The sequence below is a fragment of the Nocardioides koreensis genome (genome assembly GCF_039531775.1).
GTDB classification, from domain to species: domain Bacteria; phylum Actinomycetota; class Actinomycetes; order Propionibacteriales; family Nocardioidaceae; genus Nocardioides; species Nocardioides koreensis.
In genome coordinates, this window is the sequence record NZ_BAAAQR010000005.1 from 225,208 (window position 1) to 268,023 (window position 42,816).

The 42,816-nt window shown below is 71.0% G+C and carries 45 protein-coding genes and 2 pseudogenes (1 of these 47 only partly in view); 18 read left to right on the forward strand and 29 right to left on the reverse strand.

Going from position 1 to position 42,816, the window contains the following annotated elements; translation table 11 throughout:
* Together ABD268_RS10760 and ABD268_RS10765 are read right to left on the reverse strand one after the other, a co-directional pair.
* Positions 1-141 carry the beginning of a DUF6758 family protein gene (locus tag ABD268_RS10760; RefSeq protein WP_344151305.1) on the reverse strand. Its footprint begins 501 nt before the window's first position, so only the first 141 of its 642 coding nucleotides appear in the window; it begins with the start codon at positions 139-141; its stop codon lies beyond the left edge, outside the window.
* 74 nt (positions 142-215) lie between these two features.
* Positions 216-782, reverse strand: coding sequence for a histidine phosphatase family protein (locus ABD268_RS10765; protein ID WP_344151308.1), 567 nt, complete (start codon positions 780-782; stop codon positions 216-218).
* 39 nt (positions 783-821) lie between these two features.
* Between ABD268_RS10765 and ABD268_RS10770 the strand changes: the two genes are divergently transcribed.
* Positions 822-2,006: an MFS transporter gene (locus ABD268_RS10770; RefSeq protein WP_344151311.1), complete on the forward strand. Its 1,185-nt coding sequence runs from the start codon at positions 822-824 to the stop codon at positions 2,004-2,006.
* Here the strand turns inward: ABD268_RS10770 and ABD268_RS10775 are convergent.
* Both ABD268_RS10775 and ABD268_RS10780 read right to left on the reverse strand, forming a co-directional pair.
* A complete protein-coding gene (locus ABD268_RS10775; RefSeq protein WP_344151314.1) occupies positions 1,966-3,432 on the reverse strand; it encodes a peptide MFS transporter in 1,467 nt (488 codons plus the stop codon). The two genes, ABD268_RS10770 and ABD268_RS10775, sit on opposite strands and share 41 nt — an antisense overlap.
* Positions 3,433-3,514: 82 nt before the next feature.
* Positions 3,515-4,048, reverse strand: coding sequence for a MaoC family dehydratase (locus ABD268_RS10780; RefSeq protein WP_344151447.1), 534 nt, complete (start codon positions 4,046-4,048; stop codon positions 3,515-3,517).
* Positions 4,049-4,533: 485 nt separating this feature from the next.
* Between ABD268_RS10780 and ABD268_RS10785 the strand changes: the two genes are divergently transcribed.
* Positions 4,534-5,895, forward strand: a complete 1,362-nt coding sequence (locus ABD268_RS10785) for an HNH endonuclease signature motif containing protein (protein WP_344151317.1) — start codon at positions 4,534-4,536, stop codon at positions 5,893-5,895.
* A 107-nt stretch (positions 5,896-6,002) separates the two neighbouring features.
* On the opposite strand, the gene ABD268_RS10790 is transcribed toward ABD268_RS10785, so the two are convergent.
* Positions 6,003-6,188: a DUF5302 domain-containing protein gene (locus ABD268_RS10790; protein ID WP_344151320.1), complete on the reverse strand. Its 186-nt coding sequence runs from the start codon at positions 6,186-6,188 to the stop codon at positions 6,003-6,005.
* 109 nt (positions 6,189-6,297) lie between these two features.
* Here ABD268_RS10790 and ABD268_RS10795 point away from each other — a divergent pair, with 109 nt between their 5' ends.
* The gene (locus tag ABD268_RS10795) at positions 6,298-7,323 is read left to right on the forward strand and encodes a hypothetical protein (protein WP_344151323.1); all 1,026 of its coding nucleotides are present in this window, start codon (positions 6,298-6,300) and stop codon (positions 7,321-7,323) included.
* A 48-nt stretch (positions 7,324-7,371) separates the two neighbouring features.
* Here the strand turns inward: ABD268_RS10795 and ABD268_RS10800 are convergent, their stop codons facing one another.
* From ABD268_RS10800 to ABD268_RS10825, 6 genes are read right to left on the reverse strand one after another with little or no spacing between them, the layout of a single operon-like run.
* A complete protein-coding gene (locus tag ABD268_RS10800) occupies positions 7,372-8,562 on the reverse strand; it encodes an acyl-CoA dehydrogenase family protein (protein WP_344151326.1) in 1,191 nt (396 codons plus the stop codon).
* 46 nt (positions 8,563-8,608) lie between these two features.
* A complete protein-coding gene (locus tag ABD268_RS10805) occupies positions 8,609-9,814 on the reverse strand; it encodes a phospholipase D-like domain-containing protein (protein ID WP_344151329.1) in 1,206 nt (401 codons plus the stop codon).
* Positions 9,815-9,840: 26 nt separating this feature from the next.
* Complete coding sequence (locus ABD268_RS10810; RefSeq protein WP_344151332.1) at positions 9,841-10,962, reverse strand: hypothetical protein; 1,122 nt, start codon at positions 10,960-10,962, stop codon at positions 9,841-9,843.
* The gene (locus tag ABD268_RS10815; RefSeq protein WP_344151335.1) at positions 10,959-11,201 is read right to left on the reverse strand and encodes a DUF6752 domain-containing protein; all 243 of its coding nucleotides are present in this window, start codon (positions 11,199-11,201) and stop codon (positions 10,959-10,961) included. The genes ABD268_RS10810 and ABD268_RS10815 overlap by 4 nt, the downstream gene beginning before the upstream one ends.
* The gene (locus tag ABD268_RS10820) at positions 11,189-12,739 is read right to left on the reverse strand and encodes a class I SAM-dependent methyltransferase (protein WP_344151338.1); all 1,551 of its coding nucleotides are present in this window, start codon (positions 12,737-12,739) and stop codon (positions 11,189-11,191) included. The genes ABD268_RS10815 and ABD268_RS10820 overlap by 13 nt, the downstream gene beginning before the upstream one ends.
* A gap of 50 nt (positions 12,740-12,789) precedes the next feature.
* Positions 12,790-13,896, reverse strand: coding sequence for a hypothetical protein (locus ABD268_RS10825; RefSeq protein WP_344151341.1), 1,107 nt, complete (start codon positions 13,894-13,896; stop codon positions 12,790-12,792).
* Positions 13,897-14,101: 205 nt separating this feature from the next.
* Between ABD268_RS10825 and ABD268_RS10830 the strand changes: the two genes are divergently transcribed.
* The 3 genes from ABD268_RS10830 to ABD268_RS10840 are packed head-to-tail and all read left to right on the forward strand — an operon-like array spanning position 14,102 to position 18,623.
* Positions 14,102-16,027, forward strand: coding sequence for an alkaline phosphatase family protein (locus ABD268_RS10830; protein ID WP_344151344.1), 1,926 nt, complete (start codon positions 14,102-14,104; stop codon positions 16,025-16,027).
* Positions 16,028-16,037: 10 nt separating this feature from the next.
* Entirely contained in the window at positions 16,038-16,985 is a 948-nt protein-coding gene (locus ABD268_RS10835; protein WP_344151347.1) for a formylglycine-generating enzyme family protein, read from the forward strand.
* Between the two features lie 42 nt (positions 16,986-17,027).
* The gene (locus ABD268_RS10840; RefSeq protein ID WP_344151350.1) at positions 17,028-18,623 is read left to right on the forward strand and encodes a sulfatase family protein; all 1,596 of its coding nucleotides are present in this window, start codon (positions 17,028-17,030) and stop codon (positions 18,621-18,623) included.
* Here the strand turns inward: ABD268_RS10840 and ABD268_RS10845 are convergent.
* A complete protein-coding gene (locus ABD268_RS10845; protein ID WP_344151353.1) occupies positions 18,614-19,705 on the reverse strand; it encodes an endonuclease/exonuclease/phosphatase family protein in 1,092 nt (363 codons plus the stop codon). The genes ABD268_RS10840 and ABD268_RS10845 overlap by 10 nt on opposite strands.
* Before the next feature lie 105 nt (positions 19,706-19,810).
* On the opposite strand from ABD268_RS10845, the gene ABD268_RS10850 reads away from it, so the two are divergent.
* The 4 genes from ABD268_RS10850 to ABD268_RS10865 are packed head-to-tail and all read left to right on the forward strand — an operon-like array spanning position 19,811 to position 23,130.
* Entirely contained in the window at positions 19,811-21,085 is a 1,275-nt protein-coding gene (locus ABD268_RS10850; RefSeq protein WP_344151356.1) for a magnesium transporter MgtE N-terminal domain-containing protein, read from the forward strand.
* A complete protein-coding gene (locus ABD268_RS10855; protein ID WP_344151359.1) occupies positions 21,078-21,605 on the forward strand; it encodes a DUF1003 domain-containing protein in 528 nt (175 codons plus the stop codon). Before ABD268_RS10850 ends, ABD268_RS10855 begins: the two co-directional genes overlap by 8 nt.
* 31 nt (positions 21,606-21,636) lie before the next feature.
* Positions 21,637-22,791 (forward strand): Mrp/NBP35 family ATP-binding protein, encoded by a 1,155-nt coding sequence (locus tag ABD268_RS10860; protein ID WP_344151362.1) that lies wholly within the window; start codon positions 21,637-21,639, stop codon positions 22,789-22,791.
* Between the two features lie 3 nt (positions 22,792-22,794).
* Positions 22,795-23,130, forward strand: a complete 336-nt coding sequence (locus tag ABD268_RS10865) for a sec-independent translocase (RefSeq protein ID WP_344151365.1) — start codon at positions 22,795-22,797, stop codon at positions 23,128-23,130.
* A gap of 15 nt (positions 23,131-23,145) precedes the next feature.
* On the opposite strand, the gene ABD268_RS10870 is transcribed toward ABD268_RS10865, so the two are convergent.
* Positions 23,146-23,679, reverse strand: coding sequence for a hypothetical protein (locus ABD268_RS10870; protein ID WP_344151368.1), 534 nt, complete (start codon positions 23,677-23,679; stop codon positions 23,146-23,148).
* A gap of 82 nt (positions 23,680-23,761) precedes the next feature.
* Positions 23,762-23,986 carry a hypothetical protein gene (locus ABD268_RS10875; RefSeq protein ID WP_344151371.1) on the reverse strand — a complete coding sequence of 75 codons (225 nt, stop codon included), beginning with the start codon at positions 23,984-23,986 and terminating at the stop codon, positions 23,762-23,764.
* A 161-nt stretch (positions 23,987-24,147) separates the two neighbouring features.
* Here ABD268_RS10875 and ABD268_RS10880 point away from each other — a divergent pair, with 161 nt between their 5' ends.
* Together ABD268_RS10880 and ABD268_RS10885 are read left to right on the forward strand one after the other, a co-directional pair.
* The gene (locus ABD268_RS10880) at positions 24,148-24,795 is read left to right on the forward strand and encodes a LysM peptidoglycan-binding domain-containing protein (RefSeq protein ID WP_344151374.1); all 648 of its coding nucleotides are present in this window, start codon (positions 24,148-24,150) and stop codon (positions 24,793-24,795) included.
* A gap of 24 nt (positions 24,796-24,819) precedes the next feature.
* Positions 24,820-25,329 (forward strand): Rv3235 family protein, encoded by a 510-nt coding sequence (locus ABD268_RS10885; RefSeq protein WP_344151377.1) that lies wholly within the window; start codon positions 24,820-24,822, stop codon positions 25,327-25,329.
* A gap of 100 nt (positions 25,330-25,429) precedes the next feature.
* Here the strand turns inward: ABD268_RS10885 and ABD268_RS10890 are convergent, their stop codons facing one another.
* Positions 25,430-26,608, reverse strand: a complete 1,179-nt coding sequence (locus tag ABD268_RS10890) for a hypothetical protein (RefSeq protein WP_344151380.1) — start codon at positions 26,606-26,608, stop codon at positions 25,430-25,432.
* Between the two features lie 80 nt (positions 26,609-26,688).
* On the opposite strand from ABD268_RS10890, the gene ABD268_RS10895 reads away from it, so the two are divergent.
* Positions 26,689-27,336: an SRPBCC domain-containing protein gene (locus ABD268_RS10895; RefSeq protein WP_344151383.1), complete on the forward strand. Its 648-nt coding sequence runs from the start codon at positions 26,689-26,691 to the stop codon at positions 27,334-27,336.
* Between the two features lie 153 nt (positions 27,337-27,489).
* Positions 27,490-27,783 (forward strand): annotated as a pseudogene (locus ABD268_RS22825) (MBL fold metallo-hydrolase); the annotation flags it as partial.
* Between the two features lie 49 nt (positions 27,784-27,832).
* Here the strand turns inward: ABD268_RS22825 and ABD268_RS10900 are convergent.
* The 7 genes from ABD268_RS10900 to ABD268_RS10930 form a co-directional block, all read right to left on the reverse strand.
* Positions 27,833-28,186: a hypothetical protein gene (locus ABD268_RS10900; protein WP_344151386.1), complete on the reverse strand. Its 354-nt coding sequence runs from the start codon at positions 28,184-28,186 to the stop codon at positions 27,833-27,835.
* Between the two features lie 112 nt (positions 28,187-28,298).
* Positions 28,299-28,562 (reverse strand): hypothetical protein, encoded by a 264-nt coding sequence (locus ABD268_RS10905; RefSeq protein ID WP_344151389.1) that lies wholly within the window; start codon positions 28,560-28,562, stop codon positions 28,299-28,301.
* A gap of 330 nt (positions 28,563-28,892) precedes the next feature.
* Positions 28,893-29,360, reverse strand: a complete 468-nt coding sequence (locus ABD268_RS10910; RefSeq protein ID WP_344151392.1) for a GNAT family N-acetyltransferase — start codon at positions 29,358-29,360, stop codon at positions 28,893-28,895.
* 97 nt (positions 29,361-29,457) lie between these two features.
* Positions 29,458-29,865 (reverse strand): hypothetical protein, encoded by a 408-nt coding sequence (locus ABD268_RS10915; RefSeq protein ID WP_344151395.1) that lies wholly within the window; start codon positions 29,863-29,865, stop codon positions 29,458-29,460.
* A gap of 106 nt (positions 29,866-29,971) precedes the next feature.
* Positions 29,972-30,766: an SMP-30/gluconolactonase/LRE family protein gene (locus tag ABD268_RS10920; protein WP_344151398.1), complete on the reverse strand. Its 795-nt coding sequence runs from the start codon at positions 30,764-30,766 to the stop codon at positions 29,972-29,974.
* A gap of 135 nt (positions 30,767-30,901) precedes the next feature.
* Positions 30,902-31,327, reverse strand: a complete 426-nt coding sequence (locus ABD268_RS10925) for a calcium-binding protein (RefSeq protein ID WP_344151401.1) — start codon at positions 31,325-31,327, stop codon at positions 30,902-30,904.
* A gap of 113 nt (positions 31,328-31,440) precedes the next feature.
* Entirely contained in the window at positions 31,441-31,725 is a 285-nt protein-coding gene (locus tag ABD268_RS10930) for a hypothetical protein (RefSeq protein ID WP_344151404.1), read from the reverse strand.
* 46 nt (positions 31,726-31,771) lie between these two features.
* Between ABD268_RS10930 and ABD268_RS10935 the strand changes: the two are divergent.
* Both ABD268_RS10935 and ABD268_RS10940 read left to right on the forward strand, forming a co-directional pair.
* Positions 31,772-32,233, forward strand: a pseudogene (locus ABD268_RS10935) (DUF222 domain-containing protein); the annotation flags it as partial.
* A gap of 217 nt (positions 32,234-32,450) precedes the next feature.
* Positions 32,451-32,813, forward strand: a complete 363-nt coding sequence (locus ABD268_RS10940) for a hypothetical protein (RefSeq protein ID WP_344151450.1) — start codon at positions 32,451-32,453, stop codon at positions 32,811-32,813.
* Positions 32,814-32,868: 55 nt separating this feature from the next.
* On the opposite strand, the gene ABD268_RS10945 is transcribed toward ABD268_RS10940, so the two are convergent.
* From ABD268_RS10945 to secA, 3 genes are all read right to left on the reverse strand, one after another.
* Positions 32,869-33,108 carry a helix-turn-helix domain-containing protein gene (locus ABD268_RS10945; RefSeq protein ID WP_344151407.1) on the reverse strand — a complete coding sequence of 80 codons (240 nt, stop codon included), beginning with the start codon at positions 33,106-33,108 and terminating at the stop codon, positions 32,869-32,871.
* Positions 33,108-33,875: a DUF2975 domain-containing protein gene (locus ABD268_RS10950; RefSeq protein ID WP_344151410.1), complete on the reverse strand. Its 768-nt coding sequence runs from the start codon at positions 33,873-33,875 to the stop codon at positions 33,108-33,110. The genes ABD268_RS10945 and ABD268_RS10950 overlap by 1 nt, the downstream gene beginning before the upstream one ends.
* Positions 33,876-34,081: 206 nt before the next feature.
* Complete coding sequence (gene secA, locus ABD268_RS10955) at positions 34,082-36,880, reverse strand: preprotein translocase subunit SecA (protein ID WP_344151413.1); 2,799 nt, start codon at positions 36,878-36,880, stop codon at positions 34,082-34,084.
* Between the two features lie 141 nt (positions 36,881-37,021).
* On the opposite strand from secA, the gene ABD268_RS10960 reads away from it, so the two are divergent.
* Positions 37,022-37,618 carry a TetR/AcrR family transcriptional regulator gene (locus ABD268_RS10960; RefSeq protein WP_344151416.1) on the forward strand — a complete coding sequence of 199 codons (597 nt, stop codon included), beginning with the start codon at positions 37,022-37,024 and terminating at the stop codon, positions 37,616-37,618.
* Positions 37,619-37,668: 50 nt separating this feature from the next.
* A complete protein-coding gene (locus ABD268_RS10965; protein WP_344151419.1) occupies positions 37,669-38,760 on the forward strand; it encodes a glycosyltransferase in 1,092 nt (363 codons plus the stop codon).
* On the opposite strand, the gene ABD268_RS10970 is transcribed toward ABD268_RS10965, so the two are convergent.
* The 4 genes from ABD268_RS10970 to ABD268_RS10985 all read right to left on the reverse strand — a co-directional run bounded on the left by ABD268_RS10970 (position 38,708) and on the right by ABD268_RS10985 (position 42,628).
* A complete protein-coding gene (locus tag ABD268_RS10970) occupies positions 38,708-39,895 on the reverse strand; it encodes a winged helix-turn-helix domain-containing protein (protein ID WP_344151422.1) in 1,188 nt (395 codons plus the stop codon). The two genes, ABD268_RS10965 and ABD268_RS10970, sit on opposite strands and share 53 nt — an antisense overlap.
* Positions 39,896-40,052: 157 nt before the next feature.
* Positions 40,053-40,736 (reverse strand): response regulator, encoded by a 684-nt coding sequence (locus tag ABD268_RS10975; protein WP_344151425.1) that lies wholly within the window; start codon positions 40,734-40,736, stop codon positions 40,053-40,055.
* A 112-nt stretch (positions 40,737-40,848) separates the two neighbouring features.
* Positions 40,849-41,472: a ribosome hibernation-promoting factor, HPF/YfiA family gene (gene hpf, locus ABD268_RS10980; protein WP_344151428.1), complete on the reverse strand. Its 624-nt coding sequence runs from the start codon at positions 41,470-41,472 to the stop codon at positions 40,849-40,851.
* A 397-nt stretch (positions 41,473-41,869) separates the two neighbouring features.
* A complete protein-coding gene (locus ABD268_RS10985) occupies positions 41,870-42,628 on the reverse strand; it encodes a ComF family protein (RefSeq protein WP_344151430.1) in 759 nt (252 codons plus the stop codon).
* Positions 42,629-42,816 lie beyond the last annotated feature (188 nt).

Genomic DNA, 42,816 nt, shown 5'->3' on the forward strand with positions numbered 1-42,816 from the left:
CGCGGCGAACGCGTCGTACGTCGCGTACGGCGGCCGCAGCAGCGGATCGATCGGCCCGTGCTCCGGGCAGGACCACTCGCCGCCCGCGGGGAGCCGGGCGACCGGGGCGGCGCAGCGGGGGCAGCCGGCCAGGAGCGACATGCGACCACGGTGTTACCGCGGCCGCGGCCCCGTCAAGGGCAGGGCGTCACCGGGAGCAGGGGCGTCGGAGGGAGTCAGGAGTTCCAGCGCAGCACGACCGGCGACTCGCGCTCGTGGCCGAGCACCGAGACGGTGGCCGTGTCCAGCCGGAACAGCCGACCGTCGGTGGCCGGCAGGTCCAGCCACCGGGCCGTGAGCACGCGCAGGGCGTGCCCGTGGCCGAAGACCAGGACCGGGCCGCCGGCGCCCCGCGCCCGCGCCACCACCCGGTCGAGCCGCGCCGAGACCTCCTCGGCGCTCTCCCCTCCGGGGCAGGGCGCCGACCAGACCGTCCAGCCGGGCACCGTGCGCCGGATCTCCTCGGTGGTCACGCCTTCGTACTCGCCGTAGGTCCACTCCACGAGGTCGGCGTCCACCTCCGCGTCGGCGAACCCGGCCAGGTCGGCGGTGCGGCGGGCCCGCTCGCGCGGGCTGGTCAGGACCAGCGCGAACTCGCGGTCGCAGAGCCGGTCGCGCAGGCCCCGGGCCACGCGCTCGCCGTCGGGCAGCAGCGGCAGGTCGGTGGTCGAGGTGTGCCGGCCGGACCTGCTCCACTCGGTCTCGCCGTGCCGGACCAGCCACACCTCGGCGTCGTCGCTCATGGCGCGAGTCTGACACGGGTCTCGTGCCACGATCGCACCATGACCGAGACCCCGACCCGGGCCAGGACCGCCGCCGCGGCCGCCTTCCTCACCCAGGGGCTGGTCTTCATCAGCCTGACCACGCGGCTGCCGGACTTCTCCGACCGCTGGGACCTCTCCGACCTCGACCTGTCGTTGCTGCTGCTGATGATGGTGCTGCTCGCCGGGCTCGGCTCGGTCGTGGCCGAGACCCTCGCCAGGCGCCGGTCGAGCGCGACCCTGCTCCGGGTCGGGCTGGGCCTGGTCGCGGCCGGCGTACCCGTGCTCGCCACCGCACCCACCACGGCGCTCTTCGTGGGCGGGCTCGCGGTGTACGGCGTGGGACTCGGCGTCGTCGATGCCACGACCAACATGCAGGGGGTCGCCCTCGAGCACGTCTACGGCCGACCGATCCTGCCGTCCTTCCACGGAGCCTGGACCCTCGGCGGCATCCTCGGTGCCGCGGTGACCCTGGCCACCGCCGGCATCCCGCTGTCGGCGACCGCCGTGCTGGCCGTGGTGCCGCTGGTGGTGGTGCTCGCCCCGTTCCTGCCCCGCGACCACGGGCCCACCGAGACCGCCCAGGCGGTGGCGGTGCCGTGGCACCCGATCCTGCTCGTCGGCCTGGGGATGGTCCTCTTCTACATGGTCGACACCGCCGCGGCCACGTGGGGACCGACGTACCTCGACCACACCTTCTCCACCCCCGCGGGCCTGGTCGCGCTCGCGACGTTCCCCTACCTCGTCGCCAGCGGCGCGCTCCGGCTCGCCGGCGACAGCCTCGTCGGGAGGTACGGCGAGGTGCGGGTACTGCGGGTCGGCGCCCTGGTCGCCTCGGCCGCCCTTGCGGTCGTGGTGTTCGCCCCGACGTGGCCGGTCGCGGTGCTGGGGTTCACCCTGCTCGGCGCCGGCGTCGCGGTGATCGCCCCGCTCAGCTTCTCCGCCGCGGCCCGGATCGCCGGGGGCGAGGGACTCGACCCGGCGGTCCGGCAGGCCCGCGTGGACGCCGTGATCGCGCGGTTCAACCAGTTCAACTACGTCGGCGCGCTGCTCGGAGCGGTGCTCACCGGGCTCGTCGGGTCGGGGTCCCTCCGGGTCGGGTTCGCGGTCCCGATGGTGCTGATCCTCGGGATCCTGCCGCTGGCCCGCGCCTTCGCGCCCGGGGTCAGTGCACCCCGGCCATCAGGCGTCGAATCGGCTTCGTGAACGCGGCGAGCACCAGGCCCACCACGACCGACATCAGTCCGAGGACGCCGAAGTACGCCGCCTCGTGGTCGGCCGAGTAGAACTTGCCGAGGTAGCCCGCGAGCACGGAGCCGAGCGCCACGGAGAGGAAGAACAGCGACACCATCTGGGTCCGGAACGCCTCCGGTGCGAGCTTGGTGGCCAGCGAGAGACCGACCGGCGAGAGCAGCAGCTCCGCGATCGTGAAGACCAGCAGGATGCCGACCAGGCCGAGCAGCGGGGCGCTGTTGGCACCGCCACCCGCCATCGGGATGAACAGCAGGAACGCGACACCCATGATCGCGGTGCCCAGCGCGAACTTCATCGGGGTGGAGGGCTGCCTGGGGCCCATCTTGGTCCACATGGCAGCGAAGACGCCGGCGAGCAGGATGATGAAGACCGGGTTGACCGACTGGATCCACGACACCGGCATCTCCCAGCCGAACAGGTCGCGGTCCAGACGGGTGTCGGAGTAGATCGTGACGACCGTGAACTGCTGCTGGTAGAGCGACCAGAACGCCGTGCTCGCCAGGAACATCGGGACGAACGCCCAGACCCGACCGCGCTCGACGGCGTCGACCTTCTTGCTGGTGATGATGCGCAGGAACAGCATCACGGCACCGACCACGGTGGCCCAGATGACCCACGTGGCGAGGTTCTCCGGAGTGACGAACCCGCCGAGGACCAGGGCGAGGACGGCCGCGACCGCGGCGACCGCGATGCCGATGACCTTGGGGCGCTCCGAGGCCGGCAGCGGGTTGTGCACCTCGTGGGCCGCCTCGGGCAGCTGCTTGCGGCCGATGGTGTACTGCACCAGGCCGAGGAACATGCCGAGCGCCGCCGCCGCGAAGCCGACGTGGAAGCCGACCTCCTGCTGGAGCAGGCCGGTCAGCAGCGGGCCGAAGAGCGCGCCGAGGTTGATGCCGAGGTAGAACAGCGAGAACCCCGCGTCGCGGCGCTCGTCGCCCTCGGCGTACAGGGTGCCGACGAGCGCGGTGGCGTTCGCCTTCAGCCCGCCGGAGCCGATGCCGACCATGAGCAGACCGGCGACGACGCCGGCGTACCCGGGCAGCACGCTCAGCGCGATGTGGCCGAGCATGATCAGGCAGGCGCTGTAGAACAGGGTGCGCTCGGACCCCAGCACCCGGTCTGCCAGCCAGGCGCCCGGGATCGTGGACAGGTAGACGAGGCCGCCGTACGCACCGATCACGGCGCTCGCGGTGCCCTCGTCCATGCCCAGGCCGCCCTGGGACACCGAGTAGTACAGGTAGAGGAGGACGATCCCCTGCATGCCGTAGAAGCTGAAGCGCTCCCACATCTCGACGCCGAACAGGTTGGCGAGCACGCGGGGCTGTCCGAAGAAACCCCGGTCCTGGGTGGTCTCAACGCTCTGTGTCTGCGAAATCACCCGGGGGACCCTGCCAAACGCACCAGGAGTGCGCAAAACCAACCCCCTGTTTGGGGGATGGACCCGTAGTCCTTACGGGGGACTACCCGCCCTGGGGTCCGGGCCAGAACTTGTCGGCCTGCGGCACCGGACGCCCGGGCTGCTCGCCGCCCCGCGCCTCGAGGTAGTTGTCCTTCGGCACCATCACCTTGCGGCGGAAGATGCACACGACCTTGCCGTCCTGGTTGTAGCCGATGGTCTCGACGTGGACCACGCCCCGGTCGTCCTTCGAGGTGCTCTCCCACTTGTCGAGGACCGTCGTCTCGCCGTACAGCGTGTCGCCGTGGAACGTGGGTGCCACGTGGCGCAGCGACTCGATCTCGAGGTTGGCGATCGCCTTGCCCGAGATGTCCGGCACGCTCATCCCGAGCAGGATGGAGTACACGTAGTTGCCGACCACCACGTTCTTGCCGAACTGCGTCGTCTCCTCGGCGTAGTGGACGTCCAGGTGCAGCGGGTGGTGGTTCATGGTGAGCAGGCAGAACAGGTGGTCGTCGTACTCGGTGACGGTCTTGCCGGGCCAGTGCTTGTACGTCGCCCCGACCTCGAACTCCTCATAGCTGCGACCGAACTGCATGCTCACTCCTGATCCCTGTGACGGACTGACGGGGCCATCCTGTCGAAACTGCACCCGCCACGGGGTTACTCGTGGGGAACCTCACCCGTCTCCCGAGGGTCGAGCCTGTCGGGACCACACCCCGGTGGTCGAGCATCCCGCGGTGGTCGAGCATCGCTCGGTGGTCGAGCATCGCTCGGTGGTCGAGCATCGCTCGGTGGTCGAGCTTGTCGAGACCACACTTCGGTCTCGAGGCGCGAGGCGCGCCGGCGGCGAGCCTCGAGACCCCCGCGGGCGGCTGGCGGTACCTGGGTGGTCACGGTCCTTGGCAGCTACGGGGACGGGTACGCCGTGGGTTGCGGTCGCTGTCCGGCGCGCGGGTCGCCCCCGGTGGTCGAGCTTGTCGAGACCACGCCATCCCGGCCCGAAAAAACCTCGAAAATACCCGGGCCACGAACCGTCCACAGGCAGCGACAAGCACCCGCACCCCGCGAGACAATGGACATATGTTCGAACGCGACGCCACAGGGGCAGCGGTGCTGGTCGAGGACCTCGACCCCACCGCCCTGCTGGACGTGCTCGAGCAGCGCAAGCTCGGCGCCCGCGCCGAGGAGCGCGGCAAGCTCCGGCTGGCCGCGCAGTGGTGCGTGCTGCACCCCGCCACCGCCGACACCGGGGTGGCCACCTGGGCCGGCGACGCCCTCCCGGGCGTGCTCAATGCGGATGAGTCCCTCGGTGGGGAGGGCACCCCCGCGGTCTCGGCGTTCGCGCCCGAGCCGGTCGCCGCCGCCCTCGGGGTGTCCACGATGACCGGGATGAAACTGATCGCCGACGCCCTCGACCTCCAGCACCGGCTGCCGCGGATCTGGCGGCTCGTCGAAGACCTGAGGGTGGATCCGTGGAAGGCCCGGCACGTAGCCCAGGCCACCCACCCCCTCTCCCGCGAGGCCGCCGGCTACGTGGACCTGCAGCTCGCCCCGAGGCTGGCCTCGTGCGGGTTCGCCGCGATCCAGACCGCGGTGGCGATGGCGATCGCCAAGTACCACCCCGAGCTGCTCGAGCAGCGCGAGAAGCAGGGCAGGAAGGGCTGGCACGTCACGCTGCGCCACCCCGCCCCCGGCGAGGTCGACGGCACCAGCTACCTCGACGTGGCCGGCGACACCCTGGACCTGACCGCGTTCCACGACCTGGTCTGCGACCAGGCCGCCGCCCTCAAGGCCCTCGGCGACACCGACGAGCTGGAGATCCGCAAGGCCAAAGCCCTCGGCGTCCTCGCCGCCCAGCAGGCCACCCTCGACCTCGTCTCGCTCACCGGCGACAGCGAGACAGCCGCCGAGCCGGCGGCGGCCGCCACTCCGGTGCGGCGGCGGCAGACCATCCTGTACGTCCACGCCTCGCTGGCCGACCTGCTGCACCTCGACCAGCACGCGGTCGGTCAGATGGAGAAGCTCGGCCCCGCCACCCTGGCCAAGCTCCGCGACTGGCTGAACCGCTCCGAGGACGTGGTCGTCCGCCCCGTGCTCGACCTGAACCGCTGCCCCGCCGTCGACGGGCACGACCCCTCGGAGGAGATCCGCGAGATCGTCATCCTCCGCGACGGGCACTGCGTCTTCCCCTGGTGCGCCGTCGACGCCCGCCACACCGACCTCGACCACATCGAGCCCTACCTGCCCCTCGACGAGGGCGGGCCACCGGGGCAGACCAACCCGCACAACCTGGCCTGCCTGTGCCGGCGACATCACCGCTGCAAAACCTCGGGGCGCTGGAGATACCGACGCAGACCCGACGGCACCTACGAGTGGCACGGCCCCCACGGCCGCAGCTACCTGGTCACCCCACTCGGCACCCTCGAGATCCACAACAACTGAGCACCCACCGACTCAGCAGGCTCCACCACCCGGACACCGGGCGCTGGAGCCTGCCGGCACGCCCACGTGAGGCCACGGGCCCGGCCGGGCCGAAAGCCGGAGGATCCTCAGGAACCCCCGCCGCCGGCCTTGCGCCGGTGCATCTTGGGAGCGCCGCCGACGACCTCCGAGCCGTGGGCCTTCTCCTTGACCGGCCCGTCGTGCGGCACGCCCTGGTCGTTCGACTTCTTGCGGTCCAGGGCCTCGCGCATCTTGGCCTTGAGCTCCTCGTTCGCGCCGTTCGATTCGGGCATCATCATCTCCTCCGGTCGGTCCATCCACCCTCGCATCCCGGGGCGGCCTGCGTCGACAGCATTGTGGGAGGATGAGCCGGTCCACGACGGTCGTCAGGGAGGCAGGCACGTGGCTGAGCGGTTGGTGCTGCACGTCGGTTTGATGAAGTCCGGCACGACGTTCATCCAGGGGCGGTGCAACGCGAACCGGGAGAAGCTCGCCCAGCAGGGCATCCTCTTCCCCGGTCCGACCTGGGGCCGGCACGCGCGGGCAGTGTCGGACCTGATCGAGAGCAAGAGCGCGAAGCCCGGCTCCTGGGCAAGCCTGCGCGACGAGATCAACGCACACCCCGGCACGGCCATCGTGTCGATGGAGTACCTCGGCCCGATCGGTGCGCCGCGGATGGAGCAGCTGGTCGGCGACTTCCCCGACACCGAGATCCGGGTCGTCGTCACCGTCCGCGACCTCGGGCGCACGGTGCCGGCCATGTGGCAGGAGACCGTCAAGAACCGCAGCACCTGGACCTGGGCCGACTACCTGGACGCGGTCCAGCACCGCGGGGAGGCCGGCAAGAAGTTCTGGCGGCAGCAGTCCGCCGGGACCATCGTCCAGCGCTGGGCGCGGGTGGTCGGCGCCGACCACGTCACGGTCATCACGGTGCCCCCGCCGGGCTCGCCCTCCGAACTGCTGTGGGACCGGTTCTGCCAGGTCGCGGGCATCACCCCCACCGACTGGACCGAGGCGCCCCGCGCCAACGAGTCCCTAGGCGCGGCCTCCGCGCTGCTCATGCGCCGCCTCAACGAGGAGACCAGCGACCTCGGCCTCCCGGCGTACAAGCGGAAGGTCAAGGCGCTCGGCAAGCACGTCCTCGTGCACCGCAAGCGCGAGGAGGACCCGATCGGCTTCACGGTCCCCCGCTGGCTGCGCAAGACCTCGGACAAGATGACCAAGCAGATCGCCGACAGCGGCGTCGAGGTCGTGGGCGACCTCGCCGAGCTCGACCCGGTCGACACCAAGGGCGTCGACCCGGGCACCGTGACCGCCGAGCAGGAGCTGGCGGCCGCGGTCACCGCCCTCGGCACCGTGCTGCGGGACGGCAAGCCGAACTGGGCGCAGAAGGCCGTGAAGAAGGAGAAGGCCCGGACCAAGGCCTGAGCCTCGGTCCGGGCCTCCGGGCCCCGGCGCCGTACGGCGCCAGTCCCCCTACAGCTTGTAGTCCTCGAGCAGGCGCCGGCCGATGATCATCTTCTGGATGTCCGAGGTGCCCTCACCGATGAGCATGAACGCCGCCTCCCGGTAGAGGCGCTCGATCTCGTACTCCTTGGAGTAGCCGTAGCCGCCGTGGATGCGGAACGAGTCCTCGACGACCTCGTTGCAGTACTCCGCGGCCAACATCTTGGCCATGCCCGCCTCGACGTCGTTGCGCTCACCACGGTCCTTCATGCGGGCGGCGCGGACCATCATCGCGTGGGAGGTCTCGACCTTGGTCGCCATCTCCGCGAGCCGGAACAGGATCGCCTGGTGCTGGGAGATCGGCTTGCCGAAGGTCTCCCGCTGCTGGGCGTAGGCGATGCCCAGCTCGAAGGCCCGGTTCGCGATGCCGCACGCGCGGGCGGCGACGTTGACGCGGCCGACCTCGACGCCGTCCATCATCTGGTAGAAGCCCTTGCCCGGCTCCCCACCCAGGATCTGGTCCGCCGAGATCTTGTGGCCCTCGAAGACCGCCTCGGTGGTGTCGACGCCCTTGTAGCCCATCTTGTCGATCTTGCCCGGGATGGTGAGTCCCTGGGCGGTCTCGCCGAAGCCGGGCTCCTTCTCCACCAGGAACGTCGTCATGTTCCGGTAGACCGAGTCCGCACCCTCGTCGGTCTTGACCAGGGTCGCGACCAGCGTCGAGGTGCCACCGTTGGTCAGCCACATCTTCTGGCCGGTGATCTCGTAGCCCTCGTCGGTCCGGGTCGCCTTGGTCTTGATCGCCGAGACGTCCGACCCGAGCCCGGGCTCCGACATCGAGAAGGCGCCGCGGACCTCGCCGGTGGCCATCCGGGGCAGGTACTTCTGCTTCTGCTCCTCGGTGCCGTGCTGCATCAGCATGTAGGCCACGATGAAGTGGGTGTTGATGACGCCCGAGACGCTCATCCACCCACGCGCGATCTCCTCCACGCACAGCGCGTAGGTCAGCAGTGACTCCCCGAGGCCGTCGTACTCCTCGGGGATCATCAGCCCGAAGATGCCCAGCTCCTTGAGCCCGTCGACGATCTCCTGCGGGTACTCGTCGGCGTGCTCCAGCTCCGTCGCGACGGGGAGGATCTCCTTCTCGACGAAGCTGCGCACGGCCTTGAGGATCTCCGTCTGATCCTCGGTCAGCCCCTCGGTTTCACACAGTCGACCCACGGTCGCTCCTTCTCAGGTCACCCGGCCGCTCGGTCGGCCGGGACGATCAGTCGTTCTCCCAGGCAGGGCCGGAGTAGGAGAACGTGGGGGCCAGGACCTTGCCGTTGACGTACCGGATCGGCCGCGAGCGGTTCTCCCAGATGAACTTCCAGTTGCGGAGGTACTGGTTGAGCACACCCACGCTGTGGAGCTGGAAGATCTCGTCGTCGCCGCGCAGGCCGGCGTCCTGGTAGTTGCTGGAGCCGGTCACGACCAGGCTGGTGGAGCGATCCTTGGCGTAGTTGCCGGAGATCAGCAGCTCCTTCTGGTGCGTGTAGAGGTCGACCTGGCCGTCCTCATTGGTGTCGTAGCCGTTGGTGTGCGCCGGCACGTAGCCGCGCCTGGTGCGCACCCCCAGCTCACGGCGCACGGCGTACCCGCCCTTGCCGTACTGCACCTTGACGTCGCATCCCGCGGCGTACAGGTTCCGCAGCCTCTTGGCGATGTAGGTGCCGCGCCGGTCGCCCCACGCGTGCATCGAGACCCGCACCATCGTGTGGTGGTACTTGTTGCCGGTGCCGCCGCGAGCGCCCTTGCAGTGGACGCGGCCCAGGATCGACATGATCGGGTCGTGCTTGGGCCCGAAGTTCGGGAACGGCGTTGCCTGCAGCACGAACTGCGTGCCGATCTTGCGCGAGAACCACAGCGGCTTGGCCGGCTTGTCCTTGCGCATCTGGTCGAAGAGCACGTTGAACGTGTCGTAGAGCTTGGGCGCGTTGTTCTTCACGTAGACGTCGTTGTACTGGTTCTTCACCGCGTTGAGGGTGAAGTTCACCGAGCCGGTCATCACGACGTCACGCGCCTTGCCGGTGTGGGAGAACAGGAAGAACTTGATGTGGTTGTTCTCGCCCTTGGAGCGGCAGCCGTTGCTGCACTCGTAGGAGAAGTTCTTGTTCCACCGGTTCTTGCCGAGCGCCCTGTGCAGCATCCGCTGCGCGCCGGTGACCTGGTGGTTGTTCAGCAGGATCTGCACGTGGACGCCGCGCTTCTTGGCGTCGATCAGCGACTGCGCCACCGGCTTGCGGTCGAAGGAGAAGAGCGAGATCCGGATCAGGGAGCCCTTCTTGGCGTGGTTGATCGCCGAGGTGATGGTGCGCTCGACGCGGAACTCCTTGTCCGGGGTCGAGCGTGGCACGTTGAACGTGGCTCCGGCGTCCGGCTGGTAGTCCCCCGCGTACGCCGGCGCGATCCCCGCGCACAGCACCATTGCCATCAGGGCGCCCAAGATCCTGCCCAGTCTCAACGTTTCCAACCTCTCAGCAAGCGAGTCCACGGCCTGCGCACGCTAACACGCGATCCGGGACCCCCTCGCCGACCTTTGAGGTCGTCCAGCAGCTGGTTGCGCTCACGCGTGAGGGACCTCACGTCGCGCAGCATGTTGGCGATCGTCTCGGCCGCCGCATCGACCAGCTCGGAGTCGGAGACGTCCGAGGGGTGGCGCAGCCCGGACAGGTCGGCGGGCTCGAGCAGCGCCAGGTCTCCCACGACGTCGAAGCCCTCGTCGTGCAGCATCGCCAGGGCACGCTCCCCGCGCCGGCAGAGCTCCTCGAGGATCGCGTCGTCGGGTCGGAACTTCTCCCGCGAGTCCGGCAGGACGTCACCCTCGCCGAGGTAGCCGCGGATCCAGGTGCCACGGTCGAACGCCGAGCCGAAGCCCGTCAGCCGCGCGTTGACCCGCCGCAGCAGCTCGACCTCGACCAGGCCGAGCGAACGGTTCGCCTGCTGCTCGGGTGCCGCGAGGCCGTCCCCGTCCAGGCCCAGCACCGAGAGGAAGCGCAGCCACAGGTCACGAGGGTCCGCGCCGCCCGAGGACGCCATCGGCAGCACGTGGACCCGCTCGTGCGGGATCACCGAGCCCCAACGTGCCAGCACGTCGGCGAGGTCGAAGCTGCCCCAGCCCCACTCGTCGGTGGGGTCGTAGTCCGAGCGCGGTGGGTAGCGGTCGATGCGCTTCTTGCCGCCGTTCTTCACCCACTCCTGCCAGCGGGACACCCCGAGACCGACCATGGCGCGCGCCGTGACGACCACGTGCACCTCGGCGCCCGGGAAGGCGTCGACGGCGCGCTGCACCTGCTCGGGTGCGGCGCTGGCGAAGAACTCGTGGCTGATGACCGTGTCGCCGTCCCACGCCCGCGCCTCGTCGACGAGCTCCTGCCACGGAGCCTCGACGTCACCGGGCCGCTGCGCCAGGTTGGGGTCGTCCCGGAGGTCCAGGGACGCGAGCAGGTGCCGCCGCCGGTGCCGGCCCGGGAGCAGCACCCCACGCGCGGCCAGCTCCTGCTTGTTTCCCCAGAGGCAGTCCTGGAGGTACGTCGTCCCGGTCTTGGGCAGCCCGATGTGGAGGAAGACCCTCGCGGTCATCGAGGTCCGGGCACCGGCGGGTCGTTGACGCTGTCGCGGTAGCTCTGCAGCAGCTCGGCGACTCGCGCCTCGTCACGGTCGGCCACCGGGAGGAGCAGCTCCATCACGACGTCGGTCAGCTCGGCCAGGCGCAGGTTGAGCTGACGGCACTCCTGGACCTCCGCCTCCAGCTCCTCGACCCGTCGCTCCAGGTCCCCGCTGTCGCGGAACCGGCGCGCGAACATCTTCAGGGACTCCACGTGATCACCAATCTGCAGATGGTCGGGTCCGCCGACCCGGCGGGCACCTCGTCGCCGTCGTCGACGACGAGGTCATGACGCTCCAGGACCCTGCCCCCGAGCTCGCGCACCTGGGCGAGGAAGGCGTCCACGTCGAGGGGCTTCACGCCGCGCTCGCCGCGCTCGCCGCCTTCCGGCGTCCGCTCGGTCTGGACCTGGACATAGAGCCGGCCGTCGTGTGCGGCGACCATGCGAGCCAGGCGCAGCAGGTGCGCCCGCCCGGTCTCGTCGGTCGCGTCCGCGACGTGCCGGGCCAGCACGATGCGCGGGCCGGGCTCGCGTGCGAGCAGGGCGCCGGTGACCAGCACCGAGCGCAGCTCGCTGAGGTTGGCCCACAGGAAGCGAGCGGGGAGGTTCTGCCGGGCGACGCGGCGGGCCTGCTTGCGAAACGCGCGCCCGACGAAGTCGAGCCCCCACGCGTTGACGTCGCCACGGGCCAGCCACGTGGCGTCGCGACCGACGCCGCAGCCGACGTCGACCGCGGTGCGCATGTCGGGCTCACTCTCGCGGACCCAGCGCACGAAGGCGCTGGGCCCGTCCTTGCCGACGGCCTGCGGTCCCCGGCTGTAGAACTTGTCCCAGACCTGCTCGCGGCCCACCCGCGTGCCGCGGAACCAGCCGTTGAGCCGGCGCACGGTCGACCGCGGCGTCTCGAACTTGTACGCCGGGTCCGGCACCTGCCACGTCGGCCCGTACATCGCCTCGAGCAGGTGCTCGGGCGCGGCCGGGGCCGGGAAGGACCGGCCCTCGAGGGTGACCTGGCTGCGCGGTCGGACCCACTCCGGGCGGAACGGGTGGCCGACCTCGCCCATCAGGTAGAGCATCCCGTCGCGCATGAACCCGCCGAAGACGTCGAGACCGCGCCGGGCCCCGTCGGACTCCTCCACGAGGACCTTGAACGCGATGCCGCTGTAGCGGGTCACGGCGAAGCCCTGCTCGACCAGCGTGCGCTGGAGCCGGAAGGACTCGAGGATGACGTCGGCCGGGTGGTCGTGGGCGCTGACGTAGCCCAGGTCAGCGTCGGAGTCGTGGCCGATCAGCTCACCGTCGCGGACCGCGCCGAGCAGCGTGCCGTAGGCGATGAAGGGCTCGACGCCGGACTGCTCCAGCGCGGTCAGCACCGCCTCCATGGAGTCGAGGAGGGGCTTGACGTGCTCGGGGCTGCGGCTCTCGAAGAGCCTCATCAGGCGCAGGCTCTTGTCCAGCCCGAGCGGGTTGCCGTTGGCGTCCTCGACGCGGATCCGCTCCTCGTCGCCCTCCCCGAGGGCGACCTCCTCGGAGAAGAGCTCGAGGTCGTCCACGTGGTCCACCAGCGACAACGTCGTGGTGCCGTCGAGGAACCGGCGCAGCGCGTCGGGCCAGGGGTAGAGACGCTCCTCACCGGCCTCGCGCGTGTCGCGCTCCAGCCAGAAGGAGCCGATCCGGCGTCCGTCGAAGAGGACGTCGACCACGCGGTCCTGCTGGGCCCGGACGAAGATCCCGTCGTCGGTCACCCGCACGGACCGGAGGGTCTCCGTCCGAGAGTCACCGTTTCCCATGACCGGCGAGCCTACCCGTCCCACCCGTGGGCCTGACGCAGCAGCCTGCCGGCGTCCTCCACCAACCGGTCGAGGTCGTCGGGGCGGCTGCCGGTCGGCGCACCCGCCGCGGCCGCTGCGTGCTCCCACACGGCCTCGGCGGCACGGCGTACCTGCTCGGCCGCAGGCTGCGAGACCGTCGTGGGGTACTCCGTCAGCTCCGCTGGGACGGGCAGGTCCTCCGGGGACCCCCAGAGCCGGTAGCGGTCCGAGGCGAGCAGGTCGCGGATCTCCGCGTTGCGCGACCGGGCGTACGTCGCGGCCCTGCGGTCGAGCTGCGGCCGGCCCTCGTCCGGCCTAAGGGGCACCAGGACCTCGCGCGCCAGCGGCCGCATCGCCTTGCGGTAGCGCCGCGGGGGGACGTCCTGGAGGTGCGCGTTGGCGCGCCGCAGGTAGTCGCACGACGCGTAGCCCAGCGACTCGTTGTCCTTGACCTCCTCGAGGCTGACCTCGGGGGGCTCGATCCCCGCGGCGGCGCAGAACCGGTTCCACAGCTCCTCGCGCGGAGCGCCGGACGGCGGCACGGTGACGACCTCCACGGACGAGACGCCGGGGGCGCCGCCCCACCGCGACAGGATCGTGGGGACGTCCTGGGCACGGTGGAAGGTCTTGAAGGCCCGCGTGCCGCGCCCCGTGCCGCCCCGCGAGGGCTCGACGTGGCGCAGGTAGCCCTCCCAGTCGTCGGTCCCGAAGTTGCGCGTGTACGTCTGCCACTGGGCCGGCATCGCGCGCAGCTGGTCCCGGACGGTCAGCACGACCCGGACGTCGAGGCCGGCGAACGGCTCGACCAGCCGCCGGACCTGCTCCTCGCCCGCGAAGCTCAGGAACTCCATGGAGAAGATGCCGCTGCGGTCACTCTCGCGCAGCCCGGTCGCCAGCTTCGTCCAGCGCCGGCTGTTGCGGCGCGGCTGCTGGGGCAGCTTCAGCATCTCGCGCACCGCGCGGGCCTGGACACCGAATCCGCCCGGGAACTCGACGCCGTTCTCGGCCAGGGCCGCCTGGTTCTTGCCGAGCACGGACTGGATGAAGCTGGTGCCGGTCTTCATGGTGCCGATGTGCAGGACGACGCGGCGGTCCATCACTCTCCCAATCTCGTGGCCCGGTGCGGGATCAGGCCTCGGCAGCCCCAAAAATAGCGGGGCTGGGGAGCAAAGGCGACTCAAGTGGTGACGAAACACCAAAAGTCACATTAGCATCAGGGGCACCACTGATGCGCGGAGCGACACGCCGGTGGCTCGGGCCCCGGGTCCGGCCCGCCGTCGCTCCTCAACGAAGGGCACCTCCGTGAGGATCTCCACCCACGAGTCCGGGACCGGCCGCTCCACCCGACGACAGCGCCACCGGCCGCGCCGGCTGGCGACCGGCGCCCTCGCGCTGGCGCTGCTCGCCGCGCCGCTGTCGTTGCTCGGCGCCTCCCAGGCCGCCGGAAGCGGGGAGACGCTGCGCAAGCAGCCGGCCGGGGCCACGATCTTCCGCGTCAGCTCCTTCAACCTCCTCGGCGCCGGCCACACCGACTCCGGCCAGCGGAAGGGCTGGGCCTCCGGGGCGACCCGGATGAAGTGGGCGGTGCAGGTCCTCGACGACAACGGCATCAACGTCGTGGGGTTCCAGGAGATGCAGCAGCCGCAGTACGACAAGTTCCACGAGCTCGCCGGCTCGCGGTTCGGGATCTTCCCGGGCAACCAGCTGACCACCGCCGCGATGGCCAACTCGATCGCGTGGCGTCGTGACACCTGGACCCTGCTGCGCAAGGAGACCATCCAGATCCCCTACTTCGACGGCAACCTGATCCGGATGCCCTACGTGCTGCTCCAGAACAGGCAGACCGGGCAGCAGGCGTGGTTCTTCAACACCCACAACCCCGCCGACGCGCACGGCCCGGCCCAGAAGTGGCGGGACAAGGCGGTCGCCAAGGAGATCGACCTCGTCAACGGGCTGCGCGAGCAGTACCCCGGCACCCCGGTCTTCATGACCGGCGACATGAACGACCGTGACAAGTTCTTCTGCCCGATGACCGGCAGCACCGAGCTGCTCGCCGCCAACGGAGGCGCCAGCTCCCCCGGCGGCACCGTCGACAACGGCGGCTGCACGATGCCCGAGCCGTCGCGGGTCGACTGGGTCCTCGGCACCTCCGACATGAACTTCACCGGGTACACCGCGCTGCGCGACGAGCTGGTCCAGAAGACCACCGACCACTTCGTGATCTACGCCGACGCCAACATCCCGCCGCCGTCGGTCCAGGAGTCGCCGGTGACCCGGGTGCTCGTGCTCTCCGTCGAGGGGCTGCGCCCCAGCGCCATCCGGAAGGCCGGCGAGGCCGGCACGCCCGTCCTGCACCGGCTGATGGGCGAGGGCGCCTCGACCCTCAACGCCCGCACCGAGGTCGAGCGGACCACCACCCTGCCCAACGTCGTGGGCATGCTCACCGGGCGCCGGGTCAACGCGGACCGCGGGGGCCACGGTGTCCGGGCCGACCGCGACACGGGCCTGACCGTGCAGGCCGCCGCCGGCCGCTACATCTCGAGCACGTTCGACATCGTCCACAACTTCGGCCTGAGCACGGCCCTGTTCTCGAGCCAGCCGCGCATGGCCCTCGTCGACCGCAGCTGGGACGACGTGAACGGCGGCACCGACCCCTACGGCCTGGACGACGGCCGCGACAAGATCAACCGGTTCGTGAGCACCACGGACGACCACGAGCTCGTCGACCGCCTGACCGCGATGCTGTCCAGGTCGCCCAAGGCCCTCACCGTCGCCCAGCTCTCGCTCCTCGACGACGTCGGGCGCACCAGCGGTTACGCCAGCAAGGACTACCGGGCCACGCTGACCGAGGTCGACGCGATGGTCGGGCGGGTGCTCACCACGATCACGTCCTCCCCCGCCCTCGACGGCCACACCCTCGTGCTCCTCACCGCGGGCGCCGGCGGGCGTGGGCACACCAACAAGGACCGCACGGTGCGCGGCAACTACACGGTGCCCTTCATCGCGTGGGGTCCCGACGTGGTCGCGGGCGCGGACCTCTACTCGCTCAACCCGGCCTACCAGAATCCCGGGACGCTGCAGCCCGGCTACTCGGCCACCCAGCCGATCCGCAACGGGGTGGTGGCCAACCTGGCCACGGCCGCGCTCCAGCTGCCCCGGATCCCGGGCAGCACCATGAACGCCGACCAGAGCTTCAACGTGTTCGTGGGGCCGGACACCCAGCAGTGACAATGGGCGGGTGAGCACGACCGAGGATCCGCGCCCCTGCTGCGTGCCGTCGAACGCCGGCTCCCGCGCCACGCCTGCCCGGGAGCCGGAGTCGGCGCCGCGGAGCCCGTCGTACCGCGGCCAGGTCCGGATCGAGGGCGGTGAGTTCGTCCTCGGCGACGCGTTCGGCGAGGGCTACCCCGCCGACGGCGAGACCCCGGTTCACCGGGTCCGCCTGAGCACCTTCCACGTCGACGCCACGACCGTCACGAACGCCGCCTTCGCGGCGTTCGTGAAGGCGACGGGGCACGTGACGACCGCGGAGCGGGAGGGCAGCTCGGCGGTCTTCCAGCTCGACCACACCGGAGACGGCGCGGACGTGCTGGGGCGTCCGGCCGCGACGCCGTGGTGGCTGGCCGTCCGGGGGGCCGACTGGCGCCACCCGGAGGGTCCTGGCTCCGAGGTGTCCCGGCGCCAGAACCACCCCGTCGTGCACGTCTCCCACGACGACGCCACGGCGTACGCCGCCTGGGCCGGCAAGCGGCTCCCCACCGAGGCCGAGTGGGAGGCCGCCGCGCGCGGCGGCCTCGAGGGCCGGCGCTACCCCTGGGGCGACGACCTGCTCCCCCGGGGCCGGTGGATGTGCAACATCTTCCAGGGGCGGTTCCCGGTCGAGAACACCCGCGAGGACGGCTGGGCGAGCACCGCCCCCGTCAAGACGTTCCCGCCGAACGGCTACGGGCTCCACCAGATGGCCGGCAACGTCTGGGAGTGGTGCGCCGACTGGTTCGACGCCGAGGCCTACGCCACGGTCGCGCCCGCCGACCCCGCCGGCCCGGAGACCGGAACCGCCCGGGTGATGCGGGGCGGCTCCTTCCTGTGCCACGACTCCTACTGCAACCGCTACCGGGTGGCTGCCCGGTCGTCCTCCCCGCCGGACTCCTCGGCCTCGAACCTCGGGTTCCGGTGCGCCAACTAGGATGGGGCTCACCCCTTCCCCCCTTCGCTAGGAGCTTTCCGCATGCCCGTACGGGGATCCCGCGAGCCCCGCTGGCTGGCTGCGGCGGCGATGGTCGCGGTCGCCGGCCTGACGGTGGCAGGCTGCACGTCCGGTGACACCCAGGGCCAGGGCCCGCAGCGGGAGCGGCACGTCGTGCCGAAGGGGCCGGCGCCGGTGCGCGCGCCGAACCAGCACGACACGGTCCTGCCCGGCAAGCCGCTCACCGCGGACGCGTTCACGCAGCCGCGGCGGCAGCCGAACCTGCTGATGATCACCGTCGACGACGCGGCCCAGAAGGACATGCGGTACCTCCCGCACGTCCAGCACCTGATGGCCGACCAGGGCACCACCCTCGACAACGGCCTCGCTCCCACCCCGATCTGTGTGCCTGCCCGGGCCTCGCTGGTGTCGGGGCAGTACTCCCACAACCACGGCGCGCTGACCATCAACGGAGCCGGCGGCGGGTTCAAGGCGTTCGAGGACGAGGACACGCTGCCGGTCTGGTTGCAGCGGGCCGGTTACGACACGATGTTCATCGGCAAGTACCTCAACGGGTACGGCGAGGACGGCTCCGAGACCTACGTCCCGCCCGGCTGGAGCGACTGGCGCGCGACGGTCGACCCCACGACGTACAACTTCGTCCGCCCGACGGTCAACGACAACGGCACCGACCGGACCTACCACCAGTACTCCAGCGACCTGTTCAGCGACCTGACGGTGGACATGCTCGACGACCCCGCGCGGGAGCGGAAGCCGTGGTACCTCTGGGTGAACTACGTCGCGCCGCACACCGGCGGGCCGGACGCCAAGGACGACCCGAAGGTCCTGCACCCCGACGACGAGTCCCCCATCAAGACGACCACGCCGGCGCCGGAGGACGAGAACAGCTTCGACTGGCTGCACCTCCCCCGCACACCGGACATGTTCGAGGAAGACACCTCCGACAAGGCGATCATCCGTCCGGTGCACCGGACGGTGGACTCCGTCCACCGCCAGGAGATGCGGGAGGCGCGCCAGCAGCGGATCGAGGCCCTGCAGTCGGTGGACCGGGCGGTCGCCCGGACCGTCCGGACGCTGCGGAGCACCGGGCAGCTGGACAACACCTACATCGTCTTCACCTCCGACAACGGCTACGTGCTCGGCGAGCACAACCTCGACGGCAAGCTCTGGTACTTCCGCGAGATCGCCGGCATCCCGATGTACATCCGTGGGCCCGGCGTCGCCAAGGGTGAGCGCAGCGACGCCCCGGTCACGAACGCCGACTGGGCACCCACCTTCGCCGCCCTCGCGGGCGCGAAGCCCACCCGGAAGGTCGACGGCACCAACGTGCTGCCGTGGCTCGACACCCGCGCCGCACGCCGGGTCGTCCCGATCGAGGGCTACCCGGTCCAGGGCGGCACCACCCCCCTCTACACCGGTGTCGTGGTCGGGCCATGGACCTACGTGGAGAACAAGCGCGGCCGCGCGGAGCTCTACTACCGCAACGTCGACCCGTGGCAGCTCGACAACCTGCGCCGGGACCCGCGCTACCACGCGCAGTACAAGCAGCTGCGCGAGCTGACCAGGAAGTACGCCGACTGCGCCGGCAGCGGGTGCCCCTCGGACTTCTACCGCTGACGCGAGCCGTCCGCCGGGATCGTTGCGTCCGCCCAGACGAAGTGGTGGTCGCTGGTCCGCTGCACCAGCGGGCCGTAGTCGCTGTGGTAGTTCGCGAACGACACGGCGCCGTTGCCCATGAGCCAGTCGACGTTGGTGGGGCCGTCCGGCATCACGCACGGGGTCCCGGTCGAGCCGCCGTTGGCCGCGTGCATCTCGGTCTGCATGGTCATCGGGCAGAAGTAGGGCTCACGGTCGTTCATGTCCCCGGTGAAGACCACCGGTGAGCCGTCCGCGCCCAGCCGCTGCGCGAGGTCGATCTCCAGCGCGGTCGCCCGGTTGCGGTACTGCTGCGCGGGGCCGTGCGCGTCGGCCGGGTTGTGGGTGTTGAAGAACCACACCGTCCGCCCGGACTGCAGGTTGCGCAGCTGGACGTAGGGCATCGGCATCGGGTTCCCGCCGAAGTACGGGATCTGGATCGTCTGCTTGGAGACCAGCTCCCACACGTCGGTGCGCCACACGATCGAGTTGGCCATGGCGGCCTGCCCCAGCTCGGCGCCCGGGTAGACCCCCCAGCCGGGGGCCGCCTGCCGGAAGACGCCGTACTGCGGCGGCTGGAACTCCTGGAAGCCGGCCACGCTGACCCCGGTGCCCTGCAGGAGCTGGACGACGTTGCGCATCCGGTCCACGCCCGCCCCGAACCGGGCGTGGCGGCCACCGGCCGTCGTGTGCGAGGCACCGAGGACGTTGAAGGTGCTGACCCGGAACGACGTCGGCAGGGACACCTCCCCCGACCGCTTCGACTTCCTCTGCTTCTTCTCGACCACCCGCTTGAAGACCTCACCACGCAGCACGATCCGCTGCGGCGCCACCCGCGCCTGCGCCTGCGTCGCCGCGGCCGCGTCGGCCGGTGCCGCCGAGGTCGTGCCGGCGGCCTCCACCAGGTCCCGGCCGCCCGGGTCGGCGGCGGCGCCGTCGGTCGGGTCGACGACGTGGCCCCACGCGAGGAAGACGGCGGAGACGACCAGCAGCACCACGGCGAGCGCCACGGTTCCGATCACCGACGGCTCGAGCCGCTGGCGCCGCTGGGAGTGGCGGGACATGGGGGAATCCTCCGGAGCCGGGGCGGGGGTCGGGGAAACATGCTAACCGACCTCTCCGGCGGTGCAGCGCGCGCGGCGACGCAACCGGCCGGTAGCGTCGGGGCCGTGAGCACGACCCCCACCCGCGTCTACGCGGCCCGACTCGTCGGGCTGCCGATCTTCGACCCCCAGGGTGACCAGGTGGGCAAGGTCCGCGACCTCGTGGTGGCGCTCCGCTCGGAGGTGAACCAGCCCAGAGTGCTCGGCATGGTCGCCGAGGTGTTCGGTCGCCGGCGCATCTTCGTGCCGATGACGCGGGTGACCAACATCGACAGCGGGCAGGTCTACACGACGGGCCTGCTCAACATGCGCCGCTTCGAGCAGCGCTCCACCGAGACGCTGGTGATCGGGCAGCTGCTCGACCGCACGGTCACGATCCGCGAGACCGGCGTGCTCGGCACGGTGTACGACGTGGCGATGGAGCAGGCGCGCAACCGCGACTGGGTGCTCTCCCGGGTGGCCGTCCAGGAGCCGGCCAAGGGGCTGCGCCGGCGCGGCCAGACCCATGTCGTGGAGTGGCGCGACGTCGAGGGGCTCATCGGTCGCGAGGAGAAGCAGGGCGCGACGCACCTGATCGCAGCCCTCAACGAGATGCGGCCCGCCGACGCGGCCAACATGATCCACGAGCTGCCGGTGGAGCGTCGTACCGCCGTGGTGGCCGCGCTCGACGACGAGCGGCTGGCCGACGTGCTCGAGGAGCTGCCCGACGAGGACCAGGTCGAGATCCTGGAGCACCTCGACTCCGAACGCGCCGCCGACATCCTCGAGGAGATGTCGCCCGACGACGCCGCGGACCTCATCGCGGACCTCCCGCCCGACACGGCGGCCGCGCTGCTCGAGCTGATGGAGCCCGAGGAGGCCGAGGACGTCCGTCGGCTGATGTCGTACGCCGAGCACACCGCCGGCGCGATGATGACCCCGGAACCGGTGATCCTCGGCCCGGACGCCACGATCGCGGACGCCCTCGCGCACGTGCGCAACCCGGACCTGCCGGTCTCGCTGGCGGCCATGGTCTTCGTCTGCCGCCCGCCGCTCGAACCGCCCACGGGCAGGTTCCTCGGCGTCGCCCACATCCAGCGGCTGCTGCGCGAGCCTCCCTCGACGCTGGTCGCCGGGGCGCTGGACAACTCGATGGACCCGCTGCGCCCGGCGGCGTCGATCGAGCAGGTGGCCGCGCACCTCGCGACGTACAACCTGGTCGCGGCTCCCGTCGTCGACGACAACAACCGGCTGCTCGGCGCGGTCACGGTTGACGACCTGCTGGACCACATGCTGCCGGAGAACTGGCGCGAGAAGGCGCTGCGGCCGGGCGATGCGCGACCGGGGGTGAGCCGTGGCTGAGACCACCCGCACCCCCCAGCGCTACCGGCTCGACACGCCCAAGGAGACCCGCCGTCCGCTGGTGCGGCGGCCGGCGTACGACTCCGACGCCTTCGGCGTCTTCGCCGAGCAGTTCGCCAGGTTCATGGGCACCGCACGATTCCTGCTCTACATGACGGGCTTCGTGCTCATCTGGATCGGCTGGAACCTGCTCGCGCCCGCGGACATCCGGTTCGACGACTACCCGTTCATCTTCCTGACCCTGATGCTGAGCCTGCAGGCGTCGTACGCCGCGCCGCTGATCCTGCTCGCGCAGAACCGGCAGGAGACCCGCGACAAGGTGATCGCCGAGCAGGACCGCCAGGCGAACGCCCGGGCGCACGCCGACATGGAGTTCCTCGCCCGCGAGGTGGCCTCGCTGCGGATGTCGGTCGGCGAGGTCGCGACCCGCGACTTCCTGCGGTCGGAGCTGCGCTCGCTGCTCAGCGACCTCGAGGAGCTCAACAGGGCCGAGGACGACGAGGCGGAGCCCACACCGTAGGCCGACCCCCCACCACCTAGGATTGGGCATCATGAGCACCCCGACCCTCGAGCAGGTCAACGCCGCGCTGGCGACCGTCAACGACCCGGAGATCAAGCGGCCGATCACCGACCTCGGCATGGTCGACACGGTCGAGATCGACGACGCGGGCGTGGTCCACCTGACCGTGCTGCTGACGGTCGCCGGCTGCCCGCTCAAGGACACCATCAACCGCGACGTCACCGCGGCCGTGACCCGGGTCCCGGGAGTCACCGGCGTGGACCTGCAGCTCGGCGTGATGACCGCAGAGCAGCGCGCCGGGCTCCAGGAGGTCCTGCGCGACGGCCAGGCGCAGCGCGAGATCCCGTTCGCGCAGCCCGGGAACCTCACCAAGGTGTTCGCGATCGCGAGCGGCAAGGGCGGCGTCGGCAAGTCGTCGGTGACCGTGAACCTCGCGCTGGCGATGGCCAAGCTGGGCCTGAAGGTCGGGGTCGTGGACGCCGACATCTACGGCCACTCGGTGCCGGCCATGCTCGGGGTCGCCGACTCCCGGCCGACCCAGGTCGAGGACCTGATCATGCCGGTCCCGACGCCCAGCGGTGTCTCGGTGATCTCCATCGGCATGCTCAAGCCCCGCCGCGACCAGGTCGTCGCCTGGCGCGGCCCGATGCTCGACCGGGCGCTGGTCCAGATGCTGGCCGACGTCTACTGGGGCGACATCGACGTCCTGCTCCTCGACCTGCCGCCGGGCACCGGCGACGTGGCGATCTCGCTGGGGCAGCACCTGCCCGGTGCCGAGGTCGTGGTCGTGACCACGCCGCAGGAGGCCGCCGCGGAGGTGGCCGAGCGCGCGGGCACGATGGCCTCGATGATGCACCAGCGGGTCGCCGGCGTGGTCGAGAACATGAGCTTCCTGGCCTGCCCGCACTGCGGGCCCGAGCACCAGATCGAGATCTTCGGCAGCGGTGGCGGCGACCGGGTCGCGGCCACGCTCTCCGAGCGGTTCGGCTACTCCGTGCCGGTGCTCGGCCGGGTGCCGCTGGACACGTCGCTGCGCGAGGGCGGCGACGCCGGCAAGCCGATCGTCGACTCCGACCCGACCGCACCGGCGGCCACGGTCCTCACCGAGGTGGCGGGCCAGCTCTCCGGCCGCAGCCGCGGCCTCGCCGGCATGCAGCTCGGCCTCACTCCGACCAGTAAGTTCTGACCCGTGTTCGGGGTCGGCCTGCCGGAGATGGCAGTCATCGCCTTCGTGGCGGTGCTGGTCTTCGGCCCGGACAAGCTGCCCGAGTTCGCCCGCCAGGCCGGGCAGCTCGTGCGCAAGGCGCGTGGCTTCGCGAACGCCGCGCGCGACGAGCTCCGTACCGAGCTCGGACCCGAGTACGCCGACCTCGAGCTGCGTGACCTCGACCCCCGCACGATCGTGCGCAAGCACATCGTCGAGGCGATGGAGGAGGCCGACCGCGAGGAGGCCGCCCCCCGCCGCCGCGGCCTGCGCCCGCTCGACGACGGCGAGCTGCCGCCGTACGACGCGGACGCCACCTGAGCGCTCGCCCCGCGCTCAGTCGCGGCTCTGGACGGCCACCAGGGCGCTGAACGGGACCAGCTCCACCCGGCCCTCCCCCACCCGCGCCTCGACGAAGTCGGCGCCGACGCGACGCAGCACGGCTTCGTGACGGCCGCCGTCGGCCAGGTGGAGGACGCACCGGTCGGCCGCCTCGGCGATCCGGCGCAGCGCCGAGCCAAGACCCAGCTTCGCGATCGGGGACCAGGCCACCTCCGGCACGGAGCGCTCCGAGGCGCCGAGCACCCGCGCAACCCCGCCGACGTTCACGACCCAGTCCTGCGCCGGGCCTCGTAGCAGGCACCAGCCCGCGCCCACCCGCTCGATCACCCCGCTGACGGGACCGGTGCCCCGGAGGTCCAGGACGACCTCGTCTCCGACCGAGGCCATCAGCCGGCTGGCCAACGTGACGTGGTGGTACTCCGCCCGGCTGCGGTCGGCCAGCTCGACGCCGCGCTCGGCGTCGTACATCGCCTCCGCCTGCTGCTCGAGGTCGTCGAGGAAGGTGAAGAGCTCTGCTTCCCAGGACATGTGCCGACCCTGCCATGTTCCGGGCGGTTGCGTTGGCGCCTCTGCGCAGGTGCCCGGAACACGTGCTCCCGAGCGGTCGCCGTCACTCCTGCCCTTCGTCAGGCAGGAGCCACTCGGCCGGAGCGAACTCACGGCCGTAGTCGACACAGGCCTCGTTCTCGCAGCGACCCTGCGTCTCGAAGGTGATCCCGGCGTTGCCGGAAGCGGTGAGCAACGCGGCGTTCTCGCGCGACAGGTGACCCCCGTGCCGCAGCGGCTGTCCACAGGTGGGGCAGTGCGGGTCCACGACCTCCGGCTCCTCGTCCATCCCTCCACGGTAGGCGCGGCCGAAGGCCGTGACCACGTGGTCTGGCTCGCGAGGGCACCGGGCCGCCTCGTCCCCGCTCACATCACCTGTGCATGAGTTGTTGACGACTCAGGTAAAGAAGCGTTCACTGAGGCAAACGGAAGCAAACGCAAGGATCTCGGATGAGTGGACAGGTCGCAGGGACGAGGCTTCGGTGCCTGGCCGTCTGGCTGGGCGCCACCGCGGTGCTGGGCGCGCTGGCGTGCCTCCTGCTGCCCGACGTGGTCGCCGCGCACCACGCCGTCACCGGCCGGGGAGTCACCGGCCAGCCGTTCGAGCGGTTGCTGGAGTGGTCGTGCGCCGGCGTCGCCGCCGTGGGTGCGTCCTGGCTGTGGATCCTCACCACGCTGGTCACCGTCGAGGCGGCCCGTGGCGAGGGCCGGCGGCCCGTCCGTGGCGTCCCCGCTCCCCTGCGCCGGCTGGTGCTCGCCGCGTGCGGCGTCGCGCTCACCGGAGGTCTCGCCGCCCCGGCCCTCGCCACACCGGGCGAGATGCACCAGGACCACGCGGGGGCGGTGTCCGTCTCTCCGGTGCAGGGCCTGCCGCTGCCCGACCGGGCCACCGGCGCTGTCCCCGGGGGCGGTCGGATGAGCCGGCCGGGACCGGCTCCCTCCACCCCGCTCATGGTGGTGCGCGTCGGCGACACCCTCTGGGACCTCGCGGGCGAGAGCCCCGCCTGGCACCGGATCTACGAGCTGAACCGGGACGTCATCGGCCCGGACCCCGACCTGATCAGGCCCGGCCAGCGGCTGCGCCTGCCCCGTCCCTGATCCACCGGACCGAGAGGAGCTCCCATGTCACCGTCCCACGAGAAGGTCGTCCGGCTGAGGCCGCCGGTGCCCGTCGACAGCGTCCAGGGCACGCTCGCACTGGACCTCCAGCCCCGCTTCGACCCGCCTGACCTGGCACCCGGCACGGCCCGGCCCGCCGGCGACGTCATCCCCATCGACCAGGGGGTGCGCCGCCACATCGAGCAGTGGTCGCGCCGCTACGCCCAGGCCGCCGTCGAGATCGTCGGCGGCGACCGGCCCGTCTCGCAGCTGCTGCGGTGGTCGAGCCGCAGCGTGTACGCCGACCTCCAGCGCCGCGCGCTGCTCGTCGCCCGGGCCGGCCACCACACCCCCGGACAGGGGCGGGTACAGCCGGTCCGGCCCCAGGTGATGGGCGTGCGGACCTGCTTCCTCTCCCGCCAGGCGGTCGAGGTCAGCGTCCACGTGCGCTACGGCCGGCGCTCGCGCGCGCTGGCCGCGCGGTTCGAGCTGCGCACCGGCCGCTGGCAGTGCACCGCGCTGGAGTTCGCCTGAGCTAGCTCACGCACCTGCTCATGTCGCCGAGCCGGCTGGCATGCCAGAGCGCGCCATCCGCGGCTACGTGTTACTGCTCCAACGGCAGCGGCCGTCGGCGTCACGACGAGGCGAACTCCGGATGGGGACCCAGACCCGTCCGGTGACGCACCAGAGCCACGACCTCTTCGGCGACCCCTCGGGCCAGGGGTGCCGGATCCCGGCCCGGCAGCGACGAATCGGGCCGGTCCACGAAGACTCGCAGCCGATGCTCGCCGCGGCGACTGCGGACCCGTGCCCGCTCCCCGCCGTAGCTGATCTCGACCTCCAGCAGCCGGATGCCGGCGCCCCGCCACCAGTCCTGGCCGGACGGCGAGGCGAACCGGGTCATCTCGGCGATGAAGGCGTCGTGGAAGCGATCGATCTGGCGGGTCCGGATCGGGCCGCCGCCCAGGAACACGATGCGGGCAGGCTGTTCGGCCGCGGTCTCGCCGCGGCCCTCGACCTGGACGCCCAGAGCCGGAGGCGCCGGGTCGCCGGCGGGCACCGGCCGGACGCTCATGTAGTCCGCGACCACTCCACGCCATGCACCGTCCTCGCGTGAAAGGCTCAGCTGTCCGCCGCGCACCGACGGCACCCAGTCGTAGGGCACCAGCGACACGTGGTCCTTGCCCTGCCACCGCAGCGACTTCGCGGCACGGCGGAACCCCGCGCTCGTGCAGAACGCCAGCGCCTCGTCCGAGGACGCCACAGTGACGCCGTCGTCGCGGCGGACGACGCGAAGCCGTACCCGGCCGTACCCGTCCGGAGGAAGCCTGAAGTCAGCGCGCGCCTCGTGGCGCCGGTCCGGGGACGCCTTCGGCGCCGAGCTCCACCGATACTCGAGGCCACGATCGAGCACCTGCCGCCGGCAGCGCTCGAGAACGTTGACGTCCCAGCCGCGCGCAACCGCGAGCCGGCCCACCAGCCCGTGCACGGCCTCCAGCAGCATGCGCGCCCTCAGCTGCGGGGCGCGTGCCGCGAACCCGGTCGGCACGTGCATGTGGGCCATCTCGAACCCCTCGCGAACGGGGTCCACCTGCACGGTGGCGCGCACGTGCTCGAGACCCGGGGCGTGACGGATGAACAGCCGCAGCTCACTGACGCGGTTGGCCAACCCGAGCTCCGGGAGGGCCTCGCTGTAGAGCTCCGCGATGGACCGGCAGCCACGGATCGCGACGTCCGCGACTTCGTCCTCGTCGGTGGGCCGGTCGGCGCGGGCCTGGGCCGGCCACGGGTACACGTACGACAGCGTGGGCATGTCGGCATTGTGCCCGGACGCCGAGCGGATCTCGGCCGCTCGCCCGGCCCGGGCACACGGACATGGCATCGGCGTGGACCATGACCGCATTCGACCTCACCGTCACGATCACCCGCGGGAACATCACCGAGATCGACTTCGAGGGGCTCTCGCCGGCCGAGACGTTCTTCGTGTGGGACGACGCGAGGAGGCCGTGGCCAGCCCATAGGCTCGCTGCCGTGCCATTGGTCCACATTGATGAATCGGTCAACCTCAGCCTCACGTGGCGTGTCGAAGTGCCTCGTGCTCGGGTGTGGCAGTGCCTGACGGATGCCGACCTGCTGAGTCAGTGGCTGGGCGAGCTGGTCAGCGGTGCGATCGGGGCTGATTCGAGCTTCGAGGTCAATCACGGCGACAGCTACTGCTGCCGATCGACCGTAGTGACTTGCGCCGAGCCAAGCAGGCTCGACTTCACCTGGCAGTTCCCCGATGAGCCAGCCTCGACGGTCGCCCTCGAGCTCGACGAGTCGGATGGCACCACCGACCTTCGGCTGAGCCACAGGGCGCTCGGTGACCTCGCGGAGTCATACAGGGATGGATGGTGCGTTCACCTGAGCTATCTGGAGGCCGCAGCGCTCGGGACACCGTTACCGCCATCGATGTTCTGGCGGCTGCACGGAACCATGGCGCAACTCAACCTGCGCGGAAGCGGCATCCACCTGAGCGGTCGACCGGTGAACATGGAATGACCGCACATCGCTGCGGCTTCAGGCGGATCTCGGCATGAGCGCAGACCTGTCGATGGGCAATCGAGCCGCCGCGCCCAGGGTGCTCGATGCCGAGGCACTCAACTGCCCAACACGATTGCGGCCGGGCGGAGGTCTCTGCAGAGTGAGACCGTGATGAATCAGGTGGCCGACGGCGTCTGGGTCCGGCAGAGCGAGTGGGTCTGGAGCAATGCCATCGCGGTGCGCGCGGAGGGTGGGCTGATCCTGGTCGATCCCGGCATCGACGGTTCCGATCTGAACCAGCTCGCCGACGACGTGGACCGACTCGGCATTCCGGTGGTCGCCGGGTTCTCCACCCATCCCCACTGGGACCACCTGCTCTGGCATCCCCGGTTCGGCGACGTGCCGCGCTACGCCACCCCCGCCGGCGCCCACGCTGCCAGTGAAGCCCGAGAGCGGGCGCAGCGAATGGCGGCTGAGAGCGCGTCGGGCATCCCTCTCGAGCTGATCGGGCTCCTCACCCCGCTGCCCCGCGGACGGCGTACCCCTGCCGGGCGAGATCGTCGAGCATCAGGCGCACGCCATCGGCCACGCCGCGGTCCTCCTCGCGGACCGTGGCGTCCTGCTCGCCGGCGACATGCTCTCCGACGTCCTGATCCCGCTCCTCGACCCTCGCCGCCCCGATCAGGTGGGCGCCTACGAGACGGCCCTCGACCGGCTGGGTGAGGCCGTCAAGCACGTCGATGTCCTGGTCCCCGGCCACGGCGCCGTGGCCGCGGGTCCCGAGGTGGCGGCCCGCCTCGCCGCCGATCATGCCTACATCGACGCGCTGCGGCGAGGAGATGACCCGGCCGACGCGCGTCTGGGCCAAGACTGGCTCGCCGGCCCCCACCAGTCGAACCTGGAGCAGGCACGACACGCATCCGGATGAGCTTCGGCGTGATGGCGTCGTGGTCGCCACAGCCCACGCTGACTGCGGCACGTCAGCGCATCTGCGAGGCATCCCACCAGAACCAGAGCGCGGGAGCCGTGCACACCAGTGCGGTCACGACCACCCGCAGGTGTGGCCGCATGACGATGGAGGCCAGCAGCCAGGGGATGAGCACCGTCAGTGTGAGCCCGCGTGCCCCATCCAGAACGGCAGCGACATCCTCAGGCGCAGGGTGCTCGGCAGACACGCCGAAGGCGAGCCAGGGCAAGGCGTACCCCTCATAACCGAGCGTGGCCACACCAGCGACCACCAGCACCAGCCAACCCCAGGCGGGCCAGCCCCGCAATCGCAGAGGCGGTCGGGACGAGGCCGAAACCATTCGTGGCGGGTGCGCGCTGGGTCGGTGGCTCATGACGACCACATTGTCGCGGCAGTCGCGGACAAGGATCCGCTTTCATACTCAAGCTGCTGGGCGCGCAGATCGGCAGGACCGCCCGCTCGACAAGGGGAGTCGCCGACGACCGGTTGCTGAGCCCCGATGGAAGCGTCACACCGGGTCCCGCCTTGGCCGAGGTGGAGGGCAGATGGATGACGGGCATCGCGGCGATGGCAGCGGCGGGCGGTGGGCACCGCTCCGGCACCGGCGTCAGGTGCGCAGCTCCATCCGGTGCTCCGGGGGCTCGTCGGCCGGCCACCCCTCTGGGATTCCTGTATCGACGAACCCAGCCCGTTCATACGACTTTCGCGCGCGGGTGTTGTCGCTGCGAACCATCAGGTAGGTCGTCCTGTCCTGGCCAGCGGCCCACTCCACCACCGCGTCGATGAGTTGACCGGCAACACCCGTTCCTCGAGCTGCCGGGGCCACCCACATCGAGATCAGTTCAACCCATGTCTCGCCGACAGGCTGTCCGCTGACGACACCGACCACCTTCGTCGCTCTCTGCGCCAGGAGAGTCAGCGGAACCTGAGTCAGGCGGGACTGCCAGCGCTCGGCGGGGGCATCGACCCAGTCGGCATGTCGCGAACCGAAAGCCGCTGGAGACTCGGACAACGACGCAAGCCGCACCGCCCGAAACTTCTCCCAATCGGCAGGTCCGATCCGCGTGATGTCCACCGGCTGAACCTAGCAAGGGACAGGACGATCAAACGTCCGGAACCGGCGCCTCGAGGCGATCCGGCGGCACGTTCAGGCACACCACGGTCAGCTGGGGTCAAGCCGCCCTGTTGCGAGCACAGGGGACCGCGGCCAATCGCCCGACTGCGGCCGCAACCCCCAGCAAGACCGCAACTTCGAACTCTCCCCACCAGATGATGGGGCCAGCCACGAGGCCGAGGGCGGCAGCAAGTACGACTGCCGGCCACTGAGACGTCGCTTTCCGCGTTGCGAGATGAACCACGAACGCACCGACCGAGCCGATGACGGCGGTAGGCACGACACCAAACACCATGACCACGACGACAACGTCCACGAAATCATCCGCGGTGCCCTGTTGAAGAGCGTCGACAACGCCGATTTCCACAGCAAGCGTGGTCAGGCTGACAGCGAGCGCCAACACGTAGCCGCGCACACCAAGCGCCAGAGGTGAGGCCGAGCCTCGTTTTCCCGCCGGTTCAACCACCTGCGCAGCATGGCACGCGAGTCGTCCAGACCGTCCAGTTCGCTCATCGGCTGCGCGCATCCATTACTGCTCGCCGGCGACACCGCCCTGAACTGGTCGAGCCGGTTCATGGGCGGGCGGCCCGCGGTACCGTCACCCGCTTGGTGGACACCACGCCGTCCCAGGCGCCCTCGGGGCCGTAGCGGTTCGCGACGATGTACAGCGTGCGGCCGTCGTCCCCGCCCAGCATGCAGGCGAAGGCACCCCGGTCGACCAGGACGGTCTCCAGCACCTCACCGCCCTCGGCCACCCGGACACATTTCTGCTGGGGGACCGAGGCGTACCAGACTGCACCGGACTCGTCGACGCAGATGCCGTCCGGCGCCTCGTGCTCACCCAACGCTGCCCACACCCGTCGGTCCGTGAGCGAACCATCGGACGCCAGCGTCCAGGCCGTCAGTCGGTCTGCATGGGACTCGGCCACGACCAGCGTGGTGTCGTCGATGATCACCATGCCGTTGGGGAACCAGACATCGCCGGCAACCTGCTCCCAGGAGCCGTCCGGGCGCACGACACTGACCAAGCCAGGCTTGCGTTCTTCCCCGGGCATGGAGCCGGGCATGTCTACCCAGCAGTTGCCGCGGCGGTCCACCACGATCTCGTTGAAGGGCTGACCGGCCGCCCCGTAGGGCGCCAGCGGGGTGCCGGCCAACACGCCACCGGGGGTGGTGACCACGAGTCGTCCGTCCGGCAGCCAGTCGATCGAGAACGGCAGCCCCTCGACGCGTGCCTCCACCCGACGATCGCCCGAGGACGAGAAGGACAGCACCTCGCCGGCCATCCAGTCGCACATCCAGAACCGGCCCTCGTGCCACCGGGGCGATTCCCCCATCGCGATCCCCGTGGCGAAGATCTCCGTCATGATGAGACCGACTCCCGCCCGTCACCGAACTCATCGGTCAGCGGCTCCAGATGAGGACCGTGCTCGAGGTGCGGGGGTCTCACCCTTGAGAGCGGAAGAGAACCGCCTCCCGCTCTGGGCCTCACCGAGGGGCGGTCATGGCGCAACCATGCGCTCGCAGTGCGACATGCCAAAGCCCTTGTAGGTCGCGATCACGGTGTCCCGACCCGGGCCGCAGTGAATGGTCGGGAATTCCCATCCATGAATCTCGAGAACCCTCACGGTGTCGTTTCCCGCGCCGGCGTAGACAGCGTCAGGCGTCCTGGCACTGATTCGATCCGGTCCGGGACCTCCACGCAGAACGTCCTTCCTCGAGTCATCGCCGGGGTACAGCTTGTCAGCGCCTCCACTGCCTCGCAGTGTGTCTTTGCCGCCGAAGCCGTGGATGGAGTCCGCCGACTGTGTGCCGACGAGCACGTCGGGTCCGCTGGTGCCGTTGATGACCGCGGCGCGTGCTGGCGCGGCAAGGCTGACAGCGAGCAGCGTCGTGGCCGGTAGAGCGCGAATCATTGCGGTTCTCATGATGGCCTCACTGAAGGAGACAGACGACCCGCCTCGGCCCCCGGAGCCCTCCTCCCGAAGCCTCCCGGTGTTCGAGGACCGGCACCAGCGACGAAGGTCACCCGTCCGTGGTCTCACCAGATCTCGGCATCATCCCGGTGATCGCCTGGTCGCGGCAGCGAGACCTGGTGGGAATCCCAGTGTCGGTGGTCGGTCCTGGGGTCGGGGACATGATCGAGAGCGGGCGGGACAGGATGCGCGGCCGGGCCGCGCCGCTGCCCACGCCCGAGACCGTCGAGGGCTGGATCACCGCGCTCCAGGGCGACGGCCAGCAGCTGACCGACGCCGAGCGGATCGACCTGATCCGGACCCTGGAGCGGCTCACCTGCGTCGCCGAGGCCCGCCCAGACGGTGGTCACCGGCGAGTTCGACACCTCCCAACGCGCCCAGGCCGCCGCGGCCGGGGTGCCCGCGGCCCGGCAGGGCCGCGGCATCGCCGCCCAGGTCGCCCTGGCCCGACGCGAGTCCCCGCACCGCGGCCAACAACACCTCGGCCTGGCCCGGGTGCTGCGCGACGAGATGCCCCACACCCTGCACGCCTTCCGGACCGGCCGGATCACCGGCTGGAAGGCCACCATCCTCGCCCGGGAGACCGGCTGCCTGAGCCTGGCCGACCGCCGCCGCGTCGACACCGACCTCGCCGGCGACCCCACCGCCCTGGAGGCCATGGGCGAGCGGGAGCTCACCACCACGACCCGGCAACGCGCCGCCCGGCTCGACCCCGCCGCCGTGGCCGCACGCCGGCGCCGCGCCCAGTCCGAGCGGCACACCACCCTGCGCCCCGCCCCCGACACCATGGCCTGGTTCACCGCCCTGCTCCCGGTCAAGGACGGCGTCGCCGTGCACGCCGCGCTGCTCCGCGAGGTCGACCGGCTCCAGGCCGCCGGCGACCCCCGCAGCCGCGGCCAGATCATGGCCGACACCGTCGTCGGCCGGATCCTGTCCCCGCACCTGCCACGTCGAGGGGTACGGCCCGGTCCCCGGCGACCTGCTCCGCGAGTGGATCGCCGACCACCTCGACCAGGACGTCGAGGTCTGGCTGCGCCGGCTCTACCAACGCCCCCGCACCGGGGAGCTGGTCGCCATGGACTCCCGCGCCCGCCGGTTCACCGGCCGCCTCGCCGACTACCTCCGGCTCCGGGACCGGACCTGCCGCACCCCCTGGTGCGACGCCCCGATCCGACACCTCGACCACGCCGAGGACCACGCCCACGGCGGCCCCACCGACGCCGTCGACGGCCAGGGCCTCTGCGAGACCTGCAACCACGCCAAGCAGGCCCGCGGCTGGACCGCCCGGCCCCGCCCCGGACCCCGCCACACCACCGAGACCACCACCCCCACCGGGCACCGCTACCGGTCCACCGCCCCGCCCACCCCCGGCTGGACCCGCAGGCCACCGGCCCGGGTCGACATCGCCTACCGGCCCGTCGAGCTCGACGCCGCCTGACTGAGTGTGTCCCATTGGCGGCCGCGCGCCGGTGTCCCGTTCACCGGAACTGAGCTCACCGACGTGTGGGGCGGGTGTGCCCCGACGCGTCGTCCGGGACGTGGGTCAGCAGGTCGCCGGGTTGGCAGTCGAGTTCTCGGCAGATCGCATCGAGGGTCGAGAGACGGATCGCCCGCGCCTTGCCCGTCTTGAGGATCGAGAGGTTGGCGACGGTGATGCCGACGCGATCAGCCAGTTCCGTGAGGGTCATCCTGCGGTCGAGCAGGACGTGGTCGAGGCGGATGTCGATCGCCATCAGACCGTGAGCCTCTGGTCGTGTTCCAGGCGTACGCCGCGCCGGAAGACCTGCGCCAGCAGCAGCAACAGCGCCCCGAACGCCATCCGCGTGAGCTGCAGTCCGCCTGGCTCCATCGACCCCAGCTCCAGGCCCACACCCCGGGCACCGGCACTGACGAGGCCGTATTCCCAGGCCTTGGGGCTGAGGAACAGCCACAGGAAGGGTTCCAGCAGCTCCCAGGCGATCAGGGTGAGGCCGATGACTCGCAGTCGGCGCACGACCTGGTCGGTGAACGGTGCGTCGCGGGAGACGGCGCGCAGCAGCAGCCACAGCTGCGACAGCAGGAAGGCGAGGACAAGCAGGCTGAGCACCGTCATTCCGTACAGGGAGGCGACGAGGGGGTTCCAGCCCGGGTCGGCGTCGAACGACAAGCGCCCCTCGAGGTGGGCTGATACCGCTCGGATGTCTTCGTCCGGAAGCAGGAAAGGGCGGTCCTGGCGTGGGCCGTGAGCGTCGTGGAGGAGAACGTTCTCGCAGTCGCGCTGGGGATCGCGGAGGTTGATACGGCGGCAGACCTCGGTGGACGCGCGGACTCCCCAGGAGGGCTGGTAGCTCATGTCCAGCAGATGGGTGCCAGGCACGAGGCTGATCCGATGGGAGTAATCGCTCGCGCCGGTCAACCCGGCGACACCGACGGCGGCTACCCACAGCGCCCCCAGTGTCGTGACGACCGCGGCCGCCAGCGCGATCCAGCTGGCCACCATGAAGCTGCGGTCCTGGCGCATGTGTTCCTGACCTTCGGTGCGGTCTTATTGAGAAACAATGTGTCCGCGTTGATCTTCGATGTCAAGTCCGAACGACGCCGGCGGGTAGCGCCACTGACAACCTGTGCGGGCGATCTACAGCATCGCGTCCACCACGCTAAGCAGGTCCTCGGCGCGCTTGCCTCGGGTTCCGGTGGCCTCGACGAGCTCGACCACCGGACCCCGAGTCAGCTGATGCGCGCGGTCAGGCCGGTCGGCCCGCCCGGTGCACCGTGGCACTTCTTGAACTTCTTGCCCGAGCCACAGGGGCAGTCGGCGTTGCGGCCGACCCCGGCGTACGGGTCCTCGGCGGCAGCGGCCTTCACCTCGACCTCGCCGTCCTCGCTGGGCGCGGAGTACGAGAGCGCGGTGGGCTGCTGCGGACGGTCGAGCCCCTTGGCGTGGATGTGCGGGACCTCCCGGCCGGGGGCGCCGGGCACCGGCTGCCGCATCGGCTCCAGGACCTCCTCGGCCGCCTCGGGCTCCTCCTCGGCCTCGACCTGGACCTCGAGGTTGAACAGGAAGCCGACGGACTCCTCCTTGATGCCGTCCATCATGGCGGCGAACATGTCGAAGCCCTCGCGCTGGTACTCCACGAGCGGGTCGCGCTGCGAGTAGGCCCGCAGGTAGATGCCCTCGCGGAGGTAGTCCATCTCGTAGAGGTGCTCGCGCCACTTGCGGTCGAGGACCGAGAGGACCACGCGACGCTCGAGCTCGCGCATGACCTCGTCGCCCACCTCGCGCTCGCGGCGGTCGTAGGCCTCGTGGGCGTCCTTGCGGAGAACCTCGATGAGCTCGTCGACCTCGAGGTTGGCACGGCCCCCGGCCTGCTTCTCCAGCACCTCGGGGTCAACCGAGACCGGGAAGATCTGGCGCAGCGCGGTCCACAGCGCCTCGAGGTCCCACTCCTCCGCGAACTCCTGGGTGGCCCCGTTCACGTAGCCGGTGACGACGTCGTCGATGAAGGTGCGGATCTGGTCCTCCAGGTCCGCGCCCTCGAGGACCTTGCGACGCTCGGTGTAGATCACCTTGCGCTGCCGGTCCATCACGTCGTCGTACTTCAGGACGTTCTTGCGGGACTCGAAGTTCTGCGACTCGACCTGGCCCTGGGCGTTGGCGATCGCGTTCGTGACCCGCTTGTTCTCGATCGGGACGTCGTCGGGGATCTTGAGGACCTGGAGCACGCGGTCGACCCAGTCGGACTTGAAGAGCCGCATCAGCTCGTCCTGCAACGACAGGTAGAACCGGGACTCACCCGGGTCGCCCTGACGGCCGGAACGACCACGCAGCTGGTTGTCGATGCGCCGCGACTCGTGGCGCTCGGTGCCGATCACGTAGAGGCCGCCGAGCTCCTTGACCTCGTCGTGCTCCGCGGCGACCTGCGACCGGACCCGGTCGAGGGCGGCGGGCCACTCCGCTTCGTACTCCTCGGAGTGCTCGACGGGGTCGAGGCCCTTGCGGCGCAGCTCGGCGTCGGCCAGGAACTCCACCGACCCACCGAGCATGATGTCGGTGCCTCGACCGGCCATGTTGGTGGCGACGGTGACCGAGCCCTTGTGGCCGGCCATCGCGACGATCTTGGCCTCGTCGGCGTGGACCTTGGCGTTGAGGACGGAGTGCGGGATGCCGCGCTTGCGCATCTCGCTCGCGAGGTGCTCGGACTTCTCCACCGAGACCGTGCCGACGAGGACCGGCTGGCCCTTCTCGTGCCGCTCGGCGATGTCCTGCACGACCGCGTCGTACTTCGCCTCCTCGGTCCGGTAGACGAGGTCGGCCTGGTCGATGCGCTGCATCGGCTTGTTGGTCGGGATCGGGACCACGCCGAGCTTGTAGATCTTGTCGAACTCCGAGGCCTCGGTCATGGCCGTACCGGTCATGCCCGAGAGCTTCTCGTAGAGGCGGAAGTAGTTCTGCAGGGTGACGGTCGCGAGCGTCTGGTACTCCTCGCGGACGGTCACGCCCTCCTTCGCCTCGATCGCCTGGTGGAGGCCGTCGTTGTAGCGGCGACCGGCCAGCATGCGGCCGGTGTGCTCGTCGACGATGAGCACCTCGCCGTCCATGACGACGTACTCCTTGTCGTTGCGGAACAGCTCCTTGGCCTTGATGGAGTTGTTCAGGAAGGAGATCAGCGGGGTGTTGGCCGACTCGTAGAGGTTCTCGATGCCGAGGTGGTCCTCGACCTTGGTGATGCCCGGCTCGAGCACGGAGATCGTGCGCTTCTTCTCGTCGACCTCGTAGTCGACGTCCTTGACCATGGTGCGCGCGATCGCGGCGAACTCGCCGTACCAGCGCACCTCGTCCTGGGTCGGGCCGCTGATGATCAGCGGGGTGCGGGCCTCGTCGATGAGGATCGAGTCGACCTCGTCGACGACCGCGAAGTTGTGGCCGCGCTGCACGCACTCCTCGATGGAGCCGGCCATGTTGTCGCGCAGGTAGTCGAAGCCGAGCTCGTTGTTGGTGCCGTAGGTGATGTCGCAGTTGTAGGCGACACGCCGCTCCTCGGGGCGCATCTCCGGGAGGATCACGCCCACGTCGAGGCCGAGGAAGTGGTGGATCCGACCCATCATCTCGGACTGGTACTTCGCCAGGTAGTCGTTGACGGTGACGACGTGGACGCCCTTGCCGGACAGCGCGTTGAGGTACGACGGCAGCGTGGCGACGAGGGTCTTGCCCTCACCGGTCTTCATCTCGGCGATGTTGCCGAGGTGCAGCGCCGCGCCACCCATGACCTGGACGTCGAACGGCCGCATGCCCGTCACCCGCTTGGCCGCCTCGCGGACAGTCGCGAACGCCTCCGGCATCAGGTCGTCGAGGCTCTCGCCATTCTCCAGGCGCTGCCTGAACTCCGCGGTCATGCCATGGAGCTCGGCGTCGGACATGGCGACGAAGTCGTCCTCGATGGCGTTGACGGCCTGCGCGATCGCCTCGAGCTGGCGCAGGATCTTCCCTTCGCCGATGCGGAGGATCTTGTCAAGAATGGCAGGCACGACGCTGTAACTCCCTGATCAGTTGAGTGCTGCGCCACTCTACCCAGCGCACCGAGCGGACCCTAACCGAACGCGCCCGCACGGAATTTCACGTGAATGCCCATTGACGCGAATATCGGTGCGGCGTTCACTGGAACTGACATGAAGAGCACGCGCAGCTACACCATGACCAGCCGGGCCCGCGCGGTCGAGGAGACCAGGCGGCGGATCCTCGACGCCAGCGTGGAGCTGCACGGTGAGCGGCTGGTCGCGGACATCTCCCTCGACGACATCGCCGAGCGCGCCGGTGTCAGCGTGCAGACCGTGCTGCGCCACTTCGGCAGCCGGGCGGGCCTGGTCGAGGCCTCGGTCGAGCACGGCCGGGCCGAGGTGGAGGCGGAGCGACGGACCCCGGTCGGCGACGTGGCCGCCGCCGTGCGCACGATCGTCGACCACTACGAGCAGCGCGGCGACGGGGTCCTGGTGATGCTCGCCCAGGAGCCCCACCAGGAGCTGATGGCCCGGGTCACCGCAGCCGGCCGGCGCCTGCACGGCGCCTGGGTCGAGGAGGTCTTCGCGCCCTACCTCGACACCGCCGAGGATCCCGCGGCGCTGGCCGACCTGCTCGTGGTCGCCACCGACGTCTACACGTGGAAGCTGCTGCGCCGCGACCGCGGCCTGGGCCGCGACCTCACCGAGAACCGGATCCATCACCTGGTCCGCTCGCTGCTCGGGACGGCCGGACCGGCCCAGCCCTAGGAGTCACCGCGCCCGAGATCCTCTTCGTCACCTGGGACGGCGGCGGCAACGTGCCGCCCGCGCTCGCTATCGCCGCCCAGCTCGCCGGCCGCGGTCACCGGGTCCGCTTCCTCGGCCACGAGGCCAACCGTGCCGCGGTCGGGGCGGCCGGCTTCGAGCACGAGGCCTACGCGACCGCCCGCCCCTTCTCGTCCCGCGCGCCGGGGTCCCCGCTCGCCCAGCTGGCGATGTTCGCCGACCGCGGGATGGGCCGCGACCTGCTCGACTCCCTGCGCCGCTCCCCCGCCGACCTCGTCGTCGTCGACTGCCTGCTGTTCGGCGCCATGGAGGCACTGCGCGAGTCCGCCACCCGCTATGTCGTGCTGGAGCACCTGTACGACGCGTACCTGCGCGGTCCGTGGCTGCACGGTCCGCTCGGCCTGGGGATGCGGGCCCGCCGGCTCCGACCGACCCGCTCGCTGGCCGGCGCGGCGGCCACCCTGGTCGCGACCCTGCCCGAGCTGGACGCCGGCAGCCGACGGTCGCACGCCGAGGGCCTCGACTTCGTGGGCCCGGTGGTCCCGCCGCTGGGCCCACGGCCGGAGGCCCCGGAGCCGGCCGTGCTGATCAGCCTGAGCACCTACGCCTTCCCGGGCATGACCCGGCGCCTGCAGTCCCTGCTCGACGCCGCCGGCGATCTCGACGCCCGGGTCGTCGCCACCACCGGACCGGTGATCGACCCGTCCGACCTGCGGCCGCCGACGAACACCGAGGTCCACCGCTACGTCCCCCACGCCGAGGTGATGCCAAGGATGTCGCTGGTCGTGGGCCACGGGGGTCACGGCACGACCATGCAGGCCCTGGCGCACGACCTGCCGGTGCTCGTGATGCCGATGCACCCGTTCCTGGACCAGCCGATGGTGGGCGCCAGCGTCGCCGGCGCCGGGGCCGGGGCGGTCGTCAGGCGCTCCGCGACGCCGGCGGCCCTGGCCCCGGTGCTCGCGGGCCTGCTCGCCGCGGGCCCGCACCGCGAGGCCGCGGCCCGCCTCGGCGCCGCGATCCGCGCGATGCCGGGTGCGAGGAACGGGGCGGACCGGATCGAGGAGCTGCTCAGGCGAGAGCCGCGAGCGCCGGGGCCAGGTCGCCCCGCGGCTCGACGGTGACCTCCGCCAGGTCGAGCCAGTCCGCCAGGTCACGGAGCTCGGCGGCCAGCTCCTCCGCGGTCTCCGCGGGCGCGCCGGGCTCGGCGTACGCCGCCTTGACCAGCAGGCGACCCGTCCTGCGATCGGCCTTGAGGTCGACCCGGCCGACGATCCGGTCGCCCAGCAGGAACGGCAGCACGTAGTAGCCGTGCACCCGCTGTGCCGCAGGGACGTAGATCTCGATCCGGTAGCGGAAGTCGAAGAGGCGCTCGGTCCGCTCCCGCTCCCACACCAGCGGGTCGAACGGGCTCAGCAGGGCGCGGGCGTGGGCGCGTCGCGGCAGCCGGGCGTCGCGGTGGAGGTACGCCGGGCGCCGCCAGCCGTCGATCGTCACCGGGAGGAGCTCCCCCTCCTCGACGAGCTCGGCGATCGCCGGCCCGGCGTACCGGTGGTGCATCCGGTAGTAGTCGCGCAGGCACTGCGCGGTGGCCACGCCGTGGGACCGGGCGGCGCGGCGGACCAGCTCGCGGCTGGCCTCGGCCGCCGACGGTGTCTCCCGGGCCAGGACCTCCGGCGGGATGACCCGCTCGGGCAGGTCGTAGAGCACCTCGAACTGGCTGTTGCGCCCGGCGATGGCCAGGTCGCCCACCGTGTAGAGGTAGTCCAGCACGCGCCGGGTGTTGGACCAGTTCCAGCCCCAGTGCTCCTTGGTCCGCGGCAGGCCGTCGTCGAGGTCCCGCGCGGTCGAGGGACCGAGCGCGGCGACCTCGTCGATCAGCCCCTTCTCGAGCTCGGGGTCCTCCTCGACGATGCCCCACTTGCCGCGCTTGGCGCGGTGCTCCTCCATACGGTGCTGCATGACCGGCCAGAGGTCCACGGGCATGTACGCCTGCACGTGCGCCCAGTACTCGACGACCCGCCGACGTCGGCCGGTCGAGGCCCGGTCGAGCAGCGAGGTGTCGTAGGGCCCCATCCGGGAGTAGAGCGGCATGTAGTGCGCCCGCTGCAGGACGTTGACCGAGTCGACCTGGAGCACGCCGGTGCGCTCCAGGGTGCGGTTGAAGGTGCGCAGCGTGGGCGTGGCGTGCCGCTTGTCCAGGAACCCCTGCGCGGCGAGCGCGACCCGGCGGGCCTGCGCGGTGCTCAGCGACTGCATGGCGGGAGGCTAGAGCACGGCACCGACGGTGGTCACCGTCGCGCCCACGTCACCGGGTTTCGAGACGCGTCGCGCAGCCCTTCGCAAGCTCCGGTCTGCGCCGACGCTCCTCAACCTGACCTGCCTTGGCAGACCCGGCCTCGTTCCTCGGCCGGCTCTACGGCAGGTCAAGCAGCTTCTCGCGGACGGCGTACATGACCGCCTCCATGCGCGAGTGCAGCTGGAGCTTCTCCAGGATGTTGCGCACGTGGTTCTTGACGGTGTTCTCGCTGATGAAGAGCTGCTTGGCGATCTCGCGGTTGTTCAGCCCCTTGGCCACCAGGCGCAGCACCTCCAGCTCCCGCTCGGTGAGGCGCAGGCCGGGGACGTGCTCGCGCTCGGGGCGCGACATCTGCTTGAACTCGTCGATCAGCTTCACCGCCATCGACGGGCTGATCAGGGACTGGCCGTCCGCGACCACGCGGACCGCCTGCGCCACCTCCTCGATGGAGGAGTCCTTGAGCAGGTAGCCCGAGGCGCCGCTCTTGACCGCCTCGTAGAGGTCGGCCTCCTCGTCGGAGACCGTGAGCATGATGATCTTGGCCGAGGGAACGGCTTCCTTGATCGCCAGGCAGGCCTCGATGCCGGAGCGCTTCGGCATCCGGATGTCGAGCAGGATGACGTCGGGCGCGGCGCTCGCCGCCAGGTCGGTGCCCTCGATGCCGTCGCCCGCCTCGCCGACGACCTCGATGCCGGGCTCGACCGCCAGCAGCATCGTCAGTCCACGGCGGAAGAGCTCCTGGTCATCGACGACGAGGACCCGGATCGGCTCGGGCTCTACCTCGGTCTCGTGATCGGCCACGTGCGCATCATGGCACGTGCGGGGCCCTGATGGGACCCGTGCGGGGCAGACAACGCCGAGGCGGGGTGACCCGATCGGGTCACCCCGCCTCCAGCGACGGCTCGTCGACGGCTCAGTCCCCGGCCCCCAGGTCCAGGGAGATCACGCCGTAGTCGTAGCCACGACGGCGGTAGACGACCGCCGGGCGGTCGTTCTCCTTGTCGACGAACAGGTAGAAGTCGTGCCCCACGAGCTCCATCTCGTAGAGGGCCTGGTCGAGGGTCATCGGACTGGCGGCATGCGTCTTCTCCCGCACCACGAGGGGGCCGTCACCGGTCACGGCGATGGGACCGACCTTGCGCTCGGTCACCGTGTCCTCCTCCTCGCTGGTGAGGGCCTCGAGCTGGCTGTCGGCGAGCGCCTGACCGACCGACACCGGCGCGTGCCGGCCGCGGTGCACGCGACGCCGGTCGGCGGCACGACGCATCTGGGCGGCCATCTTGTCCACGGCCAGGTCCAGCGCACCCATCTTGTCCTCGGCGGCCGCCTCGGCCCGGATCACCGGGCCCTTGGAGAAGGCCGTGAGCTCGAGCCGGACGGCGCGGTCGTGCTGGCGCGGGTTGCGCTCGCACTCCACCTCCACCTGGACCCGCATGATGCGGTGGTCGTGCTTCTCGAGTCGCGTCAGCTTCTCCTCGACGTGACTCCGGAACCGATCGGACAGCTCGCAGTGTCGACCCGTGACCACAACTTCCATGTGAACCTCCCGTTGCTTGGTTGGTTTCTTCCAGCCCCCGCTAGCGCCCTCCGGCAGGCATGCCGGAGCGCGGGTCCGTGAGGACCCGGCGCTCGCTGGTGGATGGAGCCCGTCCGGCCGACCTGGTCTTCGACCCCACAATCGCCTGCTGAGGGGTTCGCAGCTTCTCTGCCACTACTGCCCTTCTCCCGCCCACCGCCGTGTCTGACGACGGGGACGAGGCAGGACTTACGACTAAGCCGCACCGTGATCGGCTTCCCCGGCGGGCGAACCCGGCGGGGAGAGCCTTACGTGGACCGTTTCGCCTGCGACTGGCATCGGCTTGCCTTCGTGACGCCCCGGACCGGGGCGCCTCGAGGACGCAACCACGGACCCGGACGGACTCCATGCACCGACGCTAGTGGGTGTTCTGGCTGGGCGAAACCCTGAGCACCCAAGATTCGCTGTGACTCGCGAGACCACCCGGTGGCAGCCGCCTACGGGTCGCCGCCACGGCCGCCACGGCCGTCACCTGCAGCCCCACGGACTCCAGCGCGCGCTGGGCCTCCCGCGCGGTCGCACCGGTGGTGAGGACGTCGTCGCAGACGACCAGCGACGCCCGGGGCCACCGCTCGCCGAGCCGGCGCAGCGCCGCCGAGGGGCAGTGCATCGAGCCCGCCAGGTTCGCCGCCCGGGCCTCGGCACCCAGGCCGGCCTGGTCGACCACGCCCGGCCGCGTGCGCAGGAGCCTCCGGACGGCCACGTCCCGCCCGGCGGCGGCCAGCAGCGCGGCAGCGCGCGCCGTCAGGGCGTACGTCGGGTCGTAGCCGCGGGCCCGGACGCTGGCCGGCCGCGACGGCACCGGCACCAGGACGACGGGTCCGCGCAACGGGGCCGACGCGGCCAGGGCGGACCGGGCCAGCAGCAGCGCCAGGGGGTCGCGCAGGGCCAGCAGCCGGTGCTCCTTGTGGCCGACCACCATCGCCCGGACCACCCCGTCGTACGGCCCCGCGGCCCACGGCGGCACGAGTCCCGGAGGCACCGGGCTCGGCCACGCGGGCCGGGCGCGCTCCGGCAGCAGGGCCTCGCACCGACCGCACAGCACCCGGCCGGGCCGGGTGCAGCCGACGCAGCGACCGCCGAGCACCAGGTCGGCCAGCGCGTCGAGGAGTCGCACGCCGTCGATGCCACCAGAGTCGGCTCCCGGTCTCAAGGCCGATCGCGGGCCCTGTGGACGAGGGTCAGACGCTATGGCGTGGACCGCACGTCTTCGGTGAGCGTGGGCTCCGCGTGGTTCATCCCTCGATAGTTCATGGTCAAGCCGGCGTGCGGGCCGGCGTCAACGTCGTTCATGCTCGCTGCGCT

What these genes read in the sequence shown, in the direction of transcription:
- ABD268_RS10925 (WP_344151401.1), bottom strand. Translation starts at nt 31,327, where the DNA reads ATGAGAACCGCAATGATTCGCGCTCTACCGGCCACGACGCTGCTCGCT.
- ABD268_RS10860 (WP_344151362.1), top strand. Translation starts at nt 21,637, where the DNA reads ATGAGCACCCCGACCCTCGAGCAGGTCAACGCCGCGCTGGCGACCGTC.
- ABD268_RS10840 (WP_344151350.1), top strand. Translation starts at nt 17,028, where the DNA reads ATGCCCGTACGGGGATCCCGCGAGCCCCGCTGGCTGGCTGCGGCGGCG.
- ABD268_RS10945 (WP_344151407.1), bottom strand. Translation starts at nt 33,108, where the DNA reads ATGGCGATCGACATCCGCCTCGACCACGTCCTGCTCGACCGCAGGATG.
- ABD268_RS10870 (WP_344151368.1), bottom strand. Translation starts at nt 23,679, where the DNA reads ATGTCCTGGGAAGCAGAGCTCTTCACCTTCCTCGACGACCTCGAGCAG.
- ABD268_RS10780 (WP_344151447.1), bottom strand. Translation starts at nt 4,048, where the DNA reads ATGCAGTTCGGTCGCAGCTATGAGGAGTTCGAGGTCGGGGCGACGTAC.
- ABD268_RS10785 (WP_344151317.1), top strand. Translation starts at nt 4,534, where the DNA reads ATGTTCGAACGCGACGCCACAGGGGCAGCGGTGCTGGTCGAGGACCTC.
- ABD268_RS10770 (WP_344151311.1), top strand. Translation starts at nt 822, where the DNA reads ATGACCGAGACCCCGACCCGGGCCAGGACCGCCGCCGCGGCCGCCTTC.
- ABD268_RS10920 (WP_344151398.1), bottom strand. Translation starts at nt 30,766, where the DNA reads ATGACGGAGATCTTCGCCACGGGGATCGCGATGGGGGAATCGCCCCGG.
- ABD268_RS10950 (WP_344151410.1), bottom strand. Translation starts at nt 33,875, where the DNA reads ATGCGCCAGGACCGCAGCTTCATGGTGGCCAGCTGGATCGCGCTGGCG.
- ABD268_RS10790 (WP_344151320.1), bottom strand. Translation starts at nt 6,188, where the DNA reads ATGCCCGAATCGAACGGCGCGAACGAGGAGCTCAAGGCCAAGATGCGC.
- ABD268_RS10765 (WP_344151308.1), bottom strand. Translation starts at nt 782, where the DNA reads ATGAGCGACGACGCCGAGGTGTGGCTGGTCCGGCACGGCGAGACCGAG.
- ABD268_RS10825 (WP_344151341.1), bottom strand. Translation starts at nt 13,896, where the DNA reads ATGGACCGCCGCGTCGTCCTGCACATCGGCACCATGAAGACCGGCACC.
- ABD268_RS10885 (WP_344151377.1), top strand. Translation starts at nt 24,820, where the DNA reads ATGTCACCGTCCCACGAGAAGGTCGTCCGGCTGAGGCCGCCGGTGCCC.
- ABD268_RS10810 (WP_344151332.1), bottom strand. Translation starts at nt 10,962, where the DNA reads ATGACCGCGAGGGTCTTCCTCCACATCGGGCTGCCCAAGACCGGGACG.
- ABD268_RS10880 (WP_344151374.1), top strand. Translation starts at nt 24,148, where the DNA reads ATGAGTGGACAGGTCGCAGGGACGAGGCTTCGGTGCCTGGCCGTCTGG.
- ABD268_RS10890 (WP_344151380.1), bottom strand. Translation starts at nt 26,608, where the DNA reads ATGCCCACGCTGTCGTACGTGTACCCGTGGCCGGCCCAGGCCCGCGCC.
- ABD268_RS10940 (WP_344151450.1), top strand. Translation starts at nt 32,451, where the DNA reads ATGGACTCCCGCGCCCGCCGGTTCACCGGCCGCCTCGCCGACTACCTC.
- ABD268_RS10970 (WP_344151422.1), bottom strand. Translation starts at nt 39,895, where the DNA reads ATGCAGTCGCTGAGCACCGCGCAGGCCCGCCGGGTCGCGCTCGCCGCG.
- ABD268_RS10895 (WP_344151383.1), top strand. Translation starts at nt 26,689, where the DNA reads ATGACCGCATTCGACCTCACCGTCACGATCACCCGCGGGAACATCACC.
- ABD268_RS10805 (WP_344151329.1), bottom strand. Translation starts at nt 9,814, where the DNA reads ATGGCAATGGTGCTGTGCGCGGGGATCGCGCCGGCGTACGCGGGGGAC.
- ABD268_RS10875 (WP_344151371.1), bottom strand. Translation starts at nt 23,986, where the DNA reads ATGGACGAGGAGCCGGAGGTCGTGGACCCGCACTGCCCCACCTGTGGA.
- ABD268_RS10960 (WP_344151416.1), top strand. Translation starts at nt 37,022, where the DNA reads ATGAAGAGCACGCGCAGCTACACCATGACCAGCCGGGCCCGCGCGGTC.
- hpf (WP_344151428.1), bottom strand. Translation starts at nt 41,472, where the DNA reads ATGGAAGTTGTGGTCACGGGTCGACACTGCGAGCTGTCCGATCGGTTC.
- ABD268_RS10845 (WP_344151353.1), bottom strand. Translation starts at nt 19,705, where the DNA reads ATGTCCCGCCACTCCCAGCGGCGCCAGCGGCTCGAGCCGTCGGTGATC.